This window comes from Ectorhizobium quercum (assembly GCF_026552795.1).
In the GTDB taxonomy this organism is placed as follows: domain Bacteria; phylum Pseudomonadota; class Alphaproteobacteria; order Rhizobiales; family Rhizobiaceae; genus Ectorhizobium; species Ectorhizobium quercum.
In genome coordinates this window covers 1-54,687 of sequence record NZ_JANFPI010000006.1, presented here as the reverse complement: position 1 = coordinate 54,687, position 54,687 = coordinate 1, and the positions used below count along the sequence as shown (strand labels likewise).

Genomic DNA, 54,687 nt, shown 5'->3' with positions numbered 1-54,687 from the left:
GAGCGGCGGCGGCGATGCCCGTTTCCTCTTCCAGCTCCCGCAGGGCCGCCAGCGCCAGCGCCCGGCCGCGCGCGGCGCTCAGGCCGGCGGGCGGTGCGCTGCGCAGCCGTGCCATCACGGCGGGATGGAGATCGGCGCAGAAGGGCAGGGCATGGTCGCCGGCATCGCATTTGCCACCGGGGAAGACGTAGGCCTCCGGCATGAATACATGGCGGCTCGAGCGTTTTCCCATCAGGACCCGCGGGCGGGCGGCGGAACGATCGATCAGCACCAGCGCGGCGGCGTCGCGCGGTCTGAGATAGGCCGGCTTCGCCGCCTCGTCCCTTTTCTCGTGGTCCTGCAAGCCCGACCCTCCGCACGGCTTCGCGTTCAAAGCATTTCCGGCAAGATGTTGAGCGGTTTTGCGTCCGGAAATGCGGAAATGCTCTAGCGGCGCCCTCGCGGCGGGCGGGTTCCGGGCTGTTTCGGCCCGCCCCGCCGGGTCGATTTGTGGAACGACCGCGTGGCGGCGGGCATCTTGCGGCCCTCGCTCAGCATCTCGAAACGCAGCGCGCCGGCCAGCGGCAGCGCTTCGGCGAGCTTCACGTCGACACTGTCGCCAAGCCTGTAGCCGAGCCCCGTCTTCTCGCCGGTCAGTGCCTGATGTGCCTCGTCGTAGATGAAATAGTCCATGCCGAGCGTCGAGACCGGCACGAAGCCGTCGGCGCCGTACTCGGGCAGCGAGACGAACAGTCCTGCCTTGATCACGCCGGACACGCGGCCCTGGAAGCTCTCGCCGATGCGGCCTGCCAGATGATGGGCGACGAGGCGGTTCACCGTGTCGCGTTCGGCGGCCATCGCCCGGCGTTCGAACGTCGAGATTTCGGCCGCGATATCGTCGAGGCCGGCTTCCTCGTCGGGCGTGATGCCACCTTCGCCGAGCCCCAGCGAGCCGACCAGCGCGCGATGGACGATCAGGTCGGCATAGCGGCGGATCGGCGAGGTGAAGTGGGCGTATTTCATCAGGTTCAGGCCGAAATGACCGATGTTCTCCGGGCTGTAGACGGCCTGGCTCTGCGAGCGCAGCACCATTTCGTTGACCATCGTCTGGTGCGGCGTATCCGCGGCGCGTGCCAGGATGCCGTTGAACGAATTGGCGCGCACCTGTCCGCCCCGGGCCATCGGGATGTCGAGCGTGGCGAGGAACTCGCGCAGCGTCTCCTGCTTGGCGAGCGAGGGCGCGTCATGCACGCGGTAGATCAGCGGCTGGCGGCGCTTTTCCAGCGTTTCGGCAGCGGCGACGTTCGCCTGGATCATCATTTCCTCGATCAGCTTGTGCGCGTCGAGACGCTCCGGCACGAACACCCGGTCGACGGTGCCATCCGGCTTCAGCAGGATCTTGCGCTCCGGCATGTCGAGATCGAGCGGCTGGCGGCGGTCGCGGCCGGTCCTGAGGATGGCGTAGGCCGCCCAGAGCGGCTTGAGGACCGGATCGAGCAGCGGGCCGGTCTTGTCGTCCGGCCTGCCGTCGATGGCGGCCTGCGCCTGCTGGTAGGAAAGCTTGGCCGCGCTCTTCATCATGACGCGGTGGAAGGTATGGCTCGCCTTGCGGCCCTCCTTCGAGAACACCATGCGCACGGCCAATGCCGGGCGGTTCTCGCCCTCGCGCAGGGAACACAGGTCGTTGGAAATGCGCTCCGGCAGCATTGGCACGACGCGATCCGGGAAATAGACGGAATTGCCGCGCTTCAGCGCCTCGCGGTCTATGGCGCTGCCGGGGCGGATATACCAGGAGACGTCGGCAATGGCGACGGTGACGATCACGCCGCCGGGATTGTCGGGCGAGGGGTCTGGCTCCGCGTAGACCGCGTCGTCATGGTCCTTCGCATCGGCGGGGTCGATGGTGACGAGCGGAACGTGCCGCCAGTCCTCGCGGTCCTTCATCGGCGCCGGTTCCGCGGCCGCCGCGGCATCGAGCACCGGCTGCGGGAAGATGTAAGGGATGCCGTGGTCGTGGATGGCGATCATGGAGATCGCCTTTTCCGAGGCGACCGAGCCGACGACGGTCAGCACCCTGGCGCGCGCCAGCCCGTAGCGTCCGCCGCGCGTGACCTCGACGGAAACGAGATCGCCGTCCTTCGCCTCGCCGGTGGAATCCGGGTCGATGGCCATTTCCTCGCCGCGCCGGTCGATCGGAACGAGGCGGCCCGCGCCGCCCGGCATCGTGCGGAAGACGCCGAGCGAGGCGTTGCGGTTCTTGTCGATGATCTTGATGACGCGGGCGGTGTAGGCGGGGCCCGTCCGGTCCTTGGACGGGAAGATCTTGGCGACGATCCGGTCCCCGAGCCCGGCCGTCGGGGCCTTGGTGCGTCCGCGTTCGCCGCCGGAGGACTGGCGGATCAGCACCGCGGGGGCAACGCCGTTTTCCTCCGGCCATTCCGCCGGGCGGGCGATCAGTTCGCCGTCCTTGTCGCGGGTGGTGATGTCGAGAACGGTCACGGGCGGCAGCGCGCCCGGGCGGATCAGAGACTTGCGGCTCTTTTGCAGGAGACCCTCGTCCTCCAGATCGCGCAGCAGGTCCTTCAGCTCGACGCGGGCCGCGCCCTTCAGGCCGAACGCCTTGGAAATCTCGCGCTTGGAGGCCTTGTCCGGATGGTCGGCGATGAAGCGCAGGAGAATCTCGCGCGGCGGCACGGCACCGTGGACGATCACATCTTGCGGAGCGGCATCCGCGCGAAACGTGCCGCCGGCCCTGCGGCCGGCGCTGGAAATCGGGTCGCGCGGTTTCTTGCTCACGATGCTGTCTTCTTCTTTGCCGCCGCGCCTTTCGCCTTGGCTTTCGGTTTGGCGGCAGCCTTCGGCTTGGCGGCCTTCTTGGTTTCGCCGTCGCTTTCGGCCGCCTTGGACGCCGCCTTCTTCGCCGGCGCCTTCCTGGCCGCGGCGCCGGACTTGCCGCTCTTTTCGGCGATCAGGGCAAGCGCCTCCTCGACCGTGACCGATTGCGGGTCCTTGCCGCGCGGCAGGGTGGCGTTCACCTTGCCCCAGTTGACGTAGGGGCCGTAACGCCCGTCGCGGACGGTGATCGCGCCGCCGCCCGGATGCTCTCCGAGTTCCTTGAGGGCGGCAGCGGCCGTCCGCCCACGTCCGCCCGGTCCCTTCGACTGCTTTTCGGCAAGAACGGTGACGGCGCGGTTGAGGCCGATCGTGAAGACGTCCTCGACGGATTCCAGATTGGCATAGGTGCCGTCATGCAGCACGAACGGCCCGTAGCGCCCGATGCCGGCGGAAATCATCTTGCCGCTTTCGGGATGCTGGCCGATGTCGCGGGGGAGCGAGATCAGCGCCATCGCCTTCTCGTAGTCGATATCCTCGACCTTCCAGCCGCGCGGCAGCGAGGCGCGCTTGGCTTCCTTGCCGTCGCCGCGCTGCACGTAGGGCCCGAAGCGGCCGGCGCGCAGCGTGATCTCCTCGCCGGTGATCGGGTCGGTGCCAAGCGCCTTCGGCTCGTTGCCGAGCGCCTCGGCATCCGCGCCGCCCTCGTTGGAAAGCTGGCGGGTGAAATTGCATTCCGGGTAATTGGAACAGCCGATGAAGGCGCCGTACTTGCCGAGTTTCAGCGACAGGTGGCCGGTGCCGCAGGCCTGACAGATGCGCGGGTCGGAGCCGTCCTCGCGCTTGGGGAAGACGAGGGGGGCGAGCGCCTCGTTCAGCGCGTCGAGCACGTTGGTGACGCGCAGTTCCTTGGTGTCCTCGATCTGCTGGAAGAAGTTCTGCCAGAATTCGCGCAGCACCTGCCGCCAGTCGAGTTCGCCGGCGGAAATCCTGTCGAGTTTTTCTTCGAGATCCGCGGTGAAGTCGTATTCCACATACTTCGTGAAGAAGTTTTCGAGGAACGCCGTCACCAGCCGGCCCTTGGCCTGCGGGATCAGCTTGCGCTTGTCGATGGTGATGTAGTCGCGGTCGCGCAGTGTGGCGAGCGTCGCCGCATAGGTCGACGGGCGGCCGATGCCCAGTTCTTCCATCTTCTTGATCAGCGTGGCTTCCGAATAGCGCGGCGGCGGTTCGGTGAAATGCTGCTGTGCGTTGATCTTGCGCCGAGCGAGCGCTTCGGCCCGGTTGATTTCCGGCAGGCGGGCTCCGTCCTCGCCGTCGTCGGCCTGTTCGCCGTCTTCCTTGGCATCGGTATAGGCGGCGATGAAGCCGTCGAAACGGATGACGGAGCCGACGGCGCGAAGGCCGGCCTTCTCGCCCTTGTTCTCGGCCAGGATCTCGACGGTGGTGCGCTCGATCTCGGCCGAGGCCATCTGGCTGGCGATGCCGCGCTTCCAGATCAGGTCATAAAGACGGAACTGGTCGGAATCGAGGAAACGCTTCACCTTGTCCGGAGAACGGTTGAAATCGGTGGGGCGGATGGCTTCGTGCGCTTCCTGGGCGTTCTTCGCCTTGGTCGAGTAGAAGCGCGGCTTTTCCGGCCGGTAGCGGTCTCCGAACTGACTGGCAATGGCGCTCCGTGCGGCGTCGATCGCTTCCGCCGCCATCTGCACACCGTCGGTACGCATATAAGTGATGAGGCCGACCGTTTCGCCGCCGATGTCGAAGCCTTCGTAAAGCTTCTGGGCGATCTGCATGGTACGGGATGCGGAGAAGCCCAGCCGTGAGGACGCGGCCTGCTGGAGCGTCGAGGTGGTGAAGGGCGGTGCGGGATTGCGCTTGACCGGCTTGGCCTCGACGGATTCCACCGTGTAGCTCGCGCCTTCGAGAAGCGCCTTGAGACGGCCGGCCTCCTCGCCGTTGGCGATCGAGTTGCGCTGAAGCCTCTTGCCGCCCGCGGAGACGAGGCGGGCCTCGAATTCGTCGTTGCGCGGCGTCGAGAGCAGGGCGGAAATCGACCAGTATTCCTCCGTGACGAAACGCTCGATCTCGGCTTCGCGGTCGCAGACGAGGCGCAGCGCCACCGACTGCACGCGACCGGCCGACCGCGCGCCCGGCAGCTTGCGCCACAGAACCGGCGAGAGGTTGAAGCCGACGAGATAATCGAGGGCGCGGCGGGCGAGATAGGCATCCACCAGCGGCACGTCGATGTCGCGCGGATGCGCCATCGCATCAAGAACCGCCTTCTTGGTGATGGCGTTGAAGACGACGCGCTTCACCGGTTTGTCGCCCAGCACGCGACGCTTCTTCAGAAGATCGAGCACATGCCATGAGATCGCTTCTCCCTCGCGATCCGGGTCGGTTGCGAGAATGAGGCCGTCGGAGGCCTTCACGGCGTCGGCAATGTCCTTGATTCGCTTCTGCGAGGCGCTGTCGACCTCCCAGATCATCTCGAAATCCTGATCCGGAAGAACGGAGCCGTCTTTTGCGGGAAGGTCGCGAACGTGGCCGAAGGACGCCAAAACCTTGTAACCCGGGCCAAGATACTTGTTGATTGTCTTGGCCTTGGCGGGCGATTCTACCACTACGACATTCATATTCGTTTCTCTGGTTACGGAACCGGAAGGGGCCGGTGCGCCCGGCTTGGGCCACGCGGTTGCGGTCGTGACAGTCCTCCGAAATGGACAGGGATTGGCGTGCGGTCAAGTCTTTTCCACAAATTTCACATTATGCGTAGGAGAAGCACAACCAAAAAGTGAAGGGAATTGCATTGCAATTAGCGGTGTTTTCGTTATGCTTCCTCATGTCGAATAAGGCGGGCGGCGAATGACTCCGCCCACAAGCAGCAGGCGGGAAAAAACATGGTCTCGAAGAAGACGGACGCCGAAAAAGGTACGAAATTGTCGCGAGAAAACATCGCCTATATCCGCCAGATGCTTGGTGAGTTGCGTCAGGTTGCCCGCGGTGAAGGGGCCGACATGCTGTGCTACCTCATAGAAATGGCCTATGTGGAAGCAGGGGACATCCAGACGGGCAGGCGTGCGCTCTCACCCGGCAAAGGTGAGCGAGACAAGACCCCCGGCATGTCTTTGTAGGCGCCCGGCCAGATCGAGTTCGAGCAGGATCAGATAGACCGATGCGGCGGGCAATCCGGTATGGCGGATGATGTCGTCCGTTTCGACGGGGGATGCCCCGAGCGCCTCCGACACCCGCGCGCGATCGCTGTCATCGGGCGGCGTTCCGGCCGGCGCGGCGGTTTCCTGCCCCGGTTCCTCGACCTTCGAATGGGAAAACAGATCGCGGCGGGTGAGCGGTGCCAGGGCGTCGAGAATGTCGGCCGGTTCCGTCGTCAGGATGGCGCCGTCTTTGATCAGGCCGTTCGTTCCCTGGCAGCGCATATCGAGCGGTGAGCCGGGAACCGCAAAGACCAGCCGCCCGAAATCGCCCGCGAGCCGCGCCGTGATCAGCGAGCCGGAGCGTTTTGCGGCCTCCACGATGACGACGCCGAGCGCAATGCCGGCGATCAGCCGGTTGCGGCGGGGAAAGTCCCGGGCGCGCGGCTCCCAGCCGAACGGCATTTCCGAGACGGCGAGGCCGTTGCCGTTCCAGATCTCGTCGAGCAATCCCAGGTTTTCCGGCGGATAGGGGCGGTCGAGCCCGCCCGCCAGCGCCGCGATGGTGCCGGTTTGCAGGCTGGCGCGATGGGCGCTCGCATCGATGCCGCGGGCAAGCCCGGACACGATGCCGTAGCCGGCCCGGCCGCAGTCGCGCGCCAGCATCGCGGCGAACTTGACCCCGTTGATCGAGGCGTTGCGCGAGCCGACGATGCTGATGGCCGGCGGCGCGGCGGCCGCCGCATCGCCCCGAACGGCCAGCAACGGCGGGGCGGCGTCGATCTGCCGCAGGGCGGAGGGATAGTCGGGTTCGCCGATGCCGACGAAGCGGGCGCCGAAACGGTGCGCGACGTCGATCTCCCGCTCGGCTTCCTCGCGGCTGGCGACGCGAATATGGCGGGACGAGCCGCCCCGGCGGGACAATTCCGGCAGCATGCCGAGGGCGGTTTCCGCCGAGCCGAAATGATTGATGAGATCGCGGAAGGTGACGGGGCCTACGTTGTCGGAGCGGATGAGCCGGAGCCAGGCGATCTTCTGTCGGTCTGTCAGCGCTATGCCCTTGCGCTCGGCGCCGAAGCCGTCCATCTCATCCCTTCTGACCGATCTTGCTCTCGGTGCCCGCCAAAAGGCGCTTGATGTTGTCCTTGTGCTTCACCCAGGAAATGGCGGTCATCAGGGCCATCGTCAGGGCGAAGGAATGCTCGCCCAGTATCCACAACACAACCGGAATGACAAGCGTCGCAACCAGTGCGGATAGCGACGAGTATTTCGTCAGCCTGGCGCAGCCGAGCCAGACGGCGGCGAAGACGAGCACGGTCCACGGCTGGACGCCGAGCAGCACGCCGATATAGGTCGCCACGCCCTTGCCGCCCCTGAAGCGCAGCCAGACCGGGAACAGGTGACCGAGAAAGGCGAAGAAGCCGGCGACCAGCCCGGCCTCGAAGCCCCACGCGTAGCGGGCGGCGGCGACCGCCGCGGTCGCCTTCAGCGCATCGAGAAGAAGCGTCGCGGCGGCGAGCTTCCGGTTGCCCGTCCTCAGGACGTTGGTGGCACCGATATTGCCCGAGCCGATTTTCCGCACGTCGCCGAGTCCGGCGGCGCGCGTCAGCAGCAGGCCGAAGGGGATCGTGCCGAGCAGATAGCCGAGAATCGCGGCGAGTGCTGCGGTTCCCGCCGATAGGGTCGATGCGTCGAAGAGGGCCACGTCCTGTCTCCCTTGTTCAGAGCGTGAAGACCGGCTTGCCGGCGACATAGGTCGCCACGGCCCGGCCGCTGAAGCGCGCATCCTCGAACGGCGTGTTCTTGGAGCGCGAGGTCAGTTCGTCGCGCGCGACGAGCCACGGTTCGTCGATATCGATCAGGGTGACGTCCGCCTTGGCGCCCGGCTTCAGGGTGCCGGCGTCGAGGCCGAAGATCTGCGCGGGGCGGGTGGACATGGCATCGATGAGGCGCATCAGAGAGACATGGCCGGCATGGTGCAGGCGCAGCGCCGCCGAAAGCAGGGTTTCCAGCCCGATGGCGCCTTCCTCGGCCTCGGGGAAGGGCAGGCGCTTGGTGTCGACGTCCTGCGGATCGTGCGCGGAAACGATGATGTCGATCTCGCCCCTGTTCAACGCCTCGACCATCGCGAACCGGTCGTCTTCGGTGCGCAGCGGCGGCGCAAGTTTGAAGAAGGTGCGGTATTCGCCGATGTCGTTCTCGTTGAGCGTCAGGTTGTTGATCGAAACCGCCGAGGTCACTTTCGCGCCCCGCTCGCGCGCCGTCTTGACCGCCTCGGCCGATTCCGGAACGGAGATGAGCGCGGCGTGATAGGTGCCGCCCGTCAGGGCCGCGATCCGCAGGTCACGCTCCAGCGGAATGATCTCCGCTTCCTTCGGAATGCCGGACAGGCCGAGCCAGCTTGCCAGCAGCCCCTCGTTCATCGCGCCGTTGCCGAGATACTTGTCGCGGGGGCTGAGCGAGATGACGGCGCCGAGTTCGCGCGCATAGCTCATCACGCGGCGCAGCACGAGCGAATCGGAAAGCGGCTTGCGGCCGTTGTCGAAGGCGACGGCTCCCGCTTCGGACAGCAGGCCGATCTCGGTCATCTCGACCCCGGCCAGCCCCTTGGTCAGCGCGGCGGCCGGGTGAACGTTGACGATGGCCTGGTCGCGGGCTGTCTTGCGCACGAATTCGACGAGTGCGATGTCGTCGATCACCGGATCGGTGTCGGGCATCATGATGAAGGAGGTGACGCCGCCGGCCGCCGCCGCGCGGGCGGCCGAGGCGATGGTCTCGCGATGCTCGGCGCCGGGCTCACCGACATGGACGCGCGCGTCCACGAGGCCGGGAACGGCGACGAGGCCCTTGCAGTCCTTCACCGTCGCGCCTTCCGGAGCGCCCTGGTTCAGCGCGGAAGCGCCCGCCTCGGCGATCACGCCGTCCCTGATGACGATGGAGCCCGTTTCATCGAGGTTGCGGGAGGGATCGATGATCCTGACATTCTTGAGAATGGTGGTGCCGCTCATGCCCGTTCTCCGTTGTTCTGCGAGACGAGCAGGGCTTCCATGACCGCCATGCGCACGGCCACGCCCATTTCCACCTGCCGCTCGATGACGCTCTGCGGGCCGTCGGCGATTTCCGAGGCGATCTCGACGCCGCGGTTCATCGGCCCGGGGTGCATGACGAGCGCGCCGTCCTTGGCGGCCTTCAGCTTTTCGGCGTCGAGGCCGTAATAGTGGAAATATTCGCGCACCGAAGGCACGAAGGAGCCGGACATGCGCTCGCGTTGCAGGCGCAGCATCATCACCACGTCGGCGTCTTTCAGTCCCTCCTTCATGTCATGGTAGACTTCGACGCTCATGTCGCGGATGCCGGAGGGCAGGAGCGTCGGCGGGGCGACGACCCGCACCCGCGCGCCCATCGCGTTGAGCAGGATGATGTCGGAGCGGGCGACGCGCGAATGCAGCACGTCGCCGCATATGGCGACCGTGATGCCGGAGAGCGTGCCGAGCGCGCGGCGGATCGTCAGCCCGTCGAGCAGCGCCTGCGTCGGGTGCTCGTGCTGGCCGTCACCGGCGTTCACCACCGAGCACGACACCTTCTGGGCCAGCAGGGCGGCGGCACCGCCGGAGGAATGGCGCACGACCAGCACGTCGGGGTGCATGGCGTTCAGCGTCATCGCCGTGTCGATCAGCGTTTCGCCCTTCTTGACCGAGGAATTGCCGACGGACATGTTCATGACGTCCGCGCCGAGGCGTTTTCCCGCCAGTTCGAAGGACGACTGGGTGCGCGTCGAGGCCTCGAAAAAGAGGTTGATCTGGGTCAGCCCCCGCAGCGTGGAGGTCTTCTTCTCCCGCTGCCGGCTGATCTTGACGGCCTCGTCGGCCTTGTCGAGAAGGAAGGTGATGTCCTCTTGCGTGAGGCCCTTGATGCCAAGCAGATGGCGATGGGGAAAAAAGACCATATGGCGGCCCTCCTGAATGGTACGGCCTCTCATAAAGAGTGGTATGCGCAAGAGCAAGTAATATGCTGTTAAGAGTTTTGTCCGGTCCCCTGCATTTTCATGCTAAACGGGCTAAAGCCATTCTGGATGGGCTCAAGCCATTCCGGCAGACGTATGAAACGCGGTTTTGCGTCCGGAATTGCGCCGATACGAACAGATGGAGCATTTCCGCGATTCTTGAGAAAAAGGGAAATGCGTCTATGACGCAGGAATGACCGATATGACCCGGACTGAAGACACACTGGCCGATCTGAACCAGCCCCCGCTCTGGTCCGGCATCAATGCCTACCGCTCCGACCCGCTGATCGTCGACCTGACCGGCAGCCTCAACCGCAGCGTCCGCGACGAACTCGACACCCTCGGCCGCTACGTCACCTCGCACGAGGCGCAGGAACTGGCGCGCATGGCCAACGAAAGCGTGCCGAAGCTGCGCACGCACGGCCCGCGCGGCGAGCGGATCGACCAGGTGGAGTTCCATCCGGCCTGGCATGCGCTGATGCGCCGTTCGATGGCGTCCGGCCTGCATTCATCCGCCTGGGAATCCAGCACCGAGTCGCGCGGCCGCGAGCATCTCGGCCGCGCCGCCCGCTTCTATCTCACCGCGCAGCTCGAATGCGGCCATCTCTGCCCGCTGACCATGACCAGCGCCTCCGTCGCGGCGATCATGGCCTCCGGCCCGGTGCAGAAGGAATGGACGCCGCGTATCCTCGCGCGCAAATACGATTCCTCCAACCGCCCGGCCCAGTCCAAGAGTGCCGTGACCATCGGCATGGGCATGACGGAAAAGCAGGGCGGAACGGACGTGCGCGCCAACCGCACCGCCGCCGAACGGGTGGGCGAGGGCATCTATCGCCTGTCCGGCCACAAATGGTTCCTGTCCGCGCCGATGAGCGATGCCTTCGTCATGCTGGCGAAGACCCGCGAGGGCATGGGCTGCTTCCTCGTGCCGCGCCTTCTGGAAGACGGCTCTTCCAACGGCCTCAACCTGCAACGCCTGAAGGACAAGCTCGGCAATCGCTCGAACGCGTCCGCCGAAGTCGAGTTCAGCGATGCCTTCGGCTATCTGCTTGGCAAGCCCGATGGCGGCATCTCCACCATCCTCGACATGGTGACGCTGACGCGGCTGGATTGTTCGCTCGCCTCCGCCGGCATCATGCGGGCCTCGCTCGCCGAGGCCGTCCACCATGCGCGCGGCCGCAGCGTGTTCGGCCGGATGCTGGTGTCGCAGCCGATCATGACCCGGGTGCTGGCCGACATGGCGCTCGACGTCGCCGCCGCCACGGTGCTGTCGTTCCGTCTGGCCAGCGCCTTCGACAAGGCGCGCATCAGCCCGGAGGACGCCGCCTATGCGCGGCTGATGACGCCGATCGTCAAATACTGGACGACCAAGATCGCCCCCGCGCTGATCTACGAGGCGATGGAGGTGATCGGCGGCTCCGGCTATATCGAGGAACGCCCGATCGCCCGCCATTACCGTGAGGCACCGGTCAACGCCATCTGGGAAGGTTCCGGCAACGTCATGGCGCTCGACGTGCTGCGTGTGCTCGGGCGCGGCAAGGAACTGTTCGAGACGGTTTTCGCCGGTCTGGAGCGCGATCTCGGCGCTGCGGGACGCAAGACCGTCGACGTCCTGCGCGCCGCGATGGCGCTCTGCGAGCGGGACGAGGGTGCGGCACGCCTTCTCGTCGAACAGATCGCGCTGGCCGCCGCCGCCGCCGAACTCTACCGGCTGGGGGCGGGGCGCATTGCCGACGCTTTCATCGAAACCCGTCTGGCCGGCGGTTGGCGCTCCACCTACGGCATGCTCGACAGCCGCTTCGACGCCGCCTACATCGTCGACCTGCTCTATCCGCCGGCGAGCTGACAAGGCTCTCTCCGGTTCGGCACCGTCCCTGCAAGTGGAATACCAACGGTGCGGCTTTCCCCTTCTCCCCGGGGGGGAGAAGGTGCCCGAAGGGCGGATGAGGGGAGCGCGAAACGCAAAGATACTGCCTCGAACGCCCCCTCATCCGGCTGCCGCCACCTTCTCCCCACGGGGGAGAAGGGCGAGAAACGCGCGCTTGTCATTTTGTGCAAAGCCTGCCGACTTATCCACACATCCCCGCCGCGCCGTTAACCATAAGAACCGGTTTACGTTGCGGAAGATCCGCTGACCGGCCAAGGTGGCGTTAACGCAATGTTAACCATAACCCCATCGGACGCGGACATGTATGAAACGCTGTCGCACCGGGCGCCGTTGATCGTCATGACGATGTTCTTCGCGGCGCTTGCCATGAATATCGCCGTGCCTGCCCTCGTGCTGGCGGCGATGGGCCTCATGCGCTGGGTTGTGCTGAAGGGCGGCGAGGGGCCGTCTTTCCAAGGGAGGCCCGCATGAAGTGGTTTCTGTTTCTCTGGGCGGGGCCGGTCGCGCTTCTGCTCGGCTGGTATTTCCTGTCGCTGAACGACATGAGCTTCGGCATCTTCATGCTGACGCGCCAAGCGCACGATCTGGTGTTCCAGATCTATGGCAATATGCTGGGGATCGACCCGGCGCTGCTGCCGCCGATGGTTCTACGCGCTATCGCTGTGGATTCGCTTCTCGTCCTCGCCCTTCTGGCCTTCAGGCGCCGCAAGCGGATCGCTGCCTGGTGGAGGGAGCGTCAGGCCTCGTCCGCGTCGGAACGCGCCGCCCTTTCGATCGAGGACAATCTGTCGAGCGCCCCCTGAAGGATGAAGCTGGCGGCGGCCGAATCGATTCGTTCCTTTCGCTGCGCCCGCGAGACGTCCATTTCGAGCAGCGCCCGTTCGGCGGCAACCGTCGAAAGCCGTTCATCCCAGTAGACGAAGGGCAGATCCGTCTTTTCCGACATGGAACGGACGAAGGCGCGCGTCGCCTGCACGCGCGGCCCGGCGCTGCCGTCCATGTTCATCGGCAGGCCGATGATGAAGGCCGCGACCTTTTCCTTTGCGGCAAAGGCCAGAAGCAGTTCGGCATCCCTGGTGAACTTCACCCGTTTCAGCACGGGGCGCGGCGTTGCGAAACGCCGCGAAAGGTCGGACATGGCCAGCCCGATGGTCTTCGTGCCGAGGTCGAGCCCGGCGATGGCCTGGCCCGGCTTCAGGGTTCCGGCGAGTTCCTCGATGGTCAGCGTCGCCATGCGCGGCTTACCGCTTGCGGACGAATTCGGTGCGAAGCACGAGGCCCTTGATCGAATCGTGCCGGCAATCGATCTCTTCCGGGTCGCCGGTGAGGCGGATCGACTTGATCACGGTGCCCTGCTTGAGCGTCGTGGACGTGCCCTTCACCTTCAGGTCCTTGATGAGCGTGACGGAATCGCCATCCGCAAGAACGTTGCCGGCGGCATCGCGCACTTCGGCGGCCTTTGCGGCCTCGGCGGCTATTTCGGACGCAGGGCGCCATTCGCCCGTCGCCTCGTCATAAACGTAATCGTCATCGGCCATCGCCGCTTCCTTTCGTATCCTGTGCGGTTGTCTGGCGCGAGCTATGTCATATTATCCATGAGAATCCAAAGGGAGAGAACCATGAAAATCACCTGGCTCGGTCATTCCGCCTTCCGCATCGAAACGGCTAAGTCGAAGATCCTCATCGACCCGTTCTTCACCGGCAATCCGGGTTTCGCCGGTCTCGACGCCAAGGACGCGGCGGCAGGCATCACCCATATCCTGCTCACCCACGGGCATGGCGACCATGTCGGCGATGCGGTCGAACTCGCCCGGGAAAGCGGCGCGACGGTTCTTGCCAATGCCGATCTGGCGGCCTGGCTCGGCTCGAAGGGCGTGGCGAAGCTGGAGGCCGGCAATACCGGCGGCACCATCCGTTTCGACGACTTCACCGCGACCTTCACCAACGCGCTGCATTCCTCGGCGCAGATCACCGAAGACGGCGTCTCGCACGCGCTCGGCAACGCCAACGGCCTGATGCTGCATGTCGAGGACGGGCCTTCCGTGCTCCATATGGGCGACACCGATATCTTCTCCGACATGGCGTTGATCAACGAATTGCACCAGCCCGATATCGGCATCGTGCCGATCGGCGACCGCTTCACGATGGGCGGCGCCGTGGCGGCGCTCGCCGTGCAGCGCTACTTCAATTTCGCCACCGCCATTCCCTGCCATTACGGCTCCTTCCCGATCATCGACGCGACGCCGGAGAAATTCGTGGCCGGCATGGAAGGCGCGAAAACCAAGGTGGAAACGCCGAAGCCCGGCCAGACGCTTTCCTTCTGATTACCGTTGCGCGTCGCGGGCATGGACAGTATAGCGGGTAGGAAAAATCCTACCCGGAGAATGCCATGTCCGTCGATCTTGCCACCGTGAAGCGCGTCGCGCGCCTTGCCCGCATTGCCGTCACCGAAGAGGAGGCCGAGCGCATGACCGGCGAACTCAACGGCATTCTCGGCTTCGTCGAGCAGCTTTCGGAGGTGAATGTCGATGGCGTCGAGCCGATGACCTCGGTCACGCCGATGGAGATGAAGAAGCGGGCCGATGTCGTCGATGATGGCGGCAAGGCCGACGATATCGTCGCCAATGCCCCGGCCTCCGACCGGAATTACTTCCTCGTCCCCAAGGTCGTCGAATAAGTCCGTCCCGCAAGCGCCAGAACATTTCGAAAGCCGTCCATCCATGAGCGAACTGACAAGCCTCACCATCGCCGAAGCCCGCGCCCGTCTCCAGGCGAAGGAATTCTCCGCCCTCGAACTGACCGAGGCCTATATTTCCGCCATCGAGGCCGCCAACGACAAGATCAACGCCTATGTGACCGTGACCCCGGACAAGGCGCGCGAGATGGCGAAGGCCTCCGACGAGCGCATCGCCGCCGGCAAGGCCGGCGCGCTGGAAGGCATTCCGCTCGGCATCAAGGACCTGTTCGCCACCCGCGACGTCCACACGCAGGCATGCAGCCACATCCTCGACGGCTTCCAGCCGAAATACGAATCGACCGTCACCGGCAACCTGTGGGATGACGGCGCCGTCATGCTCGGCAAGCTGAACATGGACGAATTCGCGATGGGTTCGTCCAACGAAACGTCCCATTACGGCAACGTCATCAATCCGTGGCGCGAGACGGGCTCCAACCGCCAGATCGTGCCGGGTGGCTCGTCCGGCGGTTCGGCCGCGGCAGTGGCCGCGCATCTGTGCGCCGGCGCGACCGCGACCGACACCGGCGGCTCGATCCGCCAGCCCGCCGCCTTCACCGGCACGGTCGGCATCAAGCCCACCTATGGCCGCTGCTCGCGCTGGGGCATCGTCGCCTTCGCCTCGTCGCTCGACCAGGCAGGCCCGATCGCCCGCGACGTGCGCGACGCCGCGATCCTGCTGAAGTCGATGGCCTCGACCGACGCCAAGGACACGACCTCTGTCGATCTGCCGGTGCCGGATTACGAAGCCGCCATCGGCCAGTCGCTGAAGGGCCTGAGGATCGGCATTCCGAAGGAATACCGCGTCGACGGCATGCCGGAGGAGATCGAGGCGCTCTGGCAGAAGGGCATCGCCTGGCTGAAGGACGCCGGCGCGGAAATCGTCGACATTTCCCTGCCGCATACGAAATATGCGCTGCCGGCCTATTATATCGTCGCCCCGGCGGAAGCCTCGTCCAACCTTGCCCGCTACGACGGCGTTCGCTACGGCCTGCGCGTCGACGGCAAGGATATCGTCGATATGTACGAGAAGACCCGCGCCGAAGGCTTCGGCAAGGAAGTCAAGCGCCGCATCATGATCGGCACCTACGTTCTGTCGGCCGGCTATTACGACGCTTACTACCTGCGCGCCCAGAAGGTCCGCACGCTGATCAAGCGCGATTTCGAACAGGTGTTCGACGCTGGCGTCGATGCCATCCTGACGCCGGCCACGCCGTCGTCCGCTTTCGGCATCGCCGACGAAACGCTCGCTGCCGATCCGGTCGCCATGTACCTCAACGACATTTTCACGGTGACGGTGAACATGGCCGGCCTGCCGGGCCTTTCGGTTCCCGCCGGCCTCGACCGCAAGGGCCTGCCGCTCGGCCTCCAGCTCATCGGCAAGCCGTTCGAGGAAGAAACCCTGTTCCGCACCGCCCACGCCATCGAGCAGGCGGCGGGCAAGTTCACCCCCGAAAAGTGGTGGTAAGCTTCACGGCGATGAAATAACGGAGAACGGCGCCCTCGGGCGCCGTTCGCATTTGGGCGAACCGTCCCCCTCCGTCATCCTCGGCCTCTCCTTCTTGTCACACCCGGGCGTGACCCGAGGGTCCATGCAGCGGGTGCGGCGTGGATGCTCGGGTCAGGGCCGAGCATGACGAAAGAGAGCGAACGGCATGGTGTCAACAGTCTCGCGGGGCCCTCGGGCGCGGTTCGCGTTCTTGTCTCACTCTTCACCTGTTGTCCGGCTGGGCGCGCACCAGCACGAGGCCCCGTGTCGTGATGCGGTAGGGCTTGCCGCCCGCCGATGAGATCGCCTTCTTCCGCTTCAGCTTGCGGAAGGTCTCGAGGTCGAGCGCGGTGAGAATCCAGCCGTCCCGCGTGTGCAGGAGAAGCTTCTCGATCTTGCGGTCGTCGTTGCGGATGAGTTCGATGCTGCCGCCCTGGGCGAGCAGGTGCAGGATGCGCTGTTCGGCGCGGGAAATGTCCATGTCGTGAAGTCCGGTAAGGCACTTGTTTTCAAGCGCGCAAAAACACAACCGGCTTTCTAAAAGCCGGGGCTCTGTCTTGCGTGGCTCCTGCCGGCGATGATCGCGGGGCAGAAGCCCTTACCGGGACTCGTTATGACTGGACATCAAATCTCCATCGACGCCCGGACACTAATATCTACGCCGTTTTCCGTCAATGCGGGCGCGCATGCGCTTGCCTCTGGTCAAGGCGGGCAAGCGGTGTTTTACTGGCTGGAAATCGGGAGGTGCCATGATCAGTATCCGAAGCGCGCGACAGGATGAGGCTGCCACTCTCGCCGAGATAGGTCTGCGTGCCTGGGAGGCTGCCCTGCGCGACATCGACGACAGCAGCGTGCTGCGTCAGGCTGCCGAGGCGGCGTTCCGGGCGTTCACGGCCGATCACTGGCTGACGATCAGCGTGGTCGAGGAAGACGGTGTCATTGCCGGCTGGGCGGCGCGGGAGCGCCTCGACGAAACGATCACCGATTTCTGGATCGATCCGCTCTGGCACCGCCGCGGCCTCGGCACCGCGCTCCTGACCTCGCTGGAGGCCGATATCCGCCATCAGGGATTCGACACGGCGCGGCTGGAAACCCACGCTCGCAACAGCGCCGTCGCCTTCTTCGAGCGGCACGGCTATGTCGTACACTGGCTGACGGTTTCCTATTCCCCCAAGCTGGACCGCGATGTGGAAACGGTGGGCCTTTCCAAGCTGCTCGACGAAGGTGAGGGGGCGGGGCTTTACGGGCCGGGCGCGACGCTTCAGTGAAGCAGGAACGCCAGCGCATCGAGACCGCGGGCGCCTAATTCTAGCGCGGCGGCCCACAGGAGCGCGAGCGCGATGTGAGACGCTGCGATGGCAAGCAGGACGGAGCAGAACGGCTCCTTCCGCGTCTTGTGGCGGAAGACCTGCTGGCCCAGGACCGCGCCGCTGCTGCCGCCGAGAAATGCGACCCAGAGAAGCGTCGATTCGCTGATGCGCCATTTTCCGCATTCGGCTGCGCGCTTGTCGTGGCGGAACATCACGAACGCCGCGAGGTTGAGCGTGATCAGCAGCAGGGGGACGAGCGGGGCGGACATGCCTTTCCATAGCATCCGCCGGTTGACAAAAGCTTGCGCCGCCGCGGCAATTGCTCTACCTCAGCAGGACATTCACCGAAGTCGAGACAAGAGCATACCATGACCATCGTTGACGTTCGCACCCCCGACCCGAAACGCTTCATTCCCGGCGCCACCGGCGATTGGGAAGTCGTGATCGGCATGGAGGTTCATGCGCAGGTCACCAGCAATTCCAAGCTGTTTTCCGGCGCATCGACCCTGTTCGGCAATGCGCCGAACGCCAACGTCTCGCTGGTCGATGCGGCGATGCCGGGCATGCTGCCGGTCATCAACGAGGAATGCGTGAAGCAGGCCGTGCGCACCGGCCTCGGCCTGAAGGCGGCGATCAACAAGCGCTCGATCTTCGACCGGAAGAACTATTTCTACCCGGACCTGCCGCAGGGCTACCAGATTTCGCAGTTCAAGGACCCGATCGTCGGCGAGGGTAAGATCGTCATCTCGCTCGGCCCCGACCGTCAGGGCAATTTCGAGGACATCGAGATCGGCATCGAGCGCCTGCATCTGGAACAGGACGCCGGCAAGTCCATGCACGACCAGCACCCGACCATGTCCTTCGTCGACCTGAACCGCTCCGGCGTGGCGCTGATGGAAATCGTCTCCAAGCCGGACCTGCGTTCCTCCGACGAGGCGAAGGCCTATCTCACCAAGCTGCGCTCCATCGTCCGCTATCTCGGCACCTGCGACGGCAACATGGACGAGGGCTCCATGCGCGCCGACGTCAACGTGTCGGTGCGCCGTCCGGGCGGTGAGTTCGGCACGCGCTGCGAGATCAAGAACGTCAATTCCATCCGCTTCGTCGGCCAGGCCATCGAATACGAGGCGCGCCGCCAGATCGCCATTCTGGAGGACGGCGGCGAGATCGACCAGGAAACCCGCCTGTTCGATCCCGGCAAGGGCGAGACGCGCTCCATGCGCTCCAAGGAAGACGCGCACGACTACCGCTATTTCCCCGATCCCGACCTGCTGCCGCTCGAATTCGACGACGCCTTCATCGAGGCGCTGAAGGCCGGACTGCCGGAACTGCCGGACGACAAGAAGACCCGGCTGGTCGAAACGCTCGGCCTGTCGGTCTACGACGCCTCCGTGCTCGTATCCGAAAAGGCGATTGCCGACTATTTCGAATCGGTGGCCGAGGGCCGCGACGCCAAGACGGCGGCCAACTGGGTCATCAACGACCTCATGGGCGCTCTCAACAAGGCCGGAAAAGCCATTGAGGAGACTCCGGTTTCGCCCGCCCAGCTCGGCAGCATCATCGATCTCATCAAGGACGGCACGATCTCCGGCAAGATCGCCAAGGACCTGTTCGAGATCGTCTGGAACGAAGGCGGCGATCCGGCCGAACTGGTGGAATCGCGCGGCATGAAGCAGGTGACGGACACCGGCGCCATCGAGAAGGCCGTGGACGACATCATCGCCGCCAACCCGGATCAGGTCGCCAAGGTTCAGGCCAAGCCGACGCTGGCCGGCTGGTTCGTCGGCCAGGTGATGAAGGCGACCGGCGGCAAGGCCAACCCGCAGGCCGTGCAGGCCCTCGTCAAGGCCAAGCTCGGCATCGAGGAATAAGGGAAGGGGACGGCGATGTTCTTCGTCCGTACGGCTTCCAGAGGCGATTTGGAAAAGGTGCGGGCGCTGCTCGCGGATGCCTTTCACGCCACCTATGACCGTTTCTACGGACCGCAGAAGGTGCAGGATCTGCTCGACGGCTGGTCTTCGCCGGCCGCGCTCGAACGGCGCCTCGACGCCAAGGGATCGGAATTCCTGGTGGCTGACGACGGCAAGCGCATCGGCGGCATGGCCTATGCGCGGCGCAAGGATTCGCGCCCCGAAACGGTGATCCTCCACCAGCTCTATGTGCATCCCGACTGCCACCGGCAGGGCATCGGCCGCGATATCTTCGCAGAGCTGGAAACCTGCTTTCCCGGCGCCGACAGGATGGAGCTGGAGGTGGAGCCGCGCAACGAGCAGGCGGTTGCCTTCTACGCCGCGCACGGCTTCCTGCCCGTCGAGGAGATCGTCCATGAAAGCGGGCTTGCGAAGGGGCTGAAGGTGCTGGTCATGCAGAAGCCGCTCGAAACCTTCTGAGGCCGGCATGCTGGATGCGCTTCTGATCCGCCCGGCGCGGCAGGATGATATTCCGGCGCTCGTCGCCCTCTACGAGGCGGATGAATTCGGCCACGGCGACAGCCGCGATCCGGCGTTTCTACCCGCCTATCGCGCCGCCTTCGCTGCTATTCAGGATTCGTCCGCCGAAGACCTCTACGTGGCTGAGCTGGACGGCACTATCGTCGGCACGTTCCAGACGCTGATGACCACGACGCTGACCGGGCGGGGAACGCTGGCGATGATCATCGAGGCGGTGCAGACGCGCGCGGATTGCCGCGGCAGGGGCATCGGAGCACGGATGATGGCGTTCTGCATCGACGAGGCCCGCAGGAGAGGGGTGAAGACGGTGCAACTCACCTCCAATGCGTCCCGGACCGATGCCCACCGCTTCTATGAGCGCCTTGGCTTCGTGAAATCCCATGCAGGCTTCAAGATGAAGCTCGCCTGATGCCCGATCGTGCCGCCACGTCTTCATAGACATGAAGAACCGGGTCTTGCCCCTCTCGAACCACTGGACAACGCCGGGGCGAGGCGGCATAAGCAGAAAGAAACATTCGTGTTGCGCGGTTCGCCGCGTGCCTTCGAGGACAGGACATGAAACAGCTCATCACACAGATTTTCACCTGGTGGAACGGTCAGACGATCGGCACGCGCTTCTTTACCTGGCGCAAGGGCACCAAGGTGGGCGAGGACGAGCTGGGCAACGTCTATTACGAAGGCACGATGACGACCTGGGGCAAGCCGCGCCGCTGGGTGATCTATAATGGCTATGCCGAAGCCTCGGCCATTCCGCCCGGCTGGCACGGCTGGATGCACTACCGTACCGACACGCCGCCCTCGAAGGAACATTATGTGGCCCGCGAATGGGAGAAGTCGCATCGCGCCAACCCGACCGGTGGGCCGAACGCATACCGTCCCCCGGGCTCGCTGGCCGTTCCCGGCGAACGTCCGCGCGTGACCGGCGACTACGATGCCTGGACGCCGGGCAACTAACCCTTGCCATATTTCGCATTTACGCAAATGGGAAGCACCGCCGGAAATGGCGGCCAATGATTGACAAACCCTCTCCTCTGTCACCCTCGGGCTTGACCCGAGGGTCCACAAAGCGGATGCCGCCGGATGCCCGGATCAGGCCCGGGCATGGCGAAACAGAGTAACGGGTGCTTTGTCAGCAGTCTGAGCCGCCGGAAACGGCGGCCTTCGATTATGGTGCTGAGGACAGGATGAGCGTGATTTTCGGACGATCTGCAATACGGACGGCAGGTGCGCTGGCGCTCTCCCTTCTCGGTGCCCTGAGCCTTTACGCGCCCGTTCGCGCCGAGCGTCTCTCCAATCCCGTCGCCGTCTTCTCCGGCATCGACAAGATTACGGGCCGCATCACTTCCTTCGACGTCTATATCGACGAGACCGTGCAGTTCGGCGCGTTGCAGGTGACGCCCAAGGTCTGCTATTCGCGCGACGAAACCGAGGCCCAGCGCATCGATGCTTTCGTGGAAGTCGACGAAATCACCCTCGACCGCAAGATCCGCCGTATCTTCACCGGCTGGATGTTTGCCGACAGTCCGGGGCTGAACGCCGTGGAGCATCCGATCTATGACGTCTGGCTGACGACGTGCAAGCAGCAGTCCGACGTGCCGGCTCCACCGCCGTCCAACTGACGGCCGGCCGTCTCAGAAGGCGAGATGCGGAGAGGACATGGCGCTCTCCAGCAGTTCCAGATAGGCATCCTTCGGAATATCGATGGCGCCGAACGTCTTGAGATGGTCGGTGGTGAACTGTGTGTCGAGCAGGGTGAACCCCTTTTCCCGCAGCCGTTCCACCAGCGCCACGAGGCAGACCTTCGAGGCGTTGGTGCGCCGGGAGAACATGCTCTCGCCGAAAAAGGCGGAGCCGAGGGACACGCCGTAGAGCCCGCCGACGAGTTCGTTGCCTTCATAGGCTTCGACGCTGTGGGCGTGGCCGAAGCGGGCAAGCGTGCAGTAAAGTTCGTAGATCGTCCCGTTGATCCACGTGCTTGGCCGCTCCGGCGTGGTTTCCGCGCAGGCACGCATCACCGCCGGAAAATCGTGGTCGAAGCGGATGTCGAAGGGCTTCCTGCGGATGAACTTCGCAAGGCTGTGCGAGACGTGGAAACGCTCGTCGAGGGGCAGGATGCCCCTGAGTTCGGGGGAGACCCAGAAGATTTCCGGGTCGTCCGCCGATTCGGCCATCGGGAAAAGCCCGATGGAATAGGCGCGCAGCAGAATGTCGGGCGTCAGCTCGTTCTGTCCGCTGCGCCGCCTCGCCATCGGTCAGGCACTGGTGCTGGCCAGATATTTCTCCAGCCAGTGAATGTCGTAGTTGCCCGCCTGGATATCCGCGTTCTTCACGAGGTCCTGGAACAGCGGCAGCGTGGTCTTGATGCCGTCCACGACGAACTCGTCGAGCACGCGCGACAGACGCTTCAGGCACTCGTCGCGGGTGCGCCCGTGGACGATGAGCTTGCCGATGAGGCTGTCGTAATAGGGCGGGATCTTGTAACCGGCATAGGCGCCCGAATCGATGCGCACGCCGAGACCGCCCGGTGTATGGAAGGTCGTGATCGTGCCCGGCGAGGGAACGAAGGTGCGCGGGTCCTCGGCATTGATGCGGCATTCGATGGCATGGCCGTGGAAGACCACGTCCTTCTGCTCCACGGAAATACCCTTGCCGGACGCGATGTTGATCTGCTCGTAGACCAGATCGATGCCGGTAATGGCTTCCGTCACCGGATGCTCCACCTGAAGGCGGGTGTTCATTTCGATGAAATAGAACTCGCCGTTCTCGTAGAGGAATTCGACCGTGCCGGCACCGCGATATTTCAGCTTGCGCATCGCCACGGCGCAGATCTCGCCGATCCTTTCGCGCTGCTCGTCGTTCAGGGCCGGCGAGGCGGCCTCTTCCCAGACCTTCTGGTGGCGCCGTTGCAGCGAGCAATCGCGTTCGCCGAGATGGATGGCGTTGCCCTCGCCGTCGCCCAGCACCTGGATTTCGATGTGGCGCGGCTTTTCGAGGTATTTCTCCATGTAGACGGCGTCGTTGCCGAAGGCGGCTGCCGCCTCGGAGCGGGCTGTCGACACGGCTTCTTCCAGTTCGGCTTCGGTGCGGGCCACCTTCATGCCGCGGCCGCCGCCGCCGGCGGTCGCCTTGATGAGAATCGGGAAGCCGATGCCCCTGGCGATTTCCAGCGCATTTTCCGGACGGACCTCGCCGTCGGAGCCCGGAACGACCGGAATGCCGAGTTCCACGGCCGTCTGCTTGGCGGTAATCTTGTCGCCCATCAGACGGATATGCTCGGCGGTCGGGCCGATGAAGGTGATGCCGTGCGCATCGAGAATATCGGCGAACTTGGCGTTTTCCGACAGGAAGCCGTAACCGGGATGAACCGCGTCGGCGCCGGTGATCTCACAGGCGGCGACGATCTGGTGGATGTTGAGATAGCTGTCGCGCGACGGCGGCGGGCCGATGCAGACGCTTTCGTCGGCGAGGCGCACATGCATGGCGTCCGCATCGGCCGTGGAATGGACGGCGACCGTCGCAATTCCCAGCTCCTTGCAGGCACGAAGCACGCGCAGCGCGATCTCGCCGCGGTTTGCAATGAGGATTTTCGAGACCATCAGTGTTTCGCCTTACTCGATGACGACGAGCGGCTCGCCGAATTCGACGGGCTGTGCGTTCTCGACGAGGATGGCCGTGACCTTGCCCGCGCGCGGAGCCGGGATCTGGTTCATGGTCTTCATGGCTTCGACGATGAGCAGCGTCTGGCCTTCCTTGACCTGGGCGCCGACTTCGACGAACGGGCTCGCGCCCGGAGCCGGTGCGAGGTAGATCGTGCCGACCATCGGCGAGGTGACGGCGTTCGGGTTGTCCTTCGCGGAAACAGGCGCGGCCGGTGCGGCTGCGGCCGGCGCCGCGGCAGGGGCGGGAGCCGATGCGTAGACCGGGGCGGCGGCCTGGACGATGGTGGCGTTGCGGGAGACGCGAATGCGCAGGTCGTCCTGTTCCACTTCGATTTCGGAAAGGTCGGTATCGCGCAGGATATTCGCCAGATCGCGGATCAGCGTCTGGTCGATACCGGATTTCTTGTCAGCCATGAAAGTCTCCCTTTGTCTTGTTATTCCGTGATGGATTTGAGCGCGGAGAGCGCAAGCGTGTAGCTGGCGGGACCGAAACCGCAGATCATGCCCTTGGCCGCGGGCGCGATCAGCGAGCGGTGACGGAATTCCTCGCGAGCGTGGATATTGGAAATATGCACCTCCACCACCGGAATGGAGATGGCGCGGATGGCATCGTGAAGCGCGACGGAGGTGTGTGTGTAGGCCCCCGCATTGATGGCGACGCCCAAGGCCTTGTCGTTAGCCTCGTGCAGCCAGTCGACGAGGACGCCTTCGTGGTTCGACTGGCGGAAATCGACCGAAAAGCCGAGTTCGCGGCCTGCCGCGACACAATCCGCCTCGATGTCCTTCAGGGTTTTGCCGCCGTAAATGCCGGGCTCGCGCTTGCCCAACATGTTCAGGTTGGGACCGTTCAGCACGAAGACTGTCTTCATTGTCTGCTGTTCCGTTAGCGCGTGACACTTTCAGCCGTCATCGGGCGAAGGAAAGGATCAGGCTCAGTTCCTCACATGCTGCGAAATCCTCGCCGCCGGGTGGCGCGCGGATGCCGCAATTTAGCGAACACCTATAGCCGTCAAGGCGATCAAGGGGAAGCCCCCAGACGACCGGAGAAGCCTGTCCACAGACCGGTGCCGTTCGATCGGCGCGGTTTCATGTCAGCAGGTCGCCTTGCCGCAACCGCGCAGGTTGGCGATCTTCCGGTCGAAGGCGTCTATGCCGTAGGCGCCGGGCAGGGTTTCGTCGCCGACGATATAGGCCGGCGTGCCGTTGAAGCCGAGCGTCAGCGCCAGTTGATGCGTTGCGGCCTGCGTGGCGTCGTTCGGGCTGTCCTTCATGGTCCGGCGCAGCGTGGCCTCGTCGATGCCCAGCGAAACCGCTGCGTCGATGGCCTTGTCCTCGTTGGTGCGGCTCTGCGCGCTCATGACCCTCATGAAGAAGTCGCCGTATTTCTCCGGCGCGACCTTGCGCACCGCATCGGAAACGCGGTGGGTGGCATCGGAATCGGGGCCGAGGATCGGCCATTCCTTGAGGACGAAGCGGATGTTCTTGTCCTTGCCCAGCAACTCGGTCATCGTCCCGAGGCTCTGTTTGCAGTAGCCACAATTGTAGTCGAAAAACTCGACGATGGTGACATCGCCTTTCGGATTTCCGAGGACGAGATCGACTGGCGACTCGAAGATCGCCTCTCTGTTGTTGTCCAGCGCGGTCCTGGCCTGCTGGTTGCGGGCCTCGGCGATCTTCTCTTCCAGCGCATCCTGCACTTCCAGCATGATTTCCGGATTCTCGATCAGATATTGCTTTACGATCTCGCCAATCTCCTTCTTCTCGGCATCACTGAATGCGCCGGCCGGCGGCGCGGCCAGAAGAAGGGCCGCGCCCAGAAACGGCGCGGCGGCGAGGCGGGCGGTCTTTCTCATGGTTCTCTTCCGATCTCTGTCCGAATCCGGTTGCGCGAAGCCTAGTGCAGTTGCGAAGAAGGAGGAACGGCAAAAAATCGCCTTTCCGCAAGCTCCTGCCATTGTGAAGAATGCCATAATACGGCAATTGTCGGGCAAATTCGGGCGCATCGCGCTGTAGACCGCCGCTCCCGCCGATTTTTTATCCCGTCGAGGAGACTTTCGTGATCCTGCCTTCCAAACGTTCCGCCGTCGAGCCGTTTCACGCTATGGATGTTCTGGCCGAAGCCACGAAGGCCCGCCAGGCCGGCCGTCCGGTGATCTCGATGGCAGTCGGGCAGCCCTCCGCCCCGGCGCCGAGGGCTGCGGAAGCCGCTCTCGCCCACGGCCGCATCGGCTACACGGATGCGCTGGGCCTGCCGGAACTGCGCAAGGCGATTGCCGGGCATTACGCCGACCGGCATGGCGTCGAGGTCGATCCCGCCCGCATCGCGATCACCACCGGCTCCTCGGCCGGCTTCAATCTGGCGTTTCTGGGGCTTTTCGACGCCGGCGACCAGGTTGCCATCGCCCGTCCCGGCTATCCGGCCTACCGGGCAATCCTCGGCGCGCTCGGCCTCACTGCGGTGGAGGTCGCGGTGAATGCGGCGACCGGCTTCACCCTGACGCCGGAAAGCCTGGAGGCGGCCGAACGCGAAACGGGCAAGCCGATCAGGGGTGTCCTGCTGGCAAGCCCCGCCAACCCCACGGGAACGGTCACGGGCAGGGCAGGGCTCAAGGCGCTGGCCGACTGGTGCGCGGCCCGCGGCGCGGCCTTCATCTCCGACGAAATCTATCACGGACTGACCTTCACGGGGGAGGAGACGAGCGCGCTGGAACTGACGCAGGATGTGGTCGTCATCAACTCCTTCTCGAAATATTATTGCATGACGGGTTGGCGCATCGGCTGGATGGTGCTGCCGGAAAACCTTGTCCGCCCGCTCGAATGCCTTGCCCAGAGCCTCTATATCTCCGCGCCGGAACTGTCGCAGATCGCCGCCGTCGCCGCGCTCGGCGCCGGCGAGGAACTGGATGCGTGCAAGCAGACCTATGCCGCGAACCGCGCCTTCCTGATGCGCCGGCTGCCGGAGATCGGGCTGCCCCTGCTTTCGCCGATGGACGGGGCTTTCTACGCCTATGCCGACGTCAGCGCCCACACCAACGACTCGATGGCGTTCGCCAAGCGGATGCTGGCCGAGATTTCGGTCGCCGCAACACCCGGCTTCGACTTCGATCCCCTGGAAGGCCATCGTGCGCTGAGACTGTCCTATGCCGGTTCGCAGGCCGAAATCGAAGAGGCCGTGAACCGCATGGAAGGCTGGCTGAAACGCTAAAAGGAATCCGCGTTCAAGGGCTTGCCGGCATTTCCGGATTCATCGTCCGAACGGCTTGAATCGGATTGTGAAGTGCGGCTTCGGGTTTGAAGTCGTCAGACTGCCGACAACCAGCCTATCGCTCTCTTTTGTCATGGTCGGGCTTGGACCCGACCATCCACCGCGTTGCTCGCGGCGTGGATCCTCGGGTCAAACCCAAGGGTGACGAAGAAGAGGGTTCGTCAATACACTTGATGGCCTTTGGGCATGGAATCCATCTTTTCCGGACGTCGCGCTCCCCGGCATGGATGTGAAACAGAAAAGGCCGCCCGGAGGCGGCCTTTTCAGAATGCTGTGTAACGGGCGGCTCAGAGGAAGCCGCGGCGTTGCCACCAGCCGGCTTTGCGCGGCTTTGGCGGTTCGTCGTTGCCGTCTTCGCCCTTGTTGGACGTGACCACCGGTGCGGAAGAGGCGATATTCTCGCCGCGATTGCCGCGCGACGCCTTGGCTTCTTCCGTAGCCACTTCGGTCACGATCTTTTCGATGACGATCTCGGCGGCGACGTCGGGTGCCACTTCCTCGAGGCTCGCTTCGATGGCGGCTTCGGCCACCGTTTCGATCAGCGGCTCCTCGACCGGCGAGGCGACGGCCTTGGCTTTGCGGGTGCGGCGGGCCTTCGGAGCTGGAACCTCGGAGGTGGCGGACTCAACGGCATTCTGGGCGGATTCGGGGGCTGCCGGCGTTTCCGATACGGCCTCCACCGGTTCCGCTTCGGTCACGACCGGGGTGTCGGCAAAGGCTTCGGCTTCGCCGTTCTCGTCGCCGTCATCCTCCGCTTCCCCGGACGCGTCCTCGCCGGATGCGTCCTCGCCGGATGCGTCCTGAGCGGCGGCGATATCGCCTTCGTCTTCCGTCCGGTTGCGGCGACCGCCTCCGCGCTTGCCGCGACGGCGGCGCTTGCGCTTCTGGGCATCGTCCTTGTCGGCGGCCACGGCATCGGTTTCCGAGCTTGCCTCGTCGGCGTCGTCATCCTCTGCGTCGCCGTTTTCGTCCTCTTCGCTTCCGTCCTCGCCGCGCGCGGCGATCTGGTCCGGATCCTGGCCGTTGCGGTTGTTGCGGCGGCGGCGGCGGCGCTTGCGCTTGCGGCCCTGCTGGTCATCGCCGGCCGCTGCGCTGTCGCTCGCCGCGCGGACCGGAATATCGTCCTCTTCCTCGTCGTCGATCTCTTCGGGAACGTAATCGTCCTCTTCCTCGACGATAGTGAAGGGCTGAAGCAGGTTTTCGATCTTCACCGGGTTTTCGACCGGCTCGCCCTTGTCGATGGCGAAGTGCTGCGAGCCGATGCCGTCATCCGTTTCGACGAAGATGGAGACGCCGAAGCGATTCTCGTAATCGAGGATGGTGTTGCGCTTGTGGTTGAGCAGGTAAAGCGCGGTTTCGGGCGTCGCGCGCACGACGATATCGTGCGTGGTGTTCTTGAGCAGGTATTCCTCGATGCCGCGCAGCACATGCAGGGCGACGGAGGATTGCGACCGGACATGGCCCGTACCGCCGCAATGCGAGCAGATCTGCGTCGTCGATTCCAGAACCGAGGCGCGGATGCGCTGGCGCGACATTTCCAGAAGGCCGAAATGCGAGATGCGGCCGACCTGGATGCGGGCGCGGTCATGCTTCAGGCAGTCCTTCAGCTTCTTCTCGACGGCGCGGTTGTTGCGCTTCTCTTCCATGTCGATGAAGTCGATGACGATCAGGCCGGCGAGGTCGCGCAGGCGAAGCTGGCGGGCGACTTCCTCGGCCGCTTCCAGATTGGTCTGGAGGGCGGTGTCCTCGATGGAGTGCTCGCGGGTCGAGCGGCCGGAGTTGACGTCGATGGCGACCAGCGCTTCCGTCTGGTTCATGATCAGGTAGCCGCCCGACTTCAGTGTCACCTGCGGCTGGAGCATGCGGTCGAGCTGCGCCTCGATGCCGGAGCGCGAGAAGATCGGATGGATGTCGCGGTAGGGCTGAACCACCTTGGCGTGGCTCGGCATCAGCATCTTCATGAAGTCCTTGGCTTCACGATAGCCTTCCTCGCCGGCGACGATGACCTCGCTGATATCCTTGTTGTAGAGGTCGCGGATCGAGCGCTTGATCAGCGAGCCTTCCTCGTAGACGAGGCAGGGGGCCGTGGAGTTGAGCGTCAGCGTGCGGACGTTTTCCCACAGGCGCATCAGATATTCGAAGTCGCGCTTGATCTCGACCTTGGTGCGGTTGGCGCCGGCGGTACGCAGGATGACGCCCATGCCCTGCGGCACGTCGAGGCTGCGGGCGATTTCCTTCAGGCGCTTGCGGTCCTGCGGATTGGTGATCTTGCGCGAAATGCCGCCGCCGCGCGCGGTGTTCGGCATCAGGACCGAATAACGGCCGGCCAGCGACAGATAGGTGGTAAGCGCCGCGCCCTTGTTGCCGCGCTCTTCCTTGGCCACCTGCACCAAAAGGATCTGGCGGCGCTTGATGACTTCCTGAATGCGGTACTGCTTGCGCGGCTTGCGCACGACGCGGTCCGGAACCTCTTCCATCGCGTCTTCCGCGCCGACGGATTCGATCACTTCCTTTTCGTGATTGTTGTCGTCGTCGTCATCGTCGTCATCTTCGAACTCGCGGCCGCGGCCGAGATCGGCCTCCTCGGAGATCGTGTCGGCGTCGACGGCGGCGGCCATGACCCCGCCATCGCTCTCGTCGCCCGGCTCGTCCGTCGCCCGAGCGGCGTCCGCGGCAGCGGTTTCGCCTTCCGGCGCAGCCTCGGCCTTCTTGGCGCGGGAACGGGTGCGGCGCGGCTTCTTCGGCTTGGCGGGTTCTTCCACCGCGACAGGCTCTGCCGTCTCGGCAGCCTCCGCTTCAGCCGGGACGATTGCCGTTTCGGTTTCGACGGCGGCGCTCTCCTCGACGACAGTCTCCGCGGCGGCTGCCGGCTTGTCGGCTTCCTTCGCCTGCGGGGCGGACGGTTCGGACGGGTCGTCGTCGTCGCGGTCGGCGCGGCGATGCTCCTCGGCCTCGGCCTTCAGCAGGGCCTGACGGTCGGCGAGGGGAATCTGGTAGTAATCCGGATGGATTTCCGAGAACGCCAGGAAGCCGTGGCGGTTGCCGCCATAATCGACGAAGGCGGCCTGAAGCGAGGGCTCGACCCTCGTTACCTTCGCCAGATAGATGTTGCCCCTGAGTTGTTTCTTGTGCTGGGATTCGAAATCGAACTCTTCTATGCGGTTGCCGCGAACGACGACGACGCGTGTCTCCTCCTCGTGGGAGGCGTCGATAAGCATTTTATCTGCCATTGAAATTCAGCTCCTCGGCATGAGGAAACGACGACGGGCCGACCGCTGCGAGCGGCTGGCCCGTGAAGAACGTTTCCTGTCATGCCGGATAATGGGTGTCTCGCCGGCCTCAGGCTCAGGATCGGCGGAAACACAGCAGGCCGGATGTGAGACACCCAGTCTATCGCTGTTTCTGAACAAATCCGCTTCGCCAACATCAAAGACCAAACGAGAAGTCGATATAACCTAGACCGTGACGGTCCGATGAATTGCTCTCTGGGAGCGCGGCGGAAATCCGCCCTGTATGTTTTTCCGGCCACCGCCGGTTTGCGATCGTGTTTCCGGTCAAAGCCTTCTGACGTCGGATGAGGTTAGGGAGATGGGCGCCAAGTCTCGTTTCGTTGGCAGCCTGCCTTTTCCCCTATCCCGTCGGTACTTTAACCTTATCTGGCCTTTTATGTTTTATCCGTATGAAGTGCAAGGGAAAAGCCGCTTCGCCATATTATTGATGGAATTGCGCACCTTAAGAGAATCACGGCATTGCTGCGCGCCGCGATGCAGAATCGGCTCTGTTTGCCGGCAAAACATCGCTCTCGATGCTCCGCCGGCGCGGATTTTGACGATCTGCATGTTTTTCGCCGCGGTCAGACGGAAGGAACGGAATGCGAAAAAAATCGGCCGCCAGCGCAGGTGAGACCGGAAAAGGCGTCCTTCGCACCCTGGGGCGATTCGCGGCCGCCTGTCTGGTCGGGCTCGCAGCCGTCTTCGTTCGGACGCCCGTTCCGGCCGCCGCGCAGGGCAGCGAACTGATCGCTTCCGCGGCGCGCATGGCGGGCGACCGGGTGAAAACCCGCGTCGTTTTCGACTTCGACCGCGACTTCGCCTTTTCTGTCCATTACGTCACCCGGCCGGACAGGATCGTCATCGATCTGCCGGCGACGCGGTTCGAGCTGGAAGGCGGCGGACCGAAGGGAACGGGGCTTTTCGAGGACATCCGCTACGGCGCGATGGACGCCGACAGCGCCCGCATCGTCCTGGCCGGCGTCAAGCCGGCGCGGCTCGCATCCTCCCGCGTCATGAAGAACGAGGACGGCAAAGGCTATCGGCTGGTTCTGGAGGCCGAGGAAGTGTCCCCGGAGGCCTACCGCGAACTGGTCGCCACCCAGAGCTGGCAGACGCCGGATGAGGAGACGCCCGCCGACAAGGCGGCGTTCTCGGCCCTTCTCGACGCCGTGAAGCCGTCGCGGGAGGAGTTCGTCATCGCGGTCGATGCCGGGCATGGCGGGATCGATGCCGGGGCAAGCGGCGTGACGAGCGGAACGCCCGAAAAGGAAATCACGCTCGCCGCGGCCAAGACGCTGGTCGAGCGCCTGAACGCCGAGCCGGGCATCCACGCTTTCCTGACCCGCAGCGGCGACGAATTCCTGTCGCTGTCCGAGCGCGTCAACATCGCCCGCAAGGGGGAGGCGAACCTGTTCCTCTCCCTTCATGCCGACACGCTGAGGCAGAAGGACATCCGCGGCGCCACCGTCTACACCATTTCCGACAGGGCGTCGGACCGCATGGCTGCCGATCTCGCCAAGCGCGAGAACCTGTCCGACGAGCTGGCCGGCCTCAGCCTGCCGGACGGGCCGTCGGACGTGGCCGACATCCTGCTCGACCTGACGCGGCGCGAGACGCAGGCTTTCTCCATCGCGCTCGCCCGGTCGGTTGTCACCTCCTTCGAGGGACAGGTGGGGCTGATCAACAATCCGCACCGTTTCGCCGGTTTCCGCGTGTTGCAGGCGCACGACATTCCCTCCGTCCTGCTGGAGCTCGGCTTCCTGTCCAACCCGGAAGACGAGAAGCTTCTGCTCGACGATGCATGGAGAAAAAAGGTGGCCGATCTCCTTGCTGTCGCAATTTCGGGTTATCGCAAGAAGACGGTGGCCGGAGGCGGGTGATCGGCCCGGTGCCGTCCCGCCTTCAGGCGGAATGGCCGGGCTGTGCCGGAAGGCGGTTAAAAATTGGGGACGGCGGGGTGAAACCGCCGCCGCGAGTCCTATTTTACCCACATTCCCGATGTTGGAAGGGGTATTGTTTCCCAGGCACGGGAAGCTTCCGGATTCGACTTTGGCGCCCTTGCGCCGGCATACGGGTTGTCAACGGGCTTGCGGCGTGCAAAACGCCGTGAAACGCGGTATGGAATGACATACGCGCAATGGCGGGAAATCGGTAGCACTGCATGATCAGATTGATTGGATATTTTTTCGGGCTGGCCAGCGTTCTGTTTCTCGGCGTGACCGCCGCGGTCGCCGTCTACCTGTCGGGCATCATGCGCGACCTGCCGGATTACGAGGTGCTGAGCGCCTATGCGCCGCCCGTGACGACGCGCGTGCATGCCGGCAACGGCGAGCTGATGGCGGAATATGCCAAGGAAAAGCGGCTTTTCCTGCCGATCCAGGCCATTCCCGATCGCGTCAAGGCCGCGTTCATCGCCGCCGAGGACAAGAATTTCTATAACCATCCGGGCGTCGACCCCTACGGTCTCGCTCGCGCGGTGGTGAACAACATCCAGAATATCGGCTCCGACCGCCGGCCGGAAGGCGCCTCGACCATCACCCAGCAGGTGGCGAAGAATTTCCTTCTGACATCGGACCAGACGGTGACGCGCAAGGTGAAGGAAGCGATTCTGTCCTTCCGCATCGAGAAGGCCTATTCGAAGGACAAGATCCTCGAACTCTATCTGAACGAGATCTTCTACGGCCAGAACGCCTACGGCATCGCCGCCGCCGCGCTCACCTATTTCAACAAGTCGGTGACGGAACTCACGATCGCCGAGACCGCCTATCTCGCCGGTCTGCCGAAGGGCCCCAACAACTACCACCCGTTCCGGCGCACGGAAGCGGCGATCATCCGGCGCAACTACGTGATCGACCGCATGGCGGAGGACGGCTACATCACCGCCGAAGAGGCGAGCGACGCCAAGAAGCAGGATCTCGGCGTCAACATGCGCCGCGGCAGTTCCTATCTCTTCGCCTCCGACTACTTCGCCGAGGAAGTCCGCCGCCAGATCATCGCCCAGTATGGCGAACAGACCCTGTATGAAGGCGGTCTTTCGGTGCGGACCTCGCTCGATCCGCGCATGCAGATCGCCGCGCGCAAGATCCTTCAGAACGGCCTGATCGACTATGACGAGCGCCGCGGTTTCCACGGCCCGGTCGTCCGTCTCGAAGGCGCCAGGGAATGGGGTGAGGCGCTTGCCGAGGTTCCCGGGCTGCGCGACGTTCCTGAATGGAAGCTCGCGACGGTTCTCGATGCGACGCCCGATCACGTCGAAATCGGTCTCCAGCCGCCCCGCGACGGCGGCGGCCGGGTCGTGGCCGAGCGCGTGACCGGCACGATCCAGCCCGACAACATGAAGTGGGCCTATCGCTCCGCGACCGGCGCCTACCGGAACGCGCGCTCGCCCGATCAGGTCCTGTCGCGCGGCGACGTGATCTACGTCGAACGGATCGGCGACGAGAACAGCACCCAGTGGCGCCTGCGCCAGCCGCCCAAGGTTCAGGGCGGTCTCGTGGCGATGGACCCGCATACCGGCCGCGTGCTCGCGATGGCGGGCGGCTTCTCCTTCGCCCAGTCCGAGTTCAACCGCGCCACGCAGGCCATGCGCCAGCCGGGTTCGTCCTTCAAGCCGTTCGTCTACGCGGCCGCCCTCGACAACGGCTATACGCCCGCATCCGTGATCCTCGACGCGCCGGTGGAAATCGTTTCCGGCGGCAAGCTGTGGAGGCCCGAAAACTATGGCGGCGGCTCTGCCGGCCCCTCGACGCTGCGTCTCGGCATCGAGAAATCGCGCAACCTGATGACGGTGCGGCTGGCTGATGACATGGGCATGAGCCTCGTGGCCGAATATGCCGAGCGCTTCGGCATTTACGACAAGATGCTGCCCGTTCTCGCCATGTCCCTCGGTTCCGGTGAAACGACCGTTCTGCGCATGGTGTCCGCCTATTCGGTGCTTGCCAACGGCGGCAAGCAGATCAAGCCGACGCTGGTCGACCGCATTCAGGACCGCTACGGCAAGACGATCTTCCGCCACGAGGAGCGCGTGTGCGAGGGCTGCAACGCCCAGAGCTGGACCGGACAGGACGAGCCGCAGATCGTCGACAACCGCGAGCAGGTGCTCGACCCGATGACGGCCTACCAGATCACCTCGATGATGGAAGGCGTCGTCAAGCGCGGCACGGCGGCCGGCAAGATCCAGCTCGACCGCGACGTTGCCGGCAAGACCGGCACGACCAACGACGAGAAGGACGCCTGGTTCGTGGGCTATACGCCCGATCTCGTGGCCGGTCTCTATATCGGCTACGATACCCCGGCGCCGCTTGGCCGCGGCGGCACCGGCGGCGCTCTGGCCGCCCCGCTGTTCAACGGTTTCGTGCAGGAAGCGGTGAAGGGAACGCCGCCGTCGAAGTTCATCGTGCCGGAAGGCATGGTCATGATCCCCGTCGACCGCAAGACCGGCATGCAGTCTGCGCCGGGCGATCCGGACATGATCATGGAGGCCTTCAAGCCCGGCACCGGCCCGGCCGACAGCTTCTCCGTCATCGGCATGGACAGCGTGATGGCCCCGGAAGAGATCCTGCGGACCTCGCCCCAGGCCAACCAGGCGGTGCAATCGGGCTCCGGCGGCCTTTTCTGAACCTCCTTTCGAGACCTTTCCGATCATCCGGCTCCCTATTGGCCACCGCGGCTCTCGCGGTGGCCGTTCTGCGTTTCCGGGCGCCGGTCGCGCCCGTCATGAAACCGTGATTTTGGTGAAAATCGCCTGTCACACATGCAGGCTATGTCCAGGCGTCCATTTCAACCGGATGCGAAGGAAACCACCATGTTCAAGACGTTCCTCCTTGCGAGCGCCGCCGCGCTCGCGCTCGGCCTGCCGGCCGCAGCAGAGACGGTGTTCAAGTCCAGGCTGGCGGGCCATGCCTATCTGAGCGCGCTGACGCTGGTCGCGCCCCCGGCCGATGCGCCGCGCGACGCCCTGGTTTCCGGCAAGTTCACCGGCAAGGTCCGCAACGACCGGCCGATGTCCGCCCCGGGCGACGTCGGCCCCGCCTATGGCAGCCATGCGACCGGCATTTCCCTGCCGCTGATCGGCCAGCCGGTGCAGGGCATGTCCGGCTTTGCGATGAACCGGGCAGACGACGGCAGCGTCTTCACGCTGACGGACAACGGGTTCGGCACCAAGGCGAACAGCCCGGACGCGCTGCTGTTCTTCCATCGCATGAAGCCGGATTTCGCGGCGGGCGCGGTCGAGCGCCTCGACACCGTGTTCCTGCACGATCCGGACCGCAAGGTGCCGTTCCGCATCGCCTATGAAGGCACCGAAAGCCGTTATCTGACCGGCGCGGATTTCGATCCGGAAAGCATCCAGTACCTGAACGGCGAAGTCTGGATCGGCGACGAATTCGGCCCCTATATCATCCGTGCGAAGGCCGATGGCCGCGTCGTCGCCGTTTATCCGACGCTGCTCGACGGCAAGGTGCTGACCGGACCGGATACGCCCGGCATCGTCGTTCCCGCGGCCCCGGGCAAGGATTTCCGCGTGCAGCGTTCCGGCGGTTACGAGGGCATGGCGCTCCAGCCCGGCACGAACCGGCTCTGGGCCATGCTCGAAAAGCCGATCCTCGGCGACGATGGCGAGCCGGAAGGCGATTTCCTGCGCGTCATCACCTTCGACACGGACAAGGGCGAATGGACCGGCGACAGCTTCAGGTTCAAGCTGGCCGACGGCGCCGCGGCCATCGGGGATTTCAACTTCATCGACGAAACCCGCGCGCTGGTGATCGAGCGCGACAACGGCGAAGGCGATGCGAGTCTCGCCTGCGCCGAGGGCGCGCAGGACAAGTCGGCCTGCTATCCGCTCCCGGCCAGGGTGAAGCATGTCGTTCTGGTCGACACGTCGAAGGTTGATGCCGAAGGCTTCATCCATCGCATCGGCCATATCGACCTGATGGATATCGACGATCCCGATGGCAAGGCGATACCCGAAATCGTCGCCGGCCGCGATCTGAACGGCAAGTTCACCTTCCCCTTCCTCACCATCGAGGACGTGATGCGCGTCGACGACACGCATATCATGGTCGCCAACGACAACAACCTGCCGTTTTCCGGCGGGCGCGAGATCGGCCGGGCCGCCAATAACGAGTTCATCCTGCTCGAAGCCGGCGATTTCCTGAACGCGCGATAAGGCGCGAAGGACCTTCCGGGCGGTGCCGGAATCGAGGCCCTTTCGGCGGGCGGGGGTTTACATCCCCGCCCGTCGCTTTTATGCACGGGGCGTTTTCCGATCACAGGAAGAATGGAACCATGCGAGCTGAAATCGTAAACGTAACCGACGAAATCAAGCAGGCCATAAGCCTGCTGAGGAGGCATCTTTGACTGGGACCAGGCGGTAAGACGACTGGACTGGTTGAATAACAAGGCAGAGGACCCGAACCTCTGGAACAATGCCTCGGAAGCGCAGAAGCTGATGCGCGAGCGTCAGCAGCTTGAGGAATCGATCTCCGGCGTGCGTGCGCTCGAGCAGCAGCTCAGCGACAATGTCGAGCTGATCGAAATGGGCGAGGAGGAAGGTGACGCCGAAATCGTCGCCGATGCCGAGAACCAGCTCAAGGCGCTGAAGGCGGAGGCGAACCGCCGTCAGGTGGAAGCCATGCTGTCCGGCGAGGCGGATGCCAACGACACCTATCTCGAAGTGCATTCGGGCGCGGGCGGAACGGAAAGCCAGGACTGGGCGAACATGCTTCTGCGCATGTATACCCGCTGGGCCGAGCGTTCCGGCTTCAAGGTCGAGCTTATGGAAGTCAACGACGGCGAAGAGGCCGGCATCAAGTCCGCGACGATCCTCGTCAAGGGCCATAATGCCTACGGCTGGCTGAAGACCGAATCGGGCGTGCATCGTCTGGTGCGCATTTCGCCTTACGATTCGAATGCCCGCCGCCATACCTCGTTCTCGTCGATCTGGGTCTATCCGGTGGTCGACGACTCGATCGACATCGACATTAACGAAAGCGATTGCCGCATCGACACCTACCGCTCGTCCGGCGCCGGCGGCCAGCACGTCAACACCACCGATTCGGCCGTGCGTATCACACATATTCCGACCGGCATCGTGGTGGCCTGCCAGCAGGAACGTTCGCAGCACAAGAACCGCGCCAAGGCGTGGGACATGCTGCGCGCACGACTGTATGAAGCCGAGCTGAAGAAGCGCGAGGAGGCGGCGAACGCCGAAGCGGCATCGAAGACGGAGATCGGCTGGGGCCACCAGATCCGCTCCTATGTGTTGCAACCCTACCAGCTGGTGAAGGATCTGCGCACGGGCGTCGAAAGCACCGCTCCCGGCGATGTGCTGGACGGCGAGCTGGACGAGTTCATGGAAGCCGCTCTGGCACACCGCATCAGCGGCAAGCCGGACGCTGCGGTTTCCGATATCGACTGACGGCCCCCCGACGAAAAGGAAAAGCCCGGTGCGCGCACCGGGCTCGAACTGCCGATAAACGGCTCATTGCTTTCTTTCGTCATGGTCGGGCTCGACCCGACCATCCACCACGCCGCTTGCGGCGTGGACCCTCGGGTCTGGCACGAGGGTGATAAAAGGGGACGGTTGGCCAATAGACCGAGCCCGGTGCCTCCGCCGGGCTTTTCGCGTCAGTTTGTGGCCCGTTCGACGCGGATCTCGCCCAGATCGTCGATCAGGACGGTCCAGGTTTCCGATTCGCTGCGGGCCGGGTCGGTCTTCAGGAAGACCGTGGCGAAAAGACCCGGCTGCGTGGTGATGCCGTTCGAATTTTCGGGCCTGATGTCCGTAACGTAAGGCTTCATGGCCGAAAGCGCCTCCAGTTCGGTGCTGTTCACCAGTTCCAGCCCTTCTTCCGTAACGGCAATCTGTTGCAGGTAAACCTTGGCCGTCCGGTCGGGCTGGCGCAGCGCCACCACCTTGTAGTAGCCGCGGCGCGGCGCATCGCTGTCGGCCGCCGTTTCTTCCCAGAAGCCGCTGCTGGTGGCGAAGATCGTCTCGATCGGCACGGAATCGATGTCGGCGGCCAGTGCCGTCAGGATCGGCGAGGCCGCAAGAACCGCGGCCAGAAGTCCGGATTTCAAGCGCAGCATCGTCACCTCCATTTCGTGTCAGGTTGCGAACTGTTCGGCCAGAATGCGGTCCGACCACGAACGGTCGGGATCGGAAAGAATGCGCGCCGTCGTGTCGCGCGATTGCTCGATGCGGACGTTCAGCACGGTCTTGGCCTCGACATTGTCGGCGACGGCGTTGACGGGGCGCTTCTCCGGCTCCAGCACATGGATGTCCACCGCCGCCTTTTCCGACAGCAGCGCCCCGCGCCAGCGGCGCGGGCGAAAGGCGCTGACCGGCGTCATGGCGAGAAGCGGCGCTTCCAGCGGAAGAATAGGCCCGTGGGCGGAAAGATTGTAGGCGGTGGAGCCGACCGGCGTCGCCACCATCAGGCCGTCGCAGATCAGTTCCTCGAGACGGACCGTTCCATCCACCTCGACCCGCAGCTTGGCAGCCTGATAGGATTGGCGGAAGAGCGAGACCTCGTTGATGGCAAGCGCGGAGTGGGAGTTGCCCTCGATGTCCTGCGTGATCATGCGCAACGGATGGAACTTGTTTTCGACCGAAGCCGCGATGCGTTCGATAAGGCCGGAGGTGCGATACTCGTTCATCAGGAAGCCGACCGAGCCGCGGTTCATGCCGTAGACCCGCTTGCCGCTGTTCATCGTGGCGTGCAGCGTCTGAAGCATGAAGCCGTCGCCGCCGAGCGCCACGATGACGTCGGCATCATCGAGGGACACGTCGCCGTAAAGCCGCACCAGTTCCTTGTAAGCCGCCTGGGCTTCCGGCACGCTGGAGGCTGTGAAGGAGATGGACTGGAACGACTGGGGCATGTGTCTGCTGGTCCTGGCAATTCAATCGGTTCGGTTATAGGCGAACGGGCTGAACGCACAAGCCGTTTCGCCAGCATAGAGCTCGCCAGCATCGTTTGCTTGACGATGACACAGGTCAATTTTTGCTTTACACCCTAGCAGAATATGTTACTTGCCGAATGAAAGTGCCCTTGTAGCTCAGTTGGTAGAGCACCTGATTTGTAATCAGGGGGTCCCGGGTTCGAGTCCTGGCGGGGGCACCATCGAATTTTCAGCTACTTGATTTGTCTTAGTTTTTTGCCTTAAATCCCTCATACTGTTCAATGTGAGGGGCAAGTTCGTTCTCAAGCTGTTCTGAGACGATTCGTGAGGATTTGATGCCGAGACGCGCCCGGTCTGTCCCTCTCGTATACACTTCCGCCTGCTTCGAGTTCGCCCATCCCCGATGATCTCTGGCCTCCGTCGCTTCTTCCGGGCGCTGACGAATGGCTGTCGGCCTTGCGGGAGATTTCGACGGACAGGGCAATAGGGTTCGCCACCGGGTCGATTCTTTCCGCCAGCATTGACCGCAGAGCGGCGGGAATGGATGCCGAAGAAGCGGTGATGTTCCCGGCAGCGATGCGGTGAGTGTCAGCGCTGTTCCTCTCTCACCTTGACCATGATGTGGTGTGCCTTTTAGCAGATTTCCGTCGCGACAGAGACGGTAGCAATGCAGCGATTGCGGTCTTGGGACAGGGTTGCTATGGAGTCTGCATCTTCTCCGCCGAGTATCATCATGGATACGACCAATCAAGAGCAGGTGTTTTCTGCCAAGATCGACTGCAAATTCCCATACTTAGATGTCTCTAAAGCTGCCGCCCTCATCGCAGAGGCAAGGTCGATCTCTACTAACGCTGAATTTTGTGTGTTGTACGAGATCATCGCGCCACCAGCGTCCGAAAGGCTTCCGAAGCAGACACAACGAGAATTGTTGGCTGCTTGGGTCGAGAATGCGACGTCCTCTCTTGCGGCTCGTATTGCGGATTTGGCCAACGAAGTGATTGACGGTGGAGAAGTGCCCACAGAAAAAGCGCTGGACAAGATGCACGAGGTCGCAGCGACCGAAGGTCAATACGCGGCGTTAGCGGTGGTTTCTCACCTCGCCTATGCGTTGAGCGACAGCGTCGACTGCGAGATGATAGACACGCTGGAAGAACAAATCCGGATGCAATGGGATGCGCCCGGATGACGTCTTCGGCCCGGCCGAAGCCGGGCCGTTGCTCGCTCAGAACACCGCCAGGTATTTGAGCAGCGAAATGATGCCGATGATGATCACGATCACCTGCGCAATCTGCTTTGCTCTGCCGTCAAGCGGTAGGCGACCAATAAGATAAAGCACCAGAACGATTACGAGAAACGTGATCAGGATGCTGATTAAAACGGAAGTACCCATAGCCCCACAACTCCTATGCTTGGAACGCCGGCTGGCGTCAGAGGCTTACATATGGAGGTGATGAGAGAAGGAAAGGGATGGGAGAAAAAATGGAGGGAAGTCGGGGTTCAGGTCATCGTGAAGCTTTGATGCCGAGACTCGCCCGTTCGGCCTTGCGAACCTTGCGGGTTCAAAAGTGCGCGGTGAAGGGCCGGGCAAATTCCCCTCGTTCTTGATTTCGATCAAAGGCCGGCCCACATGATTTCTCCTATGATGGCGTCAACAACCATACAGGAGGAAACATGTCGAACACGCCGCACACTCTCGGTGAGGAATTTCCCGACCAGATCGAGGCGATCCACGCCCTCAAGGCAAGGGATGCCCGGTTTGCCAAAATTCTTGCGGAATATGATGAGGTGAATGATCAGATTCACCGGTCCGAGTCCCGTATCGACACGCTTTCGGAAGAGGCCGAGAATGTGCTTCGCAAGCGTCGTCTGACCCTGAAAGACACGATTGCCGGTGCGCTTGCGACCCAGTAAGCGAGCCTGATCGTCCAATCCGGCGCCGCGCGGACAGGTTCCGCGTGGCGTTTTTCGTTTGTTCGGCTGGCCGTTTCTCAGTTTTCCTCGTTGTCGAGGCGCACGGCGGTCTGGATCTCCTCCAGAAGATCGGGCAGGGCGCTCTGCACGCGGTTCCAGCTCGGCATGAACGGCGTTGCGTCCGGGCGCTCGAGGAAGACGTTGCCCGCTTCGAGCACATTTGTCGAAAAAAGCTCCACGGCCTGTTCCTCGCGGTGGCGATCGGTCGTCAGGCCGTTCATGCGCGCGTCGTTGTGATAGATTTCGACGAGATCCAGCGCCGTGCGGTAATAGGTGGCCTTTAGCGAGCGCAGCGATTCCTGGCTGAAGATGACGCCATCCGTCGCCAGCTTCCGGAACATGGCCTTGGCGATGTCGATCGACATGCGCGAAAGGCCGGTCGAGGCATCGTCGGCGGAAAGAGGCTGGTGCTTGTGGTCGTAGGTGTCGGCGATGTCGACCTGGCAGATCGACTGGTTGGAATAATTCCGCCAGAGTTCGGAAAGAACGCCGATTTCCAGGCCCCAGTCCGACGGGATACGCAGGTCGGCCAGCACATGGGCGCGCATCGCGAACTCGCCGGCCAGCGGATAGCGGAACGCCTTCAGGTATTCGAGATAGGGGTGGGGCCCGTAGATCCGCTCCAGGCTGATGAGCAGCGGAGTGACGAGAAGGCGGGAGACGCGCCCGTTCAGCGATCGCTGCGTGACGCGCGGATAATACCCTTTCGAGAAGATGAACCGGAAGCCGGGATGGGTGACGGGATAGACGAGGCGGGCCAGCATTTCGCGCGAATAGGTGGTGATGTCGCAATCGTGCAGGGCGACGACACCGGCGCTGCGCTGGCCGAGCACATAGCCGATGCAGAACCAGACGTTGCGGCCCTTGCCGGGCTGGTCCGGCGAAAGGCTCGCCTCCTTCAGCTTCTCGTCGACCGCCCTCAGCCGCGGACCGTCGTTCCAGAGAATGCTGTGGCGGTGCGGCAGGCGCGAAAAATACTCCCGGGCATGGAGATATTGTTCACGGTCGGCCTGATCGAGCCCGATGACGATATGCGAGAGATAGGGAACGAGGCAAAGCTCGTCGATGATGCGTTCCAGAGCCGGCGCTTCCAGTTCGGAAAACAGCGAGGGCAGAATGAGCGTGACCGGCCGTGTCTGGGCGAAATGGGCGAGTTCCCGTTCGGTTTCGGCAAGGGGCCGTTCCTTGAGATTGTGCAGGGTGGCAACCACGCCGTTCTGATGAAAGTCGGCCATGCAATCGTCCTTTTATCTTCGCGCCTGAGCGCTGCCATGAAAGCTCCGTTCGAACAGATGGCCCGACGGGCCACGAAGCGGTTGATGTCAGGGCAGGGGCGCTGTCAGCGAGCCAGGTATGAGAGAATCATTTCGTTCCAGCCGGCGGGACCGGCCTGGGTGGAACGCAGGATGCTGCCGTTTCGTTCCTGCTCCGTGACGGGAAGCGGTGTGTGATGCGGATTGGCGATGATGATGCCGAGATCGGCGGCCTGAAGCATTGCGAGGTCGTTCGGCGCATCGCCGAGAGCGATGGTAAAGACCGGCTCTCCACCTGATTCCGCCAGGGAAGCGGCGACCCGCGCCATCGCATCGGCCTTTGAGCCCTCCGGCATGATGGTGAAGAACCGCCCGCCCTGAACGGCGGTCAGGCCGTTGTCGTGCAGGATGCCAAGGAAGGCGCTTTTCTCCCCCTCCGTGCCCAGCCAGTGGCCGGGCTCGGAAAAGCGGCGCTGCCGGGCAAGGCGGGCATTTTCCAGCGGCAGGCCCGTCTCGCGTGCCACCGCCTGCACGTCCCAGTCGCCGAATCCGACGAACGAGCCCGGCAGGGCGGCAAGAAGGTTTCTGATACGCGCATAGGCGGAGGCGTTCCGCTCCGATCCGGCCAGGCGGGCGATGCCGGCGCCGTTTTCGACGATCATCGGCGTATCGAGGCCGAGTGCGTCGGCGATGGGCGCCATTTCCGCCTCCGTCTTGCTGGAGGCGAGAATGAGCGGAACAGACCGCTTTTTCAGGGCTTCAATGGCTGGAAGCGCCGCATCGAACCGATAGGTGTCGTGGTCGAGCAACGTTCCGTCGAGATCTGTGAAGACGGCGATCATGCCGTCATTTTGTCAGATATTGCTTTGCCGCGTAAAGCGAAATGGCACAGGCGTTGGAAACATTCAGCGATTTTATGGCGCCCGGCATGTCGAGCCGGGCGAGCGCGCTCACCGTTTCGCGGGTCTTCTGGCGAAGCCCCTTGCCCTCCGAGCCGAGCACCAGCGCGATCTTGTCACCCTTGAAGGTCGGTTCGAGCGGCTGCGGCCCTTCGGAATCGAGGCCTATGGAATAGAAGCCGAGCCGATGCAGTTCCTCCAGCGTGTCCGCCAGATTGCTGGCCTGGATATAGGGAATGAGTTCCAGCGCGCCGGAGGCGGATTTCGCCAGAACGCCCGATTCGGTCGGGCTGTGGCGTTGCGTCGTGATGACGGCGCCGGCATCGAAGGCGACGGCCGAGCGCATGATCGCGCCGACATTGTGCGGGTCCGTCACCTGGTCGAGCACCAGAAGAAGAGGGCTGTCCTTCAGCGCATCGAGGCGGCGGACGGGCAGGGGCCGTGTTTCCAGCATGACGCCCTGATGGATGGCGTCGGAGCCGAGGACCCTGTCGATCTCGCCCGGCGAGACGATTTCCACAGGAAAACCGGTCTCCGCACCCTCTTCGATCCCGAGCCTGGCCAGCGCATTGCGCGTGGCGGAAAGCTTCACCAGCTTGCGCGCGGGATTGTCCAGCGCGGCGCGCACCGTGTGCAGGCCGTAGAGGAAGACCTGATCGGGCTGGGCCTGTTGCGGTCTGACGCCATCCCGCGATGCGCGCTTGCCCGGCGCGGGCGTCGGGATTTCGCCTTTTTCACGCCGGGCGTCGCGCACGGCGCGGCGAAGCGTGGCGTAATGGGTGTCGCGGGCGGAACGGTCGTTTTTGGGGTCTTTGGTCATGAGGCTCTTATATCCAGTCGCATGTCCGGGGCATAGGGGCTGGCCGGTTCCGGCGCGGCGGTGGACAAGATATTTTTCCGAAAATTTCTGAAATCGGCGTGTTGACATCGGCCCCTTCGCCCTTCATATACCCGCGGCAGATCACGAGGCGTTTCAAGCGCTTCTCGATCTCAAGGGTCTCGATCCGGACGGAAGACTGGAGGGATGCCCGAGTGGTTAAAGGGGACGGACTGTAAATCCGTTGGCTCAGCCTACGTTGGTTCAAATCCAACTCCCTCCACCATTCCGACATCGGATCGACCTCCCCGCGGGTATAGCTCAATGGTAGAGCAGCAGCCTTCCAAGCTGAATACGCGGGTTCGATTCCCGCTACCCGCTCCAATTTAAGTTCTACTGAGTTCCATAAGAGATTGAATACAGAGGAATTTTCCTCTTTCGATGTTCCAGTGACGTCCACTGAAGTCCACCCGCAGCCAGGACTTTTTAGTCCATTTTCTAGTCCATCTAGGCGGTTGGCGAAGAGTCCGGATTGTTGCTCGAACGAGCGCGGGAAGGGATGAAGGTTTGGCTCCTGACGACTTGGGAGCACGAACATGCCTCTTACCGATACCGCCGTCCGGCAAGCCAGGTTCACCGGCAAGGATTACACCCTGGGTGATCTCGACGGCCTGTCTTTGAACGTCTCTGCCCGAGGCGGCAAGTCCTGGCACTTCCGATACTGCTGGCTGGGCAGGCAGAAGCGCATGTCCCTCGGAACGTATCCGGAGGTCAGCCTGCGGGAAGCGCGATCCTTGAAGGACGAGGCGCGCGCGCTGCTCGCCAAGGGCATCAACCCGCATGTCCATCGCAAGCAGAAGCGCTTTTCCGCCCGCCTGGCCGGCGAGAACACCTTCGAAGCGGTGTTCCAGCTTTGGCATGCCCACCGGGGCCTCTCTCTGAGGAAGGGACGTCAGACCGATCTCACCCTGGTGGAGCGCGTCTTCGCCAAGGATGTGTTCCCCCTGTTGGGCAAGCGCTCCGTCTACGACATCAGGCGCCATGACCTGCTTGACGTCCTCGCCAGGGTCGAGCAGCGCAGGGCGTTCAGTGTGGCGAAGAAGATCCGTTGCTGGTTCAACCAGATGTTCCGCTATGCCCTGGTCAAGGTGCCGGGGCTGGAGACCAACCCGGCCTCCGATCTCGACGTGGTGGCGTTGCCGGCGCCGCCGGTGCGCAACAATCCGTTCCTGCGCATGGAGCAGTTGCCGGCGTTCCTGAAGACGCTGCGCGACTATCCCGGCCGCATGCAGACCCAGCTCGGGCTGCGCCTGCTGCTGCTGACGGGCGTGCGCACCGGCGAGCTGCGGCATGCCACCCCCGATCAGTTCCATCTGGATCAGGGCCTGTGGATCATCCCCGTCGAACTCGTCAAGCAATTGCAGCTGCAGTTGCGCAAGCAGGGCAGGCGGGCGCAGGACGTTCCGCCCTACATCGTGCCGCTGTCGGTCCAGGCCATCGAGATCGTGCGCCACCTGTTGGAGCAGAAGCGCCCGGCCCAGCGCTACCTGTTCCGCCACGACTACGACCTGAAGAAGCGCATGAGCGAGAACACCTTGAACCATGTCCTCAAGCGCATGGGCTACGAGGACATGCTCACCGGCCACGGGATGCGCGCAACGATGTCCACCGCGTTGCATGAGATCGGCTATCCGAAGATCTGGATCGAGGCGCAGCTTTCCCATGCCGACCCGGACCCGATGAGTTCCATCTACAACCATGCCGAATATGTCGAGCCGCGGCGGCGCATGATGCAGGACTGGGCCGACCGGCTCGACCTGTTCGAACAGGATCGGGTCGAGCAGGCCAGCATGCATCTTCCCGTCACCCTGATAGGGTCGCAGCAGACGCCGCGCGATCACGCCGCGGGCTTGCTCTCCGTCATCCCGCCGGTGCCGACCCTGGGCGTTCCCGGCCACGGGCAGGCAGAGGCCGGCGCCTTGCCCGCCGTCGGCCGCCTGCCGGCCGTGCGTCCGCGCATCAACGCCCTGCTGCCGGAGGTTTCCCGCGTTCAGTGCGAACGCATGGCGCGGCTGGCGATCTACAACGCCCCCAACATGCTGCCCGTGGCGCTCTACGCCCATGCTTGGCGGCATATCGGGATATAACGTTACCGAAACGACCGACGAGAATCCGCAGCGCGTCGCCCTCATCCAGAAGGTGACGCTCGCCTATCTTCGCAGCAGGCTTCTGGGCGACGAAACGGCATGGTCCTCCGCGTGCCGCACGCTCGAAGAGAGCGCAAGCGCCGTCGGACGTCTCGAGTGGAAGGAGAGCTGACCTGCGGGCCAAAGCTGTCGTCTGGTTCGACCACATAATCGAACGCGAGACCAGCCGGAAGATGATAAGCTCGCTGCTACCCGTTCAGAAAGCTGAGCAGCGGACAAAAGTTGACGGTTTGCGTCAAACCACCTCTGCCGAAACAACTCTGATGGGACGGCGATCATTGATGAGGCCCGGGGCTGAAGAAGAACGAGGCGCCCGCGGCCCTCATGAGCCGCATTGCCAGCGTCCGTCGAAGATGCGGCTGGCATCATCCGCTCGCTGGTAGGTCAGCGTCGCCGGGCGCGGCGGGGGCGCTCCGCCTTTGCTGTCCGGTCCGGTGATGGCGATCTTGACCGTCTTGCCTGGGCCGGTGAACGGGGGTTGTCCGCGATGGCGTTGAAACCGCCCGGGGGCACCGATACGCTCCACATGGCCCGAGACCTTGACGATGCCCTCGGCCGGCGCGTTTGAAGCCACGACGCCCGTCGCAAGCAGGATCGGCGGGGTGTTTCCTGTCGAGAAGCTACGGGTGAGTTCACCGGAAAGCCCGGCAACCCTGCTCATTCGAGATCGCGAAAAGCACGACGAAAAAGCTGGCTGCTGGCAAGCCAACGCCATGCGGCATCATCGTCGAGATCAATTCATCGCACTCAACGCGAGACGGTGAGCGTTTCCTGACAAATAGCGTGATCATGAAAGCGCCGCAGGCCAATGTGAGCGATCGCGCGCGAGTTCGCAACAGAATGGGCAAAGCCTGAATTCCTGATCGGAACGCCATGCCCCGCAGGGCAAAAGGCCGTCGCCGCGTTAAAATGTTCATATATGTCAAGAAATAAATCAATAAAGTCATTATTAATGACATATATGTACATTTTGATTGAGCCAGACGTCGATTTTTGTTAGGGCTATTTCATGGAACAGGTTTTGAACGATAGCGGCCACCGGCCCGGCCGAGGTGATGAATGTCCCGGCAACATCGTTGCAGCGTTTTCCGGCCATCGCCAAACGGCGGCGGCCAGCATGTCCGTGCGCGGCGGCAGCCTCGATCCGTTACGCGTACTGGCACGCGGGGTGGCATTCGGAAAACCGGTCGATAGGGAGGGCAACGCCTGAAGACCGTCGGAGCGGGTTCCTGCGGCGCCCCGTTCAGCCAGACATGCCGCTAAACAGAGGGAACAAAATGAAAAAGCGACTTGCAACGACCTGCCTGACATTCGGCCTGCTGGGCATGGCGCCCCTGGCCGGAGCCGCCGAATGCGGAACCGTCACCATCGCCGGCATGAACTGGGCGTCCGCCGAGCTTCTGGCGAGTGTCGACAATTTCATCCTGAAGAACGGATACGATTGCGATTCCAGCATCGTTCTGGGAGATACCGTTCCGACGCTGACGTCCATGGCCGAGAGAGGCCAGCCCGATATTGCCCCGGAAGTCTGGAACAGCCTGCGGCCGCCGGTGACGCAGACGAACATCGACGAAGGCAAGCTGATCGTCGCCGGCAAATCCTTTGAGAATGGCGGGGTACAGGGGCTTTACGTTCCGAAGTTCATCGTCGACGAACATCCGGATATCAAGACCATCGCGGATGCCGTCAAGCACCCGGAACTGTTTCCCAACGCCGACGATCCCTCGAAAGCCGCATGGTCCGCCGGTCCCCAGGGCTGGGGCGGCACGGTCGTTGCAAGCCAGTATTACAAGGCATACGGGGCTGAAGAGGCTGGCTTCGCGCTCGTCGACACCGGTTCAGCCGCCGGTCACGACGGCTCGCTCACCCACGCCTATGAACGGAACCAGGGCTGGATCGGCTACTACTGGGAACCGACCGCATTGCTCGGCAAATACGAAATGGTGCGCCTGTCGGCCGGCGTGCCCTACGACGAAGCCGAGTGGACGCGGTGCAACAACGTCGACAGCTGCGCCGATCCGAAGCCCAACGAGTGGCCGAACGATGCCGTCGACGTGATCGTGACGAAGAGGTTCGCGGAACAGGCCGGCCCTGCCCTGGATTACATCGGCAGCCGCACCTGGCCGAACGAACTGGTCAACGAGATGCTCGCCTGGATGAGCGACAATCAGGCAACCGGCGAAGACGGCGCCAAATATTTCCTGAAGGAACACAAGGACGTCTGGACGCGGTGGGTCTCGCCGGAAGTGGCTGGAAAGATCGAAGCCGCCCTGTGATCTCCCCATCCGGCGGTGCGCTCCTTGCGCACCGCTTCCCAGGGCATTTCCGCTTTTCTCCGAATCGCGAAAACGCCCCAACGCTTTGTTTTCAAGCATGTCCGGAGGCAAGGTCGCCTCACGCTTTTGCCGGAGATGCTCTCGCCGCCGATAAAATCAAAAAGACGTGCAACGGCTTCTTTGAAAAAAGGGGAACCGAATGGATTGGTTTTATAAATTCCCGCACATGGACGACGAGGCCCTTCGCCTCCTGAAGAGGACGATCGACGATTCCTTTCGCGCCTTCACCCGTGCTTACGGCGATGCGATCGGAACTGTCTTCTCTCCGCTCCAGCAGTTTCTCAACGCCGCCGATCGTTTCATGACGCAGACGCCGTGGCCGATCATCACGCTCATCATCCTGGTGATCGCCTGGTTCGCCACGCGCAGCGCCAGGATCGTGTTCGGCTGTCTCGTCACGCTTCTTCTGATCGGCTATTTCGATATGTGGGAAGACACGATGCGGACGGTTTCCATGATCTTCGTCGCTACCGTCCTTTCCATCGCCATCGGTCTGCCCATCGGCATCCTCATGGCGCGCTCCAACCGCGTCCAGAGGATCGTCAATCCCATCCTCGACGTCATGCAGACCATGCCGAGCTTCGTCTACCTCATCCCCGTCGTCATGCTGCTTGGCATAGGAAAGGTGCCGGGCCTGATCGCCGTGGTGATCTACGCCATCCCGCCGATGATCAGGCTGACCGATCTCGGCATCCGCCTCGTCGACAAGGATGTGCTGGAGGCGGCCGATGCGTTCGGCACCTCGCAATCGCAGAAACTGTTCAAGGTGCAACTGCCGCTGGCGCTTCCCACCATCATGGCCGGCATCAACCAGACCATCATGATGGCGCTCGCGATGGTCGTCGTCGCTTCCATGATCGGCGTGCAGGGACTCGGCCAGCCGGTTCTCAGAGCGATCGCCAACCAGTATTTCACGCTTGGCATCTTCAACGGCCTCGCCATCGTCGGCATCGCCATCATCTTCGACAGGGTCACGCAGGCCTATGGCAAACGGCTCCAGAAGCACCGGGAGGCCTCCCATGACTGATCGTCACCTCGGAGGCATCAAGGTCCGCCATCTCTACAAGATCTTCGGTCCCAACGCCAAGACCTATGTCGATGCGGTCGAGAAGGGCCTCTCCAAGGCCGAACTCAATGACAGGCATGCCCATGTCCTCGGGCTCAGGGACATCAACATCGAAATCCCGTCGGGCTGCATTCAGGTCATCATGGGCCTTTCGGGGTCCGGCAAGTCGACGCTCATCCGCCATATCAATCGCCTCGTCGATCCGACCGCCGGCGAGGTGCTGGTCGACGGCGTGGATGTCGTGAAGATGAACGACGCCGAATTGCGGGACTTCCGCCGCCACCAGACGGCTATGGTGTTCCAGAAATTCGCGCTTCTTCCGCATCGCAACGTTCTCGAAAACACCATCTTCGGCCTTGAAGTCCAGGGCGTGCCCCGCGCCAGGGGCGTCGATATCGCCATGCAATGGCTGGAGCGCGTCGGCCTGAAGGGGTTCGAGCGGAAATATCCCAACCAGCTTTCCGGCGGCATGCAGCAGCGCGTCGGCCTGGCGCGCGCGCTGTCCAACGACGCCCCCGTCCTGTTGATGGACGAGGCCTATTCGGCGCTCGATCCGCTGATCCGCATGGACATGCAGACCGTTCTTCTCGACATCCAGAAGGAGATCAACAAGACGATCGTGTTCATTACCCACGACCTCGACGAGGCCCTTCGCCTGGGCGATCAGATCGCGATCCTCCGCGACGGCGAGATCATCCAGCAGGGAACCAGCCAGGACATCGTGCTGAGGCCGGCCGACGCCTATGTCGCCAACTTCGTCAAGGAGGTCAACAGGGGCCGGGTGGTCCATGTCGAGGCCGTCATGACGCCTCTGCGGCCCGACACGCCCGCAACGGAGATGACGATTACGGCGGGTACGACGATAGAGGAAGCCGTCCGCGTTCTGTCACCGCAAGCCGATGGCGACGTGACGGTGATTGCCGCGTCGGGTGAGCCGCTGGGCCTGGTCACGTTCCGCCAGCTTGCCGGAGCGATGGTCAATGCCGACGATCTGCCGAAACGGCAGGGGACCGGCGGCGCGGCGACCTGACACGGCCAGCGGCGATCGAAACGACAAGGCTTCGACGTTTGCCCGATGGCTGCTGTGCGGCTCATCGGGCAACGGGCCTGAAAGGCGATCCTCAGTTCCGCGAAAACCGCGTCAGGACGCATCCCGCATGCTTGCCGATGTCTTCGCCGCGGCGGCAAGCCCTTCCGCCACCGCTTCGTCGAACCCCGCGGTTCTCATGACTTCAATGGCCGCCGCCGTCGTTCCACGGTAGCCGAGAAAAGACCGGACGGTGTCGTTCGGGCATTCCTGGCGCTGCTCGATCAGCCGGCCCGCGCCCACCAGAACGGCATTGACGGCTCGCCGTGCGATGTCCTCGGGAATGCCCCGGGAAACGGCATCCTTCATCATCGCCGCCGCCAACAATGCGGGAAAGGCAGGCCCCGATCCGGAAAGGCCGGTCAGGTAGTCGAGGTCGCTTTCGCTGCGGACTTCGTCCTGTGTCCCGCAGGCCTCGAAGATGGAGCGGACAATGGCACGATCGCGATCGCTCACGCCATCGGAGCAGATCCAGGGAGTGTAGGATTTGCCTGCCCCGGCCGCCGCGTTCGGCAGGCTGCGGACGACCCGGTTCGTCCTGTGCTGTCCGGCCAGCCGGCTCAGGCCGACGCCGGCCATGACCGATATCAGCAGCTTGCCGTGCGCATCGATGGCGATCGAAGGCCAGCCGGCGGGCCGCACCGAGAGGATGATAACCTCCGAACGGTCGGCCAGCTGCTGGTTGTCGGCGGTCCAGAAGGCGCCGTCGAAGCGGTTCGGCGGCGTCGAGCGATAGGAGAGGCAGAGATCCCGCGGCGGCAGCAAGCCGGCTTCGAGGACCGAGGCGGCGATGGCGCTACCGAGCCAGCCGCCTCCACCGACGATGCCGATCCTCAATGAACCGTTCATCCCCGGGCGTCCTCCTGATCGGGCTTGTAGCCGTGCCGTGCGAAGAAGCGGTCCAGCTCCCTCTGCTCAGGCATCTGCCCGGTATAGATCGCGATATATTCGGGAATCCGCTTCATGCGCGTCGAGAGGTCCTCCTGGGACTGCATCGAGATATAGCCGATCTGAACGAGGTAGGTCGTGCGTGCGCGGACATCCGCGCTGATCTCCGAATGGCCGAAACGAACGAACATGCGCTTGAGGGCTTCGACACGGGCCTGATCGGCCTGGTGAACCTCGGCCAGGATTTCATCCGACTGAAGAGCCCAGCTCCGCACGGAAAATTCGAATTTCGAGTCGAACAGGTCCTTGTTCAGCCAGCAATCGAACACGTTGAGCATCGCCTCGGCGAGCGATTCCGCATAGGCTTCGGATTGCTTGACGATATTGCCCGTGTTTTTGTCCCGCCAGCGCGCGATCAGCGCTTCCAGCAGTTCCTCGCGGTCCTTGAAGAACCAGTAGAAGCTGGTTCGCGAGAGGTTCAGTTTCTTCGCAAGCGGCAGAATCTTCACCGAATCCACCCCGGCTTCCAGCAGGGTTTCATAGGCCGCCTCGAGCCATCCCTCCTGCGAACCTCTCCAGCCGCTCTCGTTCGAAGCCTGTTCCATAAGCTAACTCCTACCAAAATTATGCCCTGCCGCAACAGAAATGTACATATATGTCGTCTACGTAGACTTCTTTGTTTTCTTTATTGACACATATGTACATATTGGCCTAGCGTCCGCTGAAGACAAGCCATAAACCGGAGCCCGGCAAATGTCGAACGATCCCCTTCTTCAGCCCTATCAGCTCAAGCATCTCACGCTTCGCAACCGCATCATCGTAACGTCGCACGAACCGGCCTACCCGGAAGACGGGATGCCGAAGGAGCGATATCGCGCCTATACCGTGGAGCGCGCGAAGGGGGGCGTGGCGCTGACCATGACGGCCGGCTCCGCCGCCGTTTCCCGGGATAGTCCGCCTGTTTTCAACAACCTGCTTGCCTACAAGGACGAAATCGTTCCGTGGATCAGGGAGATGACCGACGCCGTGCATGAAGAGGGCGCGGCGATCATGATACAGCTCACGCATCTCGGGCGGCGCACGCGATGGGACAAGGGCGACTGGCTTCCGGTCGTTGCGCCGTCCCATCACCGGGAACCGGCGCATCGGGCATTTCCCAAGAAGATCGAAGACTGGGATATCGAGCGGATCATCCAGGAATTCGCGGATGCTGCCGAGCGGATGAAGGCAGGCGGCATGGACGGTGTCGAACTGGAGGCCTACGGCCACCTGATCGACCAGTTCTCCTCCCCGCTGACCAACGAGCTCGACGGCCCCTATGGCGGCTCGCTCGACAACCGTCTCCGCTTCTGTCTCGATGTCTTCCGCGCGATCCGAAAACGGGTCGGGGACGACTTCATTCTCGGTGTCCGCTACACCGCCGACGAATGTCTTCCCGGCGGCACGGGCAAGGCCGAAGGCCTCGAGATCTCGCGACGCCTCAAGGAAAGCGGCCTCATCGACTATCTCAACGTTATCCGCGGGCATATCGACACGGATGCCGGCCTGACCGACGTCATTCCCGTCCAGGGCATGGCGAGCGCCCCGCATCTCGATTTCGCCGGTGAAATCCGTGCGGCGACCGATTTCCCCACCTTCCATGCCGCGAAGATCCAGGATGTCGCCACCGCCCGCCACGCCATCGCCTCCGGCAAGGTGGACATGATCGGCATGACCCGCGCCCACATGACGGACCCGCATATCGTCCGCAAGATCATGGAAAAGCGCGAGGACGATATCCGTCCCTGCGTCGGCGCCAATTACTGTCTGGACCGCATCTACCAGGGGGGGCTTGCTTTCTGCATCCACAATGCCGCCACCGGCCGCGAAGCCACCATGCCGCATGTCGTCGAGAAGGCCCCCGTCCGCAGGAAAGTCGTTATCGTCGGGGCGGGCCCGGCCGGGCTTGAGGCGGCGCGCGTTGCCGCCGAGCGCGGCCATGAGGTCGTCGTCTTCGAAGCCGCGAACGATCCGGGCGGACAGGTCCGGCTTACCGCGCAAAGCGAGCGCCGCAGGGAGATGATCAGCATCATCGACTGGCGCATGAGCCAGTGCGAGAAGCTCGGCGTCGTCTTCCATTTCAACACCTGGGCGGAAGCCGACACGATCGCGGCGGAGAACCCGGATGTGGTCATCATCGCCACGGGCGGCCTGCCGCATACCGAGGTCCTGTCCAGGGGCAACGAACTGGTCGTTTCCGCATGGGATATCATTTCCGGTGACGTGAAGCCGGGCACGAATGTCCTGATTTTCGACGATGCCGGCGATCATACCGGCCTGCAGGCCGCGGAATTCCTCGCCAGGGCTGGTGCAAAAGTCGAGATCATGACGCCGGACCGTTCTTTCGCGCCGGAAGTCATGGCGATGAACCTCGTGCCCTACATGCGCTCGCTCCAGACGCTGGACGTGACCTTCACCGTCACTTACCGGCTGGAGGCGGCCGAAAGGAGCGGCAACCGGATCGTCGCCCATGTCGGCAGCGATTATGGCGGCGTCGAAAGGCAGCGGGTGGTGGACCAGCTCGTCATCAATCACGGAACCATTCCGCTGGACGAACTCTATTTCGAGCTGAAGCCCTTCTCCACCAATCTCGGAGAGATTTCCCACGATCAATTGCTTTCAGGCCAACCGCAATCCGTCATTCGCAACGGGGAAGGCAAATACCAGCTTTTCCGTATCGGCGATGCCGTGGCCGCCCGTAACACCCATGCGGCGATCTACGATGGGTTGCGGATCGCAAAGGACATCTGAAAAACATGGGCGGGCTGTGTAGCGGCAGCCCACCCATCCCGGAACAGGCCTGACATGACGGGGATGCGCTGCCAAGGTCGATCACACGCAACGAAAAGGGGAAGATTCATGAAGATTCTGGTGCCCGTTAAGCGGGTTGTTGACTACAATGTGAAGATCCGCGTGAAGGCGGACGGGTCGGGCGTCGAGCTTGCGAATGTGAAGATGTCGATGAACCCGTTCGACGAGATCGCGGTGGAGGAGGCGCTTCGGCTGAAGGAAGCGGGCAAGGCGACGGAAGTGGTGGCGGTGTCCATCGGCCCGGCCAAGGCGGAGGAAACGCTGAGGACGGCGCTTGCGATGGGCGCCGACCGGGCGATCCTCATCGAGACCGACGGGACGGTCGAGCCGCTGTCGGTCGCCAAGCTGCTCAAGGCCGTCGTGGCTTCGGAAGAACCCG

Annotated in this window: 54 protein-coding genes and 3 tRNA genes (1 of these 57 only partly in view); 31 read left to right on the top strand and 26 right to left on the bottom strand. The window is 63.5% G+C overall.

Translation table 11 applies throughout. From position 1 onward, the window contains the following. The 3 genes from NOF55_RS17465 to topA all read right to left on the bottom strand — a co-directional run. Window positions 1-343 carry the 5' portion of an NUDIX hydrolase gene (locus NOF55_RS17465; RefSeq protein WP_306412402.1) on the bottom strand. The gene continues 320 nt to the left of window position 1, outside the view, so only the first 343 of its 663 coding nucleotides appear in the window; its start codon is at window positions 341-343; its stop codon lies off the left edge, out of view. Between the two features lie 83 nt (window positions 344-426). Continuing rightward, window positions 427-2,775, bottom strand: coding sequence for a ribonuclease R (gene rnr, locus NOF55_RS17460; protein WP_306412401.1), 2,349 nt, complete (start codon window positions 2,773-2,775; stop codon window positions 427-429). Beyond that, window positions 2,772-5,447 (bottom strand): type I DNA topoisomerase, encoded by a 2,676-nt coding sequence (gene topA, locus NOF55_RS17455; protein ID WP_306412400.1) that lies wholly within the window; start codon window positions 5,445-5,447, stop codon window positions 2,772-2,774. The genes rnr and topA overlap by 4 nt, the downstream gene beginning before the upstream one ends. A 264-nt stretch (window positions 5,448-5,711) precedes the next feature. Between topA and NOF55_RS17450 the strand changes: the two genes are divergently transcribed. Beyond that, on the top strand, window positions 5,712-5,945 hold the full coding sequence (locus tag NOF55_RS17450) for a hypothetical protein (protein WP_306412399.1): 234 nt from the start codon (window positions 5,712-5,714) through the stop codon (window positions 5,943-5,945). On the opposite strand, the gene dprA is transcribed toward NOF55_RS17450, so the two are convergent. The 4 genes from dprA to NOF55_RS17430 are packed head-to-tail and all read right to left on the bottom strand — an operon-like array spanning window position 5,898 to window position 9,909. Further along, a complete protein-coding gene (gene dprA, locus NOF55_RS17445; protein WP_306412398.1) occupies window positions 5,898-7,049 on the bottom strand; it encodes a DNA-processing protein DprA in 1,152 nt (383 codons plus the stop codon). The two genes, NOF55_RS17450 and dprA, sit on opposite strands and share 48 nt — an antisense overlap. A 1-nt stretch (window position 7,050) precedes the next feature. Continuing rightward, the gene (gene plsY / locus NOF55_RS17440; protein ID WP_306412397.1) at window positions 7,051-7,668 is read right to left on the bottom strand and encodes a glycerol-3-phosphate 1-O-acyltransferase PlsY; all 618 of its coding nucleotides are present in this window, start codon (window positions 7,666-7,668) and stop codon (window positions 7,051-7,053) included. A 16-nt stretch (window positions 7,669-7,684) separates the two neighbouring features. Beyond that, window positions 7,685-8,971 (bottom strand): dihydroorotase, encoded by a 1,287-nt coding sequence (locus NOF55_RS17435; RefSeq protein WP_306412396.1) that lies wholly within the window; start codon window positions 8,969-8,971, stop codon window positions 7,685-7,687. Then, window positions 8,968-9,909 (bottom strand): aspartate carbamoyltransferase catalytic subunit, encoded by a 942-nt coding sequence (locus NOF55_RS17430; protein ID WP_306412395.1) that lies wholly within the window; start codon window positions 9,907-9,909, stop codon window positions 8,968-8,970. The genes NOF55_RS17435 and NOF55_RS17430 overlap by 4 nt, the downstream gene beginning before the upstream one ends. A gap of 250 nt (window positions 9,910-10,159) precedes the next feature. Between NOF55_RS17430 and NOF55_RS17425 the strand changes: the two genes are divergently transcribed. The 3 genes from NOF55_RS17425 to NOF55_RS17415 all read left to right on the top strand — a co-directional run bounded on the left by NOF55_RS17425 (window position 10,160) and on the right by NOF55_RS17415 (window position 12,657). Beyond that, on the top strand, window positions 10,160-11,812 hold the full coding sequence (locus NOF55_RS17425; RefSeq protein WP_306412394.1) for an acyl-CoA dehydrogenase family protein: 1,653 nt from the start codon (window positions 10,160-10,162) through the stop codon (window positions 11,810-11,812). 342 nt (window positions 11,813-12,154) lie between these two features. Next, window positions 12,155-12,325 carry a hypothetical protein gene (locus tag NOF55_RS17420; RefSeq protein WP_306412393.1) on the top strand — a complete coding sequence of 57 codons (171 nt, stop codon included), beginning with the start codon at window positions 12,155-12,157 and terminating at the stop codon, window positions 12,323-12,325. Beyond that, entirely contained in the window at window positions 12,322-12,657 is a 336-nt protein-coding gene (locus NOF55_RS17415) for a DUF6105 family protein (RefSeq protein ID WP_306412392.1), read from the top strand. The genes NOF55_RS17420 and NOF55_RS17415 overlap by 4 nt, the downstream gene beginning before the upstream one ends. On the opposite strand, the gene ruvX is transcribed toward NOF55_RS17415, so the two are convergent. Together ruvX and NOF55_RS17405 are read right to left on the bottom strand one after the other, a co-directional pair. After that, window positions 12,591-13,088, bottom strand: a complete 498-nt coding sequence (ruvX, locus tag NOF55_RS17410; RefSeq protein ID WP_306412391.1) for a Holliday junction resolvase RuvX — start codon at window positions 13,086-13,088, stop codon at window positions 12,591-12,593. The two genes, NOF55_RS17415 and ruvX, sit on opposite strands and share 67 nt — an antisense overlap. A 7-nt stretch (window positions 13,089-13,095) precedes the next feature. Then, window positions 13,096-13,392, bottom strand: a complete 297-nt coding sequence (locus NOF55_RS17405) for an alkylphosphonate utilization protein (protein WP_306412390.1) — start codon at window positions 13,390-13,392, stop codon at window positions 13,096-13,098. Between the two features lie 81 nt (window positions 13,393-13,473). Here NOF55_RS17405 and NOF55_RS17400 point away from each other — a divergent pair, with 81 nt between their 5' ends. The 3 genes from NOF55_RS17400 (at window position 13,474) to gatA (ending at window position 16,056) form a co-directional block, all read left to right on the top strand. Further along, a complete protein-coding gene (locus tag NOF55_RS17400; RefSeq protein WP_306412389.1) occupies window positions 13,474-14,178 on the top strand; it encodes a metal-dependent hydrolase in 705 nt (234 codons plus the stop codon). A 65-nt stretch (window positions 14,179-14,243) separates the two neighbouring features. Then, window positions 14,244-14,531 carry an Asp-tRNA(Asn)/Glu-tRNA(Gln) amidotransferase subunit GatC gene (gatC, locus tag NOF55_RS17395; RefSeq protein WP_306412388.1) on the top strand — a complete coding sequence of 96 codons (288 nt, stop codon included), beginning with the start codon at window positions 14,244-14,246 and terminating at the stop codon, window positions 14,529-14,531. A 43-nt stretch (window positions 14,532-14,574) separates the two neighbouring features. After that, window positions 14,575-16,056, top strand: a complete 1,482-nt coding sequence (gatA, locus tag NOF55_RS17390) for an Asp-tRNA(Asn)/Glu-tRNA(Gln) amidotransferase subunit GatA (protein WP_306412387.1) — start codon at window positions 14,575-14,577, stop codon at window positions 16,054-16,056. Between the two features lie 244 nt (window positions 16,057-16,300). On the opposite strand, the gene NOF55_RS17385 is transcribed toward gatA, so the two are convergent. Beyond that, on the bottom strand, window positions 16,301-16,558 hold the full coding sequence (locus NOF55_RS17385) for a YjhX family toxin (protein WP_306412386.1): 258 nt from the start codon (window positions 16,556-16,558) through the stop codon (window positions 16,301-16,303). 268 nt (window positions 16,559-16,826) lie between these two features. On the opposite strand from NOF55_RS17385, the gene NOF55_RS17380 reads away from it, so the two are divergent. Beyond that, complete coding sequence (locus NOF55_RS17380; protein ID WP_306412385.1) at window positions 16,827-17,345, top strand: GNAT family N-acetyltransferase; 519 nt, start codon at window positions 16,827-16,829, stop codon at window positions 17,343-17,345. Here the strand turns inward: NOF55_RS17380 and NOF55_RS17375 are convergent. Then, window positions 17,339-17,656: a DUF1294 domain-containing protein gene (locus NOF55_RS17375; RefSeq protein WP_306412384.1), complete on the bottom strand. Its 318-nt coding sequence runs from the start codon at window positions 17,654-17,656 to the stop codon at window positions 17,339-17,341. The genes NOF55_RS17380 and NOF55_RS17375 overlap by 7 nt on opposite strands. Window positions 17,657-17,755: 99 nt before the next feature. On the opposite strand from NOF55_RS17375, the gene gatB reads away from it, so the two are divergent. From gatB to NOF55_RS17350, 5 genes are all read left to right on the top strand, one after another. Continuing rightward, window positions 17,756-19,258 (top strand): Asp-tRNA(Asn)/Glu-tRNA(Gln) amidotransferase subunit GatB, encoded by a 1,503-nt coding sequence (gene gatB / locus NOF55_RS17370; RefSeq protein ID WP_306412383.1) that lies wholly within the window; start codon window positions 17,756-17,758, stop codon window positions 19,256-19,258. Between the two features lie 15 nt (window positions 19,259-19,273). Beyond that, window positions 19,274-19,777, top strand: a complete 504-nt coding sequence (locus tag NOF55_RS17365) for a GNAT family N-acetyltransferase (protein WP_306412382.1) — start codon at window positions 19,274-19,276, stop codon at window positions 19,775-19,777. 7 nt (window positions 19,778-19,784) lie between these two features. After that, on the top strand, window positions 19,785-20,246 hold the full coding sequence (locus NOF55_RS17360; protein WP_306412381.1) for a GNAT family N-acetyltransferase: 462 nt from the start codon (window positions 19,785-19,787) through the stop codon (window positions 20,244-20,246). Window positions 20,247-20,392: 146 nt separating this feature from the next. Further along, on the top strand, window positions 20,393-20,791 hold the full coding sequence (locus tag NOF55_RS17355) for an NADH:ubiquinone oxidoreductase subunit NDUFA12 (protein ID WP_306412380.1): 399 nt from the start codon (window positions 20,393-20,395) through the stop codon (window positions 20,789-20,791). A 230-nt stretch (window positions 20,792-21,021) separates the two neighbouring features. After that, window positions 21,022-21,456, top strand: a complete 435-nt coding sequence (locus tag NOF55_RS17350) for a DUF2155 domain-containing protein (protein ID WP_306412379.1) — start codon at window positions 21,022-21,024, stop codon at window positions 21,454-21,456. A 12-nt stretch (window positions 21,457-21,468) separates the two neighbouring features. On the opposite strand, the gene aat is transcribed toward NOF55_RS17350, so the two are convergent. The 5 genes from aat to NOF55_RS17325 form a co-directional block, all read right to left on the bottom strand. Beyond that, a complete protein-coding gene (gene aat, locus NOF55_RS17345) occupies window positions 21,469-22,086 on the bottom strand; it encodes a leucyl/phenylalanyl-tRNA--protein transferase (protein ID WP_306412378.1) in 618 nt (205 codons plus the stop codon). Window positions 22,087-22,089: 3 nt separating this feature from the next. Beyond that, window positions 22,090-23,433, bottom strand: a complete 1,344-nt coding sequence (gene accC, locus NOF55_RS17340) for an acetyl-CoA carboxylase biotin carboxylase subunit (RefSeq protein ID WP_306412377.1) — start codon at window positions 23,431-23,433, stop codon at window positions 22,090-22,092. A gap of 12 nt (window positions 23,434-23,445) precedes the next feature. Continuing rightward, complete coding sequence (gene accB, locus NOF55_RS17335) at window positions 23,446-23,910, bottom strand: acetyl-CoA carboxylase biotin carboxyl carrier protein (protein ID WP_306412376.1); 465 nt, start codon at window positions 23,908-23,910, stop codon at window positions 23,446-23,448. Between the two features lie 20 nt (window positions 23,911-23,930). Next, window positions 23,931-24,365 (bottom strand): type II 3-dehydroquinate dehydratase, encoded by a 435-nt coding sequence (gene aroQ / locus NOF55_RS17330; protein ID WP_306412375.1) that lies wholly within the window; start codon window positions 24,363-24,365, stop codon window positions 23,931-23,933. 222 nt (window positions 24,366-24,587) lie between these two features. After that, window positions 24,588-25,349, bottom strand: coding sequence for a DsbA family protein (locus NOF55_RS17325; RefSeq protein WP_306412374.1), 762 nt, complete (start codon window positions 25,347-25,349; stop codon window positions 24,588-24,590). A gap of 203 nt (window positions 25,350-25,552) precedes the next feature. Between NOF55_RS17325 and NOF55_RS17320 the strand changes: the two genes are divergently transcribed. Then, window positions 25,553-26,701, top strand: coding sequence for a pyridoxal phosphate-dependent aminotransferase (locus NOF55_RS17320; RefSeq protein WP_306412373.1), 1,149 nt, complete (start codon window positions 25,553-25,555; stop codon window positions 26,699-26,701). Between the two features lie 347 nt (window positions 26,702-27,048). On the opposite strand, the gene NOF55_RS17315 is transcribed toward NOF55_RS17320, so the two are convergent. Next, window positions 27,049-29,991 (bottom strand): Rne/Rng family ribonuclease, encoded by a 2,943-nt coding sequence (locus NOF55_RS17315; RefSeq protein WP_306412372.1) that lies wholly within the window; start codon window positions 29,989-29,991, stop codon window positions 27,049-27,051. A gap of 641 nt (window positions 29,992-30,632) precedes the next feature. Here NOF55_RS17315 and NOF55_RS17310 point away from each other — a divergent pair. From NOF55_RS17310 to prfB, 4 genes are all read left to right on the top strand, one after another. Then, window positions 30,633-31,913: an N-acetylmuramoyl-L-alanine amidase gene (locus tag NOF55_RS17310; RefSeq protein WP_306412371.1), complete on the top strand. Its 1,281-nt coding sequence runs from the start codon at window positions 30,633-30,635 to the stop codon at window positions 31,911-31,913. 281 nt (window positions 31,914-32,194) lie between these two features. After that, window positions 32,195-34,651 (top strand): penicillin-binding protein 1A, encoded by a 2,457-nt coding sequence (locus NOF55_RS17305; RefSeq protein ID WP_306412370.1) that lies wholly within the window; start codon window positions 32,195-32,197, stop codon window positions 34,649-34,651. 186 nt (window positions 34,652-34,837) lie between these two features. After that, window positions 34,838-36,199, top strand: coding sequence for an esterase-like activity of phytase family protein (locus NOF55_RS17300; protein ID WP_306412369.1), 1,362 nt, complete (start codon window positions 34,838-34,840; stop codon window positions 36,197-36,199). Between the two features lie 119 nt (window positions 36,200-36,318). Then, window positions 36,319-37,450 (top strand): peptide chain release factor 2 gene (gene prfB, locus NOF55_RS17295; RefSeq protein ID WP_306412368.1). Its coding sequence is split into 2 segments (ribosomal slippage): window positions 36,319-36,387 and window positions 36,389-37,450, totalling 1,131 coding nucleotides; the frame shifts between segments, so codons are not numbered across the junction. Window positions 37,451-37,659: 209 nt separating this feature from the next. On the opposite strand, the gene NOF55_RS17290 is transcribed toward prfB, so the two are convergent. Next, window positions 37,660-38,112, bottom strand: a complete 453-nt coding sequence (locus NOF55_RS17290) for a hypothetical protein (protein ID WP_370869001.1) — start codon at window positions 38,110-38,112, stop codon at window positions 37,660-37,662. A gap of 27 nt (window positions 38,113-38,139) precedes the next feature. Then, entirely contained in the window at window positions 38,140-38,913 is a 774-nt protein-coding gene (locus NOF55_RS17285) for an NAD kinase (protein WP_306412367.1), read from the bottom strand. Window positions 38,914-39,079: 166 nt separating this feature from the next. Between NOF55_RS17285 and NOF55_RS17280 the strand changes: the two genes are divergently transcribed. Next, window positions 39,080-39,155 (top strand) — tRNA-Thr (locus NOF55_RS17280). A gap of 512 nt (window positions 39,156-39,667) precedes the next feature. Then, entirely contained in the window at window positions 39,668-40,120 is a 453-nt protein-coding gene (locus tag NOF55_RS17275) for a hypothetical protein (protein ID WP_306412366.1), read from the top strand. 36 nt (window positions 40,121-40,156) lie between these two features. On the opposite strand, the gene NOF55_RS17270 is transcribed toward NOF55_RS17275, so the two are convergent. Then, window positions 40,157-40,324, bottom strand: coding sequence for a Thivi_2564 family membrane protein (locus NOF55_RS17270; protein ID WP_306412365.1), 168 nt, complete (start codon window positions 40,322-40,324; stop codon window positions 40,157-40,159). 281 nt (window positions 40,325-40,605) lie between these two features. On the opposite strand from NOF55_RS17270, the gene NOF55_RS17265 reads away from it, so the two are divergent. Next, window positions 40,606-40,845 carry an HP1242/YdcH family protein gene (locus tag NOF55_RS17265; protein ID WP_306412364.1) on the top strand — a complete coding sequence of 80 codons (240 nt, stop codon included), beginning with the start codon at window positions 40,606-40,608 and terminating at the stop codon, window positions 40,843-40,845. 77 nt (window positions 40,846-40,922) lie between these two features. Here the strand turns inward: NOF55_RS17265 and NOF55_RS17260 are convergent, their stop codons facing one another. From NOF55_RS17260 to NOF55_RS17250, 3 genes are all read right to left on the bottom strand, one after another. After that, window positions 40,923-42,140 carry a glycosyltransferase family protein gene (locus NOF55_RS17260; RefSeq protein ID WP_306412363.1) on the bottom strand — a complete coding sequence of 406 codons (1,218 nt, stop codon included), beginning with the start codon at window positions 42,138-42,140 and terminating at the stop codon, window positions 40,923-40,925. Between the two features lie 104 nt (window positions 42,141-42,244). Beyond that, entirely contained in the window at window positions 42,245-43,000 is a 756-nt protein-coding gene (locus NOF55_RS17255; RefSeq protein ID WP_306412362.1) for an HAD-IIB family hydrolase, read from the bottom strand. A 4-nt stretch (window positions 43,001-43,004) separates the two neighbouring features. After that, window positions 43,005-43,877, bottom strand: coding sequence for a TrmH family RNA methyltransferase (locus tag NOF55_RS17250; protein ID WP_306412361.1), 873 nt, complete (start codon window positions 43,875-43,877; stop codon window positions 43,005-43,007). A gap of 198 nt (window positions 43,878-44,075) precedes the next feature. On the opposite strand from NOF55_RS17250, the gene NOF55_RS17245 reads away from it, so the two are divergent. The 4 genes from NOF55_RS17245 (at window position 44,076) to NOF55_RS17230 (ending at window position 46,193) form a co-directional block, all read left to right on the top strand. Further along, window positions 44,076-44,160, top strand: a tRNA-Tyr gene (locus NOF55_RS17245). Between the two features lie 24 nt (window positions 44,161-44,184). Next, window positions 44,185-44,258, top strand: a tRNA-Gly gene (locus NOF55_RS17240). A gap of 212 nt (window positions 44,259-44,470) precedes the next feature. Continuing rightward, window positions 44,471-46,021 (top strand): tyrosine-type recombinase/integrase, encoded by a 1,551-nt coding sequence (locus NOF55_RS17235; RefSeq protein WP_370868994.1) that lies wholly within the window; start codon window positions 44,471-44,473, stop codon window positions 46,019-46,021. After that, entirely contained in the window at window positions 45,996-46,193 is a 198-nt protein-coding gene (locus tag NOF55_RS17230) for a hypothetical protein (RefSeq protein WP_306412360.1), read from the top strand. Before NOF55_RS17235 ends, NOF55_RS17230 begins: the two co-directional genes overlap by 26 nt. A gap of 210 nt (window positions 46,194-46,403) precedes the next feature. On the opposite strand, the gene NOF55_RS17225 is transcribed toward NOF55_RS17230, so the two are convergent. After that, window positions 46,404-46,742 (bottom strand): hypothetical protein, encoded by a 339-nt coding sequence (locus tag NOF55_RS17225; protein WP_306412359.1) that lies wholly within the window; start codon window positions 46,740-46,742, stop codon window positions 46,404-46,406. 348 nt (window positions 46,743-47,090) lie between these two features. Between NOF55_RS17225 and NOF55_RS17220 the strand changes: the two genes are divergently transcribed. The 4 genes from NOF55_RS17220 (at window position 47,091) to NOF55_RS17205 (ending at window position 50,513) form a co-directional block, all read left to right on the top strand. Then, window positions 47,091-47,291 carry a hypothetical protein gene (locus tag NOF55_RS17220; RefSeq protein ID WP_306412358.1) on the top strand — a complete coding sequence of 67 codons (201 nt, stop codon included), beginning with the start codon at window positions 47,091-47,093 and terminating at the stop codon, window positions 47,289-47,291. A gap of 67 nt (window positions 47,292-47,358) precedes the next feature. Continuing rightward, window positions 47,359-48,357, top strand: a complete 999-nt coding sequence (locus NOF55_RS17215) for an ABC transporter substrate-binding protein (protein WP_306412357.1) — start codon at window positions 47,359-47,361, stop codon at window positions 48,355-48,357. A 199-nt stretch (window positions 48,358-48,556) separates the two neighbouring features. Further along, a complete protein-coding gene (locus tag NOF55_RS17210; protein ID WP_306412356.1) occupies window positions 48,557-49,444 on the top strand; it encodes an ABC transporter permease in 888 nt (295 codons plus the stop codon). Further along, window positions 49,437-50,513 carry a quaternary amine ABC transporter ATP-binding protein gene (locus tag NOF55_RS17205; protein ID WP_306412355.1) on the top strand — a complete coding sequence of 359 codons (1,077 nt, stop codon included), beginning with the start codon at window positions 49,437-49,439 and terminating at the stop codon, window positions 50,511-50,513. Before NOF55_RS17210 ends, NOF55_RS17205 begins: the two co-directional genes overlap by 8 nt. Window positions 50,514-50,624: 111 nt before the next feature. On the opposite strand, the gene NOF55_RS17200 is transcribed toward NOF55_RS17205, so the two are convergent. Further along, on the bottom strand, window positions 50,625-51,419 hold the full coding sequence (locus NOF55_RS17200; protein ID WP_306412354.1) for a pyrroline-5-carboxylate reductase family protein: 795 nt from the start codon (window positions 51,417-51,419) through the stop codon (window positions 50,625-50,627). Beyond that, window positions 51,416-52,063: a TetR/AcrR family transcriptional regulator gene (locus NOF55_RS17195; protein ID WP_306412353.1), complete on the bottom strand. Its 648-nt coding sequence runs from the start codon at window positions 52,061-52,063 to the stop codon at window positions 51,416-51,418. The genes NOF55_RS17200 and NOF55_RS17195 overlap by 4 nt, the downstream gene beginning before the upstream one ends. Window positions 52,064-52,211: 148 nt before the next feature. Between NOF55_RS17195 and NOF55_RS17190 the strand changes: the two genes are divergently transcribed. Both NOF55_RS17190 and NOF55_RS17185 read left to right on the top strand, forming a co-directional pair. Beyond that, window positions 52,212-54,248, top strand: coding sequence for an NADH:flavin oxidoreductase (locus tag NOF55_RS17190; protein WP_306412352.1), 2,037 nt, complete (start codon window positions 52,212-52,214; stop codon window positions 54,246-54,248). 108 nt (window positions 54,249-54,356) lie between these two features. Then, window positions 54,357-54,687 (top strand): electron transfer flavoprotein subunit beta/FixA family protein (locus NOF55_RS17185; RefSeq protein WP_442342034.1); only part of this gene is annotated, 331 nt, incomplete at its 3' end.

What these genes read in the sequence shown, in the direction of transcription:
- NOF55_RS17325 (WP_306412374.1), bottom strand. Translation starts at nt 25,349, where the DNA reads ATGAGAAAGACCGCCCGCCTCGCCGCCGCGCCGTTTCTGGGCGCGGCC.
- NOF55_RS17450 (WP_306412399.1), top strand. Translation starts at nt 5,712, where the DNA reads ATGGTCTCGAAGAAGACGGACGCCGAAAAAGGTACGAAATTGTCGCGA.
- NOF55_RS17435 (WP_306412396.1), bottom strand. Translation starts at nt 8,971, where the DNA reads ATGAGCGGCACCACCATTCTCAAGAATGTCAGGATCATCGATCCCTCC.
- NOF55_RS17250 (WP_306412361.1), bottom strand. Translation starts at nt 43,877, where the DNA reads ATGACCAAAGACCCCAAAAACGACCGTTCCGCCCGCGACACCCATTAC.
- NOF55_RS17310 (WP_306412371.1), top strand. Translation starts at nt 30,633, where the DNA reads ATGCGAAAAAAATCGGCCGCCAGCGCAGGTGAGACCGGAAAAGGCGTC.
- NOF55_RS17235 (WP_370868994.1), top strand. Translation starts at nt 44,471, where the DNA reads ATGCCTCTTACCGATACCGCCGTCCGGCAAGCCAGGTTCACCGGCAAG.
- gatB (WP_306412383.1), top strand. Translation starts at nt 17,756, where the DNA reads ATGACCATCGTTGACGTTCGCACCCCCGACCCGAAACGCTTCATTCCC.
- NOF55_RS17360 (WP_306412381.1), top strand. Translation starts at nt 19,785, where the DNA reads ATGCTGGATGCGCTTCTGATCCGCCCGGCGCGGCAGGATGATATTCCG.
- NOF55_RS17220 (WP_306412358.1), top strand. Translation starts at nt 47,091, where the DNA reads ATGGAACAGGTTTTGAACGATAGCGGCCACCGGCCCGGCCGAGGTGAT.
- NOF55_RS17355 (WP_306412380.1), top strand. Translation starts at nt 20,393, where the DNA reads ATGAAACAGCTCATCACACAGATTTTCACCTGGTGGAACGGTCAGACG.
- NOF55_RS17420 (WP_306412393.1), top strand. Translation starts at nt 12,155, where the DNA reads ATGTATGAAACGCTGTCGCACCGGGCGCCGTTGATCGTCATGACGATG.
- gatA (WP_306412387.1), top strand. Translation starts at nt 14,575, where the DNA reads ATGAGCGAACTGACAAGCCTCACCATCGCCGAAGCCCGCGCCCGTCTC.
- ruvX (WP_306412391.1), bottom strand. Translation starts at nt 13,088, where the DNA reads ATGGCGACGCTGACCATCGAGGAACTCGCCGGAACCCTGAAGCCGGGC.
- NOF55_RS17405 (WP_306412390.1), bottom strand. Translation starts at nt 13,392, where the DNA reads ATGGCCGATGACGATTACGTTTATGACGAGGCGACGGGCGAATGGCGC.
- NOF55_RS17225 (WP_306412359.1), bottom strand. Translation starts at nt 46,742, where the DNA reads ATGAGCAGGGTTGCCGGGCTTTCCGGTGAACTCACCCGTAGCTTCTCG.
- NOF55_RS17315 (WP_306412372.1), bottom strand. Translation starts at nt 29,991, where the DNA reads ATGGCAGATAAAATGCTTATCGACGCCTCCCACGAGGAGGAGACACGC.
- NOF55_RS17265 (WP_306412364.1), top strand. Translation starts at nt 40,606, where the DNA reads ATGTCGAACACGCCGCACACTCTCGGTGAGGAATTTCCCGACCAGATC.
- gatC (WP_306412388.1), top strand. Translation starts at nt 14,244, where the DNA reads ATGTCCGTCGATCTTGCCACCGTGAAGCGCGTCGCGCGCCTTGCCCGC.
- NOF55_RS17365 (WP_306412382.1), top strand. Translation starts at nt 19,274, where the DNA reads ATGTTCTTCGTCCGTACGGCTTCCAGAGGCGATTTGGAAAAGGTGCGG.
- NOF55_RS17215 (WP_306412357.1), top strand. Translation starts at nt 47,359, where the DNA reads ATGAAAAAGCGACTTGCAACGACCTGCCTGACATTCGGCCTGCTGGGC.
- NOF55_RS17190 (WP_306412352.1), top strand. Translation starts at nt 52,212, where the DNA reads ATGTCGAACGATCCCCTTCTTCAGCCCTATCAGCTCAAGCATCTCACG.
- NOF55_RS17375 (WP_306412384.1), bottom strand. Translation starts at nt 17,656, where the DNA reads ATGTCCGCCCCGCTCGTCCCCCTGCTGCTGATCACGCTCAACCTCGCG.
- topA (WP_306412400.1), bottom strand. Translation starts at nt 5,447, where the DNA reads ATGAATGTCGTAGTGGTAGAATCGCCCGCCAAGGCCAAGACAATCAAC.
- NOF55_RS17200 (WP_306412354.1), bottom strand. Translation starts at nt 51,419, where the DNA reads ATGAACGGTTCATTGAGGATCGGCATCGTCGGTGGAGGCGGCTGGCTC.
- NOF55_RS17430 (WP_306412395.1), bottom strand. Translation starts at nt 9,909, where the DNA reads ATGGTCTTTTTTCCCCATCGCCATCTGCTTGGCATCAAGGGCCTCACG.
- NOF55_RS17270 (WP_306412365.1), bottom strand. Translation starts at nt 40,324, where the DNA reads ATGGGTACTTCCGTTTTAATCAGCATCCTGATCACGTTTCTCGTAATC.
- NOF55_RS17275 (WP_306412366.1), top strand. Translation starts at nt 39,668, where the DNA reads ATGGATACGACCAATCAAGAGCAGGTGTTTTCTGCCAAGATCGACTGC.
- NOF55_RS17400 (WP_306412389.1), top strand. Translation starts at nt 13,474, where the DNA reads ATGAAAATCACCTGGCTCGGTCATTCCGCCTTCCGCATCGAAACGGCT.
- NOF55_RS17385 (WP_306412386.1), bottom strand. Translation starts at nt 16,558, where the DNA reads ATGGACATTTCCCGCGCCGAACAGCGCATCCTGCACCTGCTCGCCCAG.
- NOF55_RS17260 (WP_306412363.1), bottom strand. Translation starts at nt 42,140, where the DNA reads ATGGCCGACTTTCATCAGAACGGCGTGGTTGCCACCCTGCACAATCTC.
- NOF55_RS17230 (WP_306412360.1), top strand. Translation starts at nt 45,996, where the DNA reads ATGCTTGGCGGCATATCGGGATATAACGTTACCGAAACGACCGACGAG.
- NOF55_RS17415 (WP_306412392.1), top strand. Translation starts at nt 12,322, where the DNA reads ATGAAGTGGTTTCTGTTTCTCTGGGCGGGGCCGGTCGCGCTTCTGCTC.
- aroQ (WP_306412375.1), bottom strand. Translation starts at nt 24,365, where the DNA reads ATGAAGACAGTCTTCGTGCTGAACGGTCCCAACCTGAACATGTTGGGC.
- NOF55_RS17380 (WP_306412385.1), top strand. Translation starts at nt 16,827, where the DNA reads ATGATCAGTATCCGAAGCGCGCGACAGGATGAGGCTGCCACTCTCGCC.
- accB (WP_306412376.1), bottom strand. Translation starts at nt 23,910, where the DNA reads ATGGCTGACAAGAAATCCGGTATCGACCAGACGCTGATCCGCGATCTG.
- NOF55_RS17210 (WP_306412356.1), top strand. Translation starts at nt 48,557, where the DNA reads ATGGATTGGTTTTATAAATTCCCGCACATGGACGACGAGGCCCTTCGC.
- NOF55_RS17350 (WP_306412379.1), top strand. Translation starts at nt 21,022, where the DNA reads ATGAGCGTGATTTTCGGACGATCTGCAATACGGACGGCAGGTGCGCTG.
- dprA (WP_306412398.1), bottom strand. Translation starts at nt 7,049, where the DNA reads ATGGACGGCTTCGGCGCCGAGCGCAAGGGCATAGCGCTGACAGACCGA.
- NOF55_RS17205 (WP_306412355.1), top strand. Translation starts at nt 49,437, where the DNA reads ATGACTGATCGTCACCTCGGAGGCATCAAGGTCCGCCATCTCTACAAG.
- NOF55_RS17425 (WP_306412394.1), top strand. Translation starts at nt 10,160, where the DNA reads ATGACCGATATGACCCGGACTGAAGACACACTGGCCGATCTGAACCAG.
- NOF55_RS17195 (WP_306412353.1), bottom strand. Translation starts at nt 52,063, where the DNA reads ATGGAACAGGCTTCGAACGAGAGCGGCTGGAGAGGTTCGCAGGAGGGA.
- NOF55_RS17305 (WP_306412370.1), top strand. Translation starts at nt 32,195, where the DNA reads ATGATCAGATTGATTGGATATTTTTTCGGGCTGGCCAGCGTTCTGTTT.
- NOF55_RS17300 (WP_306412369.1), top strand. Translation starts at nt 34,838, where the DNA reads ATGTTCAAGACGTTCCTCCTTGCGAGCGCCGCCGCGCTCGCGCTCGGC.
- NOF55_RS17255 (WP_306412362.1), bottom strand. Translation starts at nt 43,000, where the DNA reads ATGATCGCCGTCTTCACAGATCTCGACGGAACGTTGCTCGACCACGAC.
- accC (WP_306412377.1), bottom strand. Translation starts at nt 23,433, where the DNA reads ATGGTCTCGAAAATCCTCATTGCAAACCGCGGCGAGATCGCGCTGCGC.
- NOF55_RS17285 (WP_306412367.1), bottom strand. Translation starts at nt 38,913, where the DNA reads ATGCCCCAGTCGTTCCAGTCCATCTCCTTCACAGCCTCCAGCGTGCCG.
- aat (WP_306412378.1), bottom strand. Translation starts at nt 22,086, where the DNA reads ATGGCGAGGCGGCGCAGCGGACAGAACGAGCTGACGCCCGACATTCTG.